We start from the raw sequence: 57,671 nt of genomic DNA, 5'->3' as shown, positions 1-57,671 counted from the left end.
ATCTTCTAGGAGAACAGCCGCGGGCCCAAGCCTTGTAAGTTTGATTTTTCAAAACCGACCGTCTTTTTTCATCTGCTTTTGGTTTTTCAACGTCGTAGTAGATTTCAAAGGAATGCTGACTTGGCAGCTTAAATCGGATCGCTCTGCCTTGTCCCGTCTCTTCACCTGCTTCAATCCACTTCACTTCAGTTCCCGCTTTTTCAAGCAGCTGGGCAAATCCTTCGACATCTTCTGGCCGCTTTGTCCTCCAGGCAATATGATCAACATAACCACGATCACCTGCTGTTAAGGATAGGGAGTGATGCTCAAAGTCTCCCCAAGCACGCAAATAGTGGGTTCCGTTTTTTTCTTCTGTTACTTCCAAACCAATCACATCTCTGAAAAACCAAAGTGATTTTTCGAGATCCGGCGTGACAAGTGCTACGTGGCCTAGCTTTGCAATCTCAGGTAACGACATATTTCCTACCCCCATTAGAGTTTATTAGAAAAATAATTTTGAATTAAAAGATTAAAGCTATCTTTCTGTTCAATTTGTGTCCAGTGGCCGGTTCGTCCGTAAACATGCAGCTGGACATTCGGTAAGTAGGATAATAGATAATAGCTGGACTCCACAGAGCAAACCATGTCATCTCGGCCATGTACGAGTAAAACTGGATTTTTGATTCGCTTAAGAGCCGTGACTGGCACTGGTACTGCAGCTGTTGCAAATATCGATTCGTTGGAAAGATGGATTTCCGGGCGCATGGCTGTTTCATAACGAGTCTGTGCGAGAGCCTCAATTTCCGGTGCCAGTTTTTCATCATCAAAGACAAACCAGCTCATAATTTGACGCATTTTCTTTTCGGATGGTTTGTCGTAAAAACCTTTTGCACGGGCAAGCTCTGTACTAAGCTTTGTATTAGGCGTCCCACCTGGTCCCATCAGTACAACCTTATCAAATCGTTCCGGTTGTTCTAGAAGCAGTTCAAGTGCAATGGAGCAGCCTAATGAGTTCCCTACAACATGGGCTTTTTGAATCCCAAGCACATCTAACATTTCAATCAACTGATTGACCCAATGATCCATCCATCCCTGTCTATTCTTCGGAATTGGATTCGGGTGACTGCTATTTCCGAAGCCGAGCAGATCCGGTGCCAGGCAATCATATTGTTCACTGCAATCATTTAAGGCGTACCGCCAATTGGCCCAGGCGAACACACCAGGTCCAGAACCGTGCAGGAATAAAATGGTTTCGGAATTACCTTCACCCGATCGATTTAAATAGGTTTCATAGTTATTCGTTTTAATTAATTTTTGTGTAATATTTGACATACTAGATTTGTTCCTCCTTATTTTGGAATATTAAAAGCCTTTCCATTTCTTATATGAAAAATTTTTAACATGCTTTAATTTTAGAAAATTCACTATTCTCTTTCTAGAGAAAAAACTATTTGATTCCAACTACTTTTTCGGTAATTATTATTGGTTTTTACCAAAAAATGAATGAAACCGGGTTATTTAGACCCGGTAACATCAACTGGAAATAGTAGTAGGAATATTAATTTGGAATCTCCAATGCTCCTACATCTTTCTGATCATTTTTCACTATTTTTATGCTAAAGAGCGTAATCAAACTAACTAGCAAGAAGGCTGCAATGATGTACATTGCTTGTGTAAAATTGAATACCCCCATGATCATTGGTCCAACAAAACCACCTAAAGAGGAGAGAGTGCTTACTAATGCGATACCGGCAGGTGCAGTTGATTCCGAAAAGAAGAAGGTTAAATAGGCATAGAAGGTACCAGAAATGCCATATAAACCTGCAGAAGTAATCGAAAGCATTAAGACCATTAACGGTACGGTAGTTGCAAAAGAACAACCAATGAATCCAATCATTGCAACTGATACACAAATGCCCAAGTGCAGTTTATGTGAATTTGTTCGATCGGCATTCCAGCCTGTAAAAAGGATAGAAGGAATAGCAATAATTGAAGGAATCATCGCAAGCCAGCCGATTTGTAGGTTAGTAGTTGAAGAAGAAGATAAAGATTTAATAATCGTTGGCATCCAATAGGACAGGGCATTCACCGCGATAAAACCAGCAATATTAAATAGGGATAATTTCCATAGTTTTGAATCCTTTAACATACCAGTGTAGGAAGTTTTGTTTACTTTTGCGCTTACCTGTCGCTCCTTTTCTAATTCACCCTCAAGCCATGTTTTTTCAGCTTTCGTTAACCATTTGGCGTTAGCAGGCTTGTTCGTCAAGTAGAACAAAACGACAATACCTAAAATGACAGCCGGAATCCCTTCCATAATAAACATCCATCGCCAGCCAGCTAAACCGTTCCATGAGATATTATCCATAATCCAAGTTGACAACGGTGCTCCAATCAAACCGCTTACTGGCAAAGCTACAAAAAATAGGGCCGTTGCTTTTCCTCTCTCTCGGGCACGGAACCAATAGGTTAAGTAAAGAATAATCCCAGGAACAAAACCGGCCTCAGCTGCCCCAAGTAAAAAGCGTAAAATATATAAATGTGAGGCAGATTGAATAAATCCAGTACATATAACCACAATTCCCCATGTGATCATAATCCTGGCGATCCACAGACGGGCACCCACTTTGTGCAAAATTAAGTTACTTGGAACTTCAAAGAGAAAATAACTGATAAAGAATAAACCAGACAATAAACCAAATGTTTCTGCTGTTAGGGACAAATCGGCATTCATCTGTAACGCTGCAAAACCCAAATTAATCCTGTCCAAGAAGGCAACAACATAAAGAAGTAAAATAAATGGCAGGATTCTTTTCATCGTTTTCTTAACTGTGCTTTTTTCAAGAGCATGAATAGATGAAGCTTGTTTCAAATAAATTCCCCCTAAAATAGTTTGAAAGCACTTACATACATGAATTTTAGAAAATTCAATGTATTTATTCTAGAGGAAAAGCTATTTAAATTTTCACTATATTTAAGTGGTTTATATTGGTTTCTGTTTTTCGTTACTTTTTATTGGTTTTTATCCCGAAACAAGGCAAAAAAATAGCAATCCTAGTCTAGGCTAGGACTGCCTTTTTTCTATATCTCCAACTCTCCTAAAGCCAGCAAAGAATCAAGTATGAGTAAAAGCTGATAGCTTTGTGAAGAATCCCGTAAATTTTTATTGATCAATGCTTCAATTTTATTAATCCGATACATGAGTCCACTCATTGACAAAGAAAGGTCATCCATGGTTTGCTGGAGTTTCCCGCCATTTGCTAAAAAAACATAAAGTGTTTTGATTAATTCTTTTTGCTTCGCATCTTTCTGCTGATAGAGCGGTCCTAATTCTTGTTTGGCAATTTTTTTGATGCCGCTGATATTTTTTGAATTAATTAATACCCCAACAATCCCTAAATCTTTAAAACTGATTATTTTCTTTTCCGTGGCAAGCCTCAATGCGATTAATGATTCTTCCAGGTAATCTGCAACACACTCAATTTCTTCTGATTTATCACTGATGCCGATTTTATATTGATAGGAAGGATAGGTAGTTTCTACATGTTTTAAAATTTTTTCCATTTTCGGTATTAGCTGAGTCATTTCAGGAATCAGCATAATAATTTGACCCTCATACTGGCCAATTAACACTTTATATCCTTGTATATCAAGATATTTTGCGATGGTTTCTAAAACCTGATCATAGTGATCAATCTGATTTTTGGCTGCCTTTCCTCTCTCTTTATAGTCAATTGCAGCAATATAAAATGGTTTTTCCAGATCAATGCCCATATACCGGCCGCGGTTGATGATTTCCTCTTTAGAAGAATATTGTCCTTTTATAATTTGCTCTAAAAAATACCCTTTCATTTTTTCCAATGCTTCAAAACTGGTTTTTTCATTCAAGAGATATAAGGAAGCGGCATTGGCAAACCGCTCGATAAACATAATATTATTCTCCACGTTATTCAATGTATTCTTTGGATAAATGAAGGTGCAATAGCCAATGTTCTTTCTTTGAACAATGATTGGTGTTATAAGACGTTCTTGATTTTCTGTTTGCAATTTAGTGGTTTCATTAAATAGTGGAAGGATGTTGTTATTCTTCCTATTTTTTCGAATTAGGCTCAGTTTCAATTCATTATTAAGTCGACAATACTCTTCTTCGTCCATCCCTGAGAAAGCTATTTTTTGAAAACTTAGGTCCTCTATCGAGATTGGAATTCTAAATAATTTAAAGGTGGTATCGGCAATATCCTGCAAATTGCTTCCATTCGATACACTTTCCGTTAATTTCTTATGAAATTTTGAAACCTTTTCGATATAATTTCGCTGCTCTAATAATTGCTCGTACGTATACTCTAATTCTTCAATAATATTTGATTCATTGTAGAATTTTAGCTCCTCCTGAATTTCACTTCCCCAGTCCTCCTGGAGCATTGCTTCGTAACAGCATTCAGCATCCCCTTTAGCCATGCAGCTAATTTCCTTCACAATGACGCTCTGCTTGCAAACTGATGTCATATAACCGCTTGCATAGCCTGTCAAGGTATGGCAAACCGGAGTGTCAGATATACCATGATGCTTAAGGTGCTCACTTGCTTCAAACGAGTCAATCCATTTTCCTTTTCCCAAAATCGATTTAATTGTTTCTGAATCACTCATTTCAAGGATTCTTTCAGACTTCATATCCTTAATTTGCCCCGCTCTTATATGAAGGATCGCTGCCTGATTCAGGAGATCATCTATTGAGGAAAGGGTTTTCATCGCTTCTTCTGCATCGGTCGCACCTAAGCTCCAACCGTAGCGGAGAAGAAATCCCTTTGCTCGCTTCATTCCTAAATTCTCGATGATTCCTTTCCGCAATAGTCCAAAAGCACTAGTAGTCGACAGAATTTTTTTATTACCATCATCTGGGCTGCTTTGTTCCAATATATTAGCTAGATTACTATTCATAATCTCACCCATTTCTTAAATTCCCAGTGTGAATATAGGGTCTATTTGGAATCAATCAGACTTTTTTCTTTATTCCTAACTACTTTGTTCATTTGTTCTCCCAAATCGATTACACCATCTGCACTTTTAATTTTACAGCGAATGGTATCGCCATCCTTTAAATATTTTTCACTTTTTAATTGATTTTCCACCAGTAAATCTAGTTTCTGTTGATAGGAAATGGACAGGTTGGCAACAAGTTCATTTACCTCCGGTGTAAGATTCAATGCCACTCCGCCGCCAGTTCCAGTCACAATCAGATCCCCTGGCGATAGATCCATCACTTCTGAAAGCTCCGATAACGTCTCGGCTGGTTTATAAAGCAGCTGGCTGGAGTTGGCAGATTGCCTTAATTCATCATTCACCCAAAGATCAAGCTTTAGGTCATGGATTAATGGCAGCTCCTCCTTATCGAGCAGGTAAAGAAAAGGCCCAGTAGGACAAAAAGTCCTAAAGCTTTTTCCCTTTAACCATTGACCTTGGGGAAGTTGTACATCCCGTGCAGAAACATCATTCACAATGACTAATCCGGCAATATATTGATGAAGATTTTCATCAGTTACTTCTACTGACTCGGAAATCTCCTTTCCAATTACAATCCCAAGTTCTAATTCATAATCTAGTAATTTTACATGCGAGGGTCGCTCAATTTCACTATAAGCTCCACTAAGAGAACTGTCTGCTTTGCTAAAAATCATATTAAAAGGAGGCCTTGAAGCTTCCATCCCTGTCTCAGAACGATGTGTTGAATAATTTACTCCTTGGCAAATAATTCTTGCGGGCTTTGTAACCGGGCTTAAAATATTCACTTCGTTCAATGGAATAGATTCAACATTTTCCTGGTTATAAATTTTTGTTGCTTCCTCTTTCCCCACATATAAAAATTCAGCTAAACTCTTATATGTACCACTAAGTACAAGAATATTTTCTCCCGACACAACACCCCAATGTTCGTTGCTTTCCCTTTCAAATCTAACCACTTGGATTCCCATGTTTTCCCTCCTATTTTATTAAAATTAAGACTCCTTACATGATATGTACAAGGAGTCTCAGTATATTTATACGAGTGTTTTTTCTTCCGTTAATGCCCGGTAACGTCCACTGTAAAAAATGAGCGGTTCCGCATCTTCAAGATGAATATCCGTTACTTTTCCTATAAATAGTGTATGGTCACCTTCAACATGCACTGCAGATACTTCGCAGGCAATTTGGGCTACAGCTCCAGCCAATACTGGCTTCCCATCAAGACGATCAAACACTACCTCCCGATGCTCCTTTATCTGCCCGGCAAAAATCATCGAAAGTTCTTGTTGGTCTGCCGCCAAAATATTGACGGAAAATGTCTTGCTTTGTTTAATTTTTTCAAGAATGCGAGCATTTTCCCCAATTGAGATGACAACTAGCTTTGGACTAAGTGAAACAGACATGAAGGCATTGGCAGTCATGCCATGCACGTCCCCCTCAACATCTGTGGTAATAACGGTTACACCCGTTGCAAATTTTCCCATCGCTGTGCGAAATTGACGATCATCCATTCTTAGTACCCCTTTCTGCATTTACAATCTGTATTGAAAATAGTATTCTATTAAACTCAATTTCACTTATGCTTCAATTGTTGGATTGTTTTCCGGAAGTGTATCCATTTGGTCGCCCCAGAAGGTGAAACCGATATCCATTTCATCGACAGTCCACTCGATTGGTTCCCAATCCGGTTCAAAGATTAAATATCCATTTGTGAATAATTCTACGCGTAAACCGCTTCCAGGATCAATCGCGTAAATGTACATTGCTTGTGAGATTCCATGTTTACCTGGTCCTTTGAAGAAAATTCCATGTTCTTTTAAAATATCTGCAGCTCTTAGAAGGTCTTGGGCATTATCTAGCCAGTAGGATATGTGGTGAATTTGATGTGTAGTTGGCGCGAATGGGTCATGGCTTACGGCAATATCATGTACTAAAGGTGTGACGCTTAACCATGCACCGACTAATGAGTCGTCAGGAGCTTTTACGTATTCGCGCATTTTAAATCCTAATTTCTCCTGTAAGTAATCAGAAATGACATTTGCCTTCAATGATGTTAGGAGGTTAACATGATCAATTCTTCTCGGTGAAGCACCTCGTGCCCATGATTTATAGGTCTGATTTTTTAATACGGAACGTCTAGATGGATCCGCTAATGTTTTCTCCATGTCATAATAAATTTCGAAGCGATGCTCACTAGGCAACTGGAACCGAATTGCTCTCCCCTGTCCTGCTTCTACTCCCGCTTCAATCCAAGTTACTTCAGTACCAGCTTCCTCGAGAAGTTTGGCAAAACCTTCAACATCTTCGGGCCGTTTTGCCCGCCATGCGATATGATCAAGGTGGGGCTTATCACCCGCTGTGACGGAAAGTGTGTGGTGTTCAAAATCTCCCCAAGCGCGTAAATAATGGGTACCGTTTACAACTTCTGTTTCTTCTAGACCAATAACTTCTTTATAAAACCAAAGTGATTTTTCAAGATCTGTCGTCACTAAAGCAACGTGCCCTAACTTTGCAATCTCTGGTAAACTCATTTTGAAACCTCCTATTATTTTTTTCAGCAAGAAAGCCCTTCCATTTTAGACGAAAGCGAATGTTATACAAAGTAACTATTCGGTTCCTGACCACAGAGTACTCTTCCATATGTTTCAATTAAACTTGATGGTGTAATAAAACCATGCAGATGCATCGTTAGAAAATCACGATACACAACTTGGAGTGGGTTTGTCTCGTAGGTGAACATTGAGCCGACTCCAGCGACTAGAAGATCAATCGCTTCCTTACATAATTGATTGACATATCCAAAATCCGCCTTCACTTTCACAATTTCCGCTTTATCCATCACTTCACCACGTTCAGCATAGCTGTCAATTTTGTCTACAGCCCGATAAAGATGAAGCTCAGCGGAATCAATTTTAAGCTGCGCCTGGGCTACTTGTAAATGTGTAACAGGGGCTTCAGCTTGTTTGTTATAGAAGGTATTTCCAATTCCTGCCTTAGGAAGCCTCTCCATATATAAATCCATTGCAGCCTGTGCTAAACCCAATGCAGGTGCCACAATTGACAAGGTTAAGGAAGGAACAAAGGAAGATCTATACAACGCTACATCCTTAAGCGGTTCGATTAGGTAATGACCCTTACTTGCTAAACGATCTAATGACACATGGTGATCCGGTACAAAAACATTTTTTATTTTACAACTATTACTACCAGACCCTTTTAGCCCCATAACATACCAATCGTCTAAGACTTCTAATTCCTCTCTCGGAATGACCATAATTGCCATTTCTACTCCGCCGTTATCATCGACGATTGGAAATCCAAAGTAACACCAATCAGCATGCGGGCTTCCAGAAACAAACGGCCACTGTGCTTCCTCAATATAATAGCCGCCTTCAACCTTCTTAATATCACATTTTATTGGTTTAAAATTCCCGGCTAAAACGACTTCTTTTCCCGGTTGGTAAATTTCATTTAAAGCTTTCTCTCCAAAAGTATAGGAAATCATATAATCTCTGATATTACTTAGTGCTACAAACCAGCCTGCAGACCCATTACCACGGGCAATTTCGGTTACAACCTCTGTATAGGTCCGCATATTCGTTTGATAGCCGCCAAATAGATGGGGACGTAAGACCTTTAACGCACCTTCTTTTTGTAAATCCTCAATGATCGTTTTAGGCAACGTATTTGTTTTCTCAATTTCTTCACTATATTCCCGTAATTTTGGGATGAGCGACCGGGCCTTATCTACCAATTCCTTTTTTGTATTCAGCACACTTTGTTCCATTAGAATACCCCCTGCTATAGTATTGGTTGAGCCTTTTCCCCTATTGAAAAAGTATGACTAGTTAAACACTCGTTTATTAATTTCGGCGTCCTGATATTTTTCCCCTGCTACCTGTGACACCCGGCGCATATGCTTTTCCATTAACCTCTTTGCCATCTTACTATCTTTTTCCTTCAGACTATAGAAAATAATCCAATGCTCTGTTTGAGAATGTTTCCTCCGTTCATCGGTGAACAAATCTTCCGGATTCGCAACAAAATTCAAGTAATCCCACAGCTGATTAGCCAAATCGAAGGTAAACGTCAACTTCGAAGCAACATAAATCGTCCGGTGAAAATCAATATTCAAGCTGGAATATTCATCTGCTGACAATCCCGGATGATCCATTTTCAATAGGGTTGTTTCCATATAGCGGAAATCTTCCTCAGTCAAATTGAAGGCTGCCTGCTCCGTCATCAACGCATCAAGATTTGCACATACTAATAAGCGCTCGATAACTTCATTTGGGTCAGGTCTTTTTACAAATACCCCTACTTGAGGAATAATGGTAAGAAATCCTTCTTGTTCGAGTTTCGACAACGCTTTGTGGATGGGTGTTCTGCTAATGTTTAATATTTCAGCAAGTTCATTCACATTGATAGCTTTTTCCGGTTCCCATTTGCCTTCAATTATTTGTCTTTTAATGTAGCGATAAGCCTTATCTATTTTCATAATAAAAACACCTACTATTCCCATAAATATTATCTTATCCCTATAATATGGTAATTTCTCAGTGCAAGTCTACCACCTATCACTGAAAAAAATAGGGATTCAACTGTGCAAGAAAATAGGAATCTCGTAACTTTATTCTAAAACTCACCGTTGAAAAAATCAGATGTTAGTTTGATAAATCTTTCTTTTTGCTCCACTTGGGCCCAATGTCCACAACGCTTAAAGATATGGAGCTGGGCATTTGGCAAATGCTCCATTACATACAGACTGCTTTGAAGCGGTACAAATCGATCTCCATGACCATGAATCAGTAAAATTGAATGGTCCATTAGTTTCAGTGCGGATGGTGGGACCAGCATATCGGATAAATGTGAATTCGAGAAATTTACTTCATAGGATCTGCGCACTTCTGGCTTTAAAAATAACTCCAATCGCTCAGCAACAATCGCCTCAAGTTCATCTTCCAGAACGCTTTGATCATATAAAAACCAGCTTAAAAGATTTTTAAATGCAACAGGATTTGGATCCTTATGGAAGTTTGCTAATTTAGCCAGTTCTGGTGTTGGTTCTGTTAATCCACCGCCTGCCCCCATCAATACAACACGGTCGAATCGCTCGGGAGCATACATGAGAAGGTTTAGTGCAATAACACCTCCAAGGGAGTTTCCAACCAAATGGGCTTTTTCAACTCCTAATTCGTCCATTAATGCTAGAACTTGATTAATCCGCGCATTCATCCATTCTACCCCATTTTTCGGGTAGGTTTCCGGATGGTCTGTGTTGGCAAATCCAAAGATATCCGGTGCCACTACATGAAAATTCTCTTTGTAATGGGGTAATATGTGCTGCCAATTTGACTTTGCACTTACACCAGGGCCGCTGCCATGAAGAAAAATGATTGTTTCAGAGGAAGGTTCGCCACCCTCATGGATAAATGTTTGATAGTTTCCAGTTTGGATCTTTCTTGATAAAATTTCCGCCATCCTTTTATAACCTCACTTTGTCAAAAATTATTTTTGAAACATCATAATCACTTCCGCTAAAATTTTAGTTATGCATTTATATCGTGAATATAGTTGTGAATTCAATAAATAAAGCGCTTTTTTTCCTTAACTATAATTTTACCCTTACCTGTTTCATCTTGTCAATAAATTCTAAATATTTTTTAAATTTCGATTACAACTTTGGACTTCTAGATTTATTTTTTCAAAATAAGCGGCCTTTTGATTACCTCCATTATTTCTGATGCAGGAAACCCATTCTCGATCAGTTGGACCATCACTTTTAAATATCTGTGAATATGATGAAAGTATTTTTTATAGCCCGCGCACAAATAGTTTAATCCTGGTTCTCCATCAGGTGTTACCAAAAAGCGGTGCTTAGGACATTCCCCATTGCACGCAAAACGTACTTCACATGTTTGACAGTACTTTGGCAGAGATGACTTTTTATTTTCTCCAAATGCCCGCTGCTTGTTAGATTCAATCATTTCCGAGAATGTATTATTGGAGATATTACCTAATTTATAGTCTGGATACATAAAATGGTCACATGAATACACGTCACCATTATGTTCAACAATTGCTGCCCTCCCACAAGTTTCGGCAAAAAAACATGTGGTGGCTGGTAGACCCAACCAAGAAGTCAGCGCATGTTCAAAGTTCATGACATGCACTTTTCCAACATCATTTCTTACCCACTCTTCAAAAATAGCAATTAAAAAATCGCCATATTTCTCAGATTCTACAGTCCAGGAGGAAACGGCCTGTTGGGATTCTTCTTGTTTAATAGAAGGTGGTGTAGCATGCCGCAGCCCCAGTTTTTGGGCTTTCATATCCGGCGTTCGTTCCACAATTGGGATGAATTGAATGAATTCAACTCCTTCCTCTTTAAAGAAATTATAAATCTCGAGCGGATATTTAGAAGAATACTTGGTGACACAGATTAGTACATTAAAAGCAACTTTATATTTTTTTAATAAACGTAAAGCATTAAGCACTTTGTCAAAGGTCGGTTCGCCCCCGCGATCGACTCTATATCGATTATGGATGTACTCCGGTCCATCAAGACTAAGGCCTACAAGGAAATGATGTTTTGCCAAGAATTGACACCATTCTTCAGTTAGTAATGTACCGTTCGTTTGCAGTGAATTGGTGATTCGCTTCCCATTCCCATATTTCTTTTGCAATTCAATCACTTTCTTATAAAAATCAAGGCCCATTAAAGTGGGTTCACCTCCCTGCCAAACAAACGGAATTTCGGTTTCATCTTGTGCAGCTATGTATTGCATTATAAACTCCTCTAATAATTCATCAGACATCCTAAATCGGCTCTTTCCTGTAAAAAAGGCCTCTTTTTCCGTATAGAAGCAATAATGGCAATCTAGATTACAAATAGGTCCTGATGGTTTGGCTAGGATATGAAATCCTTTTAGTTGTTCAACTGTTTTCTCCATTTTTCACCCTCGTTTCTTTAAAAAAAGCCAGTAACAATAGGATGGTTACTGGCTTTATAGTTTAGTTAAAATGAACTATTGTTATTTTAATTCGTAAACGACCTTTTCCAGCTCCCCAGTGAAAGGAAATGTACCTTTGTCTTTATATACTGGACTCACCGGATAGTGGGTGTCTCTTCCAATATCCAGCCCTTCAAAACTAACTTTAAATTTATGAGTTTGATCGATTGTTACTTCTCCTGTTTTCTTGTTGTTAATATAGAGACTGCCAATTCCTTTATGAAGTTCAGTAGGGTTAAACTCATACTTGATTGTTGTTTGACCAACCGGAACCCCGATGTCGGATTCAGCCCGATATATTTTCGTACCAATATTATACTCATAAACTAGTTTGTTATCTTTTATATATAGTGTATAACCGCTTTCGTAGTTTCCTAAGGCTACCAGTACCCCTTCGTCTGATGACTTTTCCCGGTTAATCGGAATCGTTATCGTATACGAACGATTAATGATAAACGGTGAAGCCCCTTCCGGCAGCAGGGACATACCGGGATAGAATGTAAAGGTATTTCTGGCACGGTTTGAATCACTTGGAATCGCTAAAAACCCATCACCCATGACATCTGACATTGGAAGAACACCATATTTCTTAGCTTCCTTGTCCCATAACTTCTGAAGTTCCTTTAATTTATCCGGATACTTTGATGCGACGTTGTTGAATTCAGTTGGATCTTCGGCGACATGATACAGTTCCCATACGTCCTTTTCATATGGCTGTCCTTTTGTATGAAGGGCTATTGCCTTCCAGCCATCTTGGTAGATGGCATGCTGTCCATTGTTTTCATAATACTGCGTTTTCTTGCCAGGTGCTTTTACATTCGTGAATGTTCCAGCAAAACTTTCACCATGAAGGCCCATTTGTTTAACTCCCTTTATTTCTTTCGGAAGTTCGATTCCAGCTAAATCATAGACAGTAGGTGTGATATCGCTGACATGTACATATTGATTACGAATTTCCCCTTTCGCCTTTATAGCTTTCGGATAATAAATAATCAAAGGAGTTCTCGTTCCGGCTTCAAACATCGTTGATTTATATAATTTAAATGGAGTATTACTTACTTGTGCCCAGCCAGCAGGAAATTCAATTTTCGTTTTATCACTGCCGAAATCCTCTATTTTATTGACAATATCCCCTAGATTTTCCGGTATATCGTTATAAGCTAATGTATGATTAATTGAACCGGTATTTTTCCCCATTGGGCTTGCTCCGTTGTCAGATAAAAAGACAATCATCGTATTATCCAATTTTCCAACTGAACGTAATTTATCAATAAATCGGCCAATTTGTCCATCCGTGTGTGTTAAAAAGCCTGCATATGCTTCCTGGAAGTGAGTAAATGCTTTTTTCTCGTCGGCTGACAGCTGCTCCCATGGTTTTACCCCTGGGTTAAGTGGAGCCAGTTTGGCATCCTTTGGAATGATACCAAGTTCTTTTTGTTTGGCAAACCTTTCGTCCCGGATTTTGTCCCACCCTTTATCATAGACGCCTTTATACATATCAATGTATTTCTGCGGCACCTGTACTGGCTGATGCTGTGCACCAAAACCCAAATACATGAAAAATGGCTTTTCTGGGCTTATTGAAGCTTGATCGGTAACAAACTGATTGGCCCTATCTACAATATCCTCCGAAAAATGATAGTTTTCCTTTTCGGGTACGTCTATAAAACTATTATCCTGGACAAGTTCTGGTTTATATTGATCACTGGAATCTTCAAGTATGCCATAGAAGCGGTCAAAGCCTTTCGCAAGCGGCCAGTTTTCATAAGGACCAGCGGCAGTGGCCTGGTGGGATGGTGATAAATGCCATTTTCCTAAAGCATAGCTATTATACCCTTCTCCCTTTAGTACCTCGGCAATGGTACCTGCCTCAGGATTGATTCGACCGCGCTTATTTGGATATTCTGGACCTAAATCAAAGTTGGCGACGGTTGACATTCCAACTGAATGAGGATTTCGACCTGTAAGCAATGCAGCACGTGTTGGGGAACATACAGGTGTAACATGGGAATTATTGTACCGAAGTCCGTTTTCTGCCAGCATGTCAAGATTAGGTGTTTTAATTTCCGAGCCATAGCTTCCAAGGTCGGAAAACCCTGAATCATCTAAAACAATATACACGATATTTGGTTTTGTTGAGGACTGTCCCTCTTTCTTCTGAGCCTTATTATTTTGTTCCTTTGAATTTACGGTTTCCGCCTTTACTTCCTGAGTTGTAAAATCTTTGTAAGAACAACCCGACAATAGTGCTACAGCAGAAGCAAATACCGTTAACTTTTGTAATGGTGACTTATTCCAAACCTTTAATTTATAGTCCAATATTGCTCCCCCTCTATTCAGTAAGTCTGGCTCCTGCCATGGTACCGCCATCAATCACTAATTCTGCCCCCGTTACAAAAGAAGATTCGTCCGAAGCCAAATAAAGTACACCATATCCGACATCTTCTACTTTTCCAAATCTTTGGAGTGGAAGCTGCTCCATTAAGTTCTTACGGGTTACTTCATTCTCAAGTGCTTCTGTTACGAGTGCTGTCATAATTAGCCCTGGATAGACACTATTTACGCGAATATTATCTCGAGCATATTCAATAGCCGCCGTTTTCGACAGTGAACGGACTCCTCCCTTAGCAGCACTATAGTGAGCAAAGCTGCCACCTCGGAGGGCTGCAATTGAAGCAATATTTACAATAGAACCGCCGCCATTTTTCTTCATAGAGGGGATTATAGTTTGCATACCAATGAAAGTCCCCGTTAAGTTTATTTCAATCATCTTACTCCATTCTGCTAAAGTAATCTCTGACATTGCCGATTCCATATGTATTCCGGCATTATTTACAAGAATATCAATTTTACCAAAGGTCTCGATTGTCTTTTCTACCACCTTAATCCAATCTAATTCCGAAGAAATATCATGGTGAACTGCAATGGCTTTCCCATGATTATTTTCAATGTCCCTAACAATTTGGGAGGCACTTTCAAAATCAATATCTGTCACAACAACAGATGCACCCTCTTTCGCAAATAACTTTGCCTCGAATGCTCCTTGCCCATTTCCTGCACCTGTGATGATGGCGACTTTCCCTTCTAATCTTCTCAAACCAGCTCCCCCTTTCTATTTATTTACTTTGCCATTTTCCTCTGATGATAGAAATGTAGAATTATGAGAAATGATATTCCCCATGCCGCCTCCTACATTGATTTTCTGTCCAGTTACATAATCGGATAACCCTGTTGATAAAAATAAACACACTCCTGCAATATCCTCGGGCGTCCCCATCCTTTGCAGCGGCACTTCCTTTTTTGCGAGGGCAGCAGTAAATTGATCTCTTTCAGGACCCTGCGGCATGAGTTCGTCCCAGAAAGGTGTCATGATCGGCCCAGGCGAAATAACATTAACGTGAATTCCTTGTGGTGCAAGTTCAAAGGCAAGATTATGGGTGAGGCTTTCTACAGCTCCTTTGGCGGCATGATAATGGAGCACAACCGTATAGGCATTGAACGCTCCCATGGAGGAAAAGTTTACGATTTTCCCAGACTTCTGTTCTTTCATATAGGGCAAAACTTCCATAATCGGATAAAGCGTTCCATTTAGGTTTAAATTTATCGTTCTATCCCAATCATTCATATTAATATTTTCACTGCTTCCATTTGACCCGAACGTTCCGCCCGCACAATTGACTAAAATATCAACCTTGCCAAATTCTGCAATTGTCTGATTAACTGTTGCCTTAATCGTTGCAGAATCCGTCACATCCACCCGATTGTATGCCCTTGCCCGTCCGCCTGATGATTGAATTTGTTCAACAGCCATCTGTGCTGAATCAAAATCAAGATCAGCAATAATCACTGTGGCACCCTCTTCGGCAAATTTTTTACCAGTTGCTTCTCCCATACCCTTGGCACCGCCGGTAATAATAGCTACTTTATCCTTTAACAACATGTAAGCTCCCCCTCACCTATTAATGGATCATCAAATTCCTCGGACACCGCCATCAGATACGATAGAGGTACCTGTCATATAGGCCGAATCATCTGATACCATAAATAAAATCGTTTTCGCTTGCTCTTCTGGTGTCGACATTCTACCCATTGGAATTATTTTTTCCATATGAGGTGTATTGGGATTGTCAGCAATCATCTCCGTATAAACCACTCCCGGAAGTAAACAATTGACTCTAATGCCCTTCCCGGCATATTCTGCCGCTATCACTTTTGACATATGGGTAATGCCTGCTTTTACGAAACTATAGAGGGCATGTGTCGGCAAAACACTTATTGCCGCTAAGGAGGTTACGTTTACGATATTTCCGGATTTTCGACTTTCCATATACGGCAGCACAAGCTGCATGGCACGGAAGTAGGAATAGGCATCAAGTGTGACAAATTCTCCCCAGTCGCTATTGGTCAATTCAACGAAAGGTTTTTCAATGATCCGTCCCGCATTGTTTACCAAAATATCTATTTGACCATATGTTTCTAAAGTGACATTGACCAAATTAATGATTTGTTCTTCTCTAGTCATATCTGTTTGAACAAAAATAGCCTCTCCGCCTTGACTATGGATCGAATCCACTACCTTTTCTCCGTTTTCACTTCTTCTGCCTACTACTACCACTTTTGCCCCTTCAGCAGCGAATAATTTTGCCGTTGCTTCCCCGATTCCGGATGTGCTGCCAGTCACAATGGCTACTTTATTTCGTAATCGCTTTGCTTCACTCACAAGACTTCGCCTCCCATTCAATTTTTTTCACAGGATAAAATTTAAAAAGCTAAAGTGACGAAAAATCAATTTCATCATTTTAGCTTCATTTTTTGTCATTGACCTACAGTGATCTCTAAATCCCTTTTCGGTGCCCTTACCGTCAGTGCCCAAATGAGTGCCAAAATAATTAATCCAACTGCACTTACGGCTAATGGGAATCTACCAATATCTTGTTTAAAAATGGTTTGGACAAGCTGGAATCCAAAAGGCCCCAAGATACCTCCTAGACCTTGACCTACAACGACTAGTCCTACTGCCGATGCACCAACAGGAGTTAGTTCAGACACTTTGGTAAATACCCCTGGAATTCCAATTCCCATTGCAAAACCGCCAATAATACTTCCAACAAAAATCATCATTAGACTTGGTGAGAAGTAACAAAAGGCCATCCCTAATCCCGTTCCTAAAACAGCAATCGGCAAGTAATAGTTTGGAAGTCTGTGTTTTATTTTTCCGAATAAAAACCCTGCAATCAGTGTGCCAAAAGTAAAAACTGAGATTGCCATACCAGCCTCGGTGGCATTTCCTAATTTATCCGCTTGGATCACAACGGAAATATTCGTTACATAGCCAAAAATCAAACCTGAATAGATTACCTGTCCTAAGCATACCCAATAGATAGCTTTCGGTAATTTAACTTTTTGTTGGCCTTCGGTGCCGGATGCAGCAGCGTGTTGTTTCTTTTCAGGCTCCGGAAGATAAAGAATGGTAATCGCAAGAATCCAGATTGGGAATAGGTAAGTTAAGAAACCATAGTGCCAGCCAAAAGAATCCGCTAAAATTCCACCAACTAATTGAAAGAATATCGCTCCAATACATGCGATAGTAGAAGTTCCAAATCCGATTAAGAAATCCCTTTCTCTTCCTTCAAAGAAATCGGTAATAACGTCCACCGATAATGGCATTGTAATCCCAACACCAAGCCCTAAAATACCCCTCATGACAATAATCAGTGGTAAACTATCAATAAACGTAGGGAGTACTCCACCGATCATGAATAGGCTTAAGCCGATAAACAAGAGCGTTCGCTTCTTGAACATTTTAGTAAGCTTGCCGTAAAAGAGTGCTGGAAAAATTTGAATTAAGCCTGGAAAGGTTGCAACTAACATTACGATTGTGGGGTCATATTGTGGAAATGCCGCAATAATGTCCGCCATTATTGACCCAGCTACCCCTGCGGCTACATCCTGGAATGCAAGAATAACAACTAAAAACTTGAGGAAATTTCTGCTGATAGTTTTTACTGCCAATGAATAAACCTCCCTTTATTCAATAATTGATACAAAACAGTGAAAGTGGGAAAGAAAGAATGAATTCGCTTCCATAAGAACATAATGCTGGTCCGATTCTGTCGCTTTTGTTGGCCCCCAAAAACAACAGTCTAAAATTTCAGTTAGAAACCTACTAAAATTTTAATTTGGCATCCACTTCCAATTTTACATCCATTTTCGGTAAAAAAAGCGCTTTCTTTTACTAACTGTAATTCTACATACCTATATTTTACTTGTCAATATATTCTAAATATTTTTTATTTTTAAAATAAAAACCATTATATCGCGAAAACACAAATAAATGCGCTGAATATTTCAGCGCATTTTTCTATTATTTTAATTCAAGTAAAATTTTACTACTAATCTTTAGCATCTGATATCTTTTGTAAAATCTCAATTAAAAAACCATAAAAAACTATCTAACAGTCTTGATTTTTCCATTAGTCCTCTGCCAACGATCGATATTTTCCACTATAATAAATCAGCGGTTCAGAATCATTCACTTGAATGCCTGTTACCTTGCCAATAAAAAGTGTATGATCGCCCTCCTCATGTGTCGCCGAGACCATACAGGAAATTTGCGCCAAGGCATTTGGCACTACTGGGACTCCATCTAAATGATCAAACACCACTTCTTTGTTATTCTTCACCTGTCCGGCAAAAATCATCGACAGGTCCTGCTGGTTGGCAGCAAGTATATTTACTGAAAATGTCCCGCTTTGTTTTATTTTTTCCAGCATTTGTGCTTTTTCAGCAATTGAAACTACCACCAGTTTAGGATTGAGCGAAACCGACATGAAGGCATTTGCCGTCATACCATGAACGCTGCCATCCACTTCAGCTGCCACCACTGTTACCCCTGTTGCAAATTTGCCCATTGCATTACGAAATTGACGATCATCCATTACTATTCCCTCCCATTCATCCACCCAGTCCGGAAATGATGATTCCAAAACAGGCGGTAAATAACAATATATTTAACCCTATCCCAATTAATGCTCCTTGCCCTAACCGTTTCTTGCCCTTTGTAAAACTTACCACTGGAATCACAATCAGTCCTATGACAGCAATACACAAATAGGCAAAGAATATCGAGGAAAACACGAGTAATATTAATACTCCCAGCAGGTATATCCCAAGGCTGATTCCAATCCCAATCCACAGGTCTTTTAATGACCCGTCTTTATTTTTCCCATTGTTTGGATTCAACTAACTCTCCCCCTTTTTGGGCGCAGGTCAATTAAGCCTGTTAATGGTATCACTTCACCGCCTTGCTTTAAGGCATACCCCATCGCCAGGCAATCCGGGTGGCATGGGACAGGAATGATATCCTTTGACCCAAAAACATTGGATTGATCAATAATCATTTGTCTCACTTCACTTAGCGTTAAGCGATTTATCGATGGATCAAATTCTTCTAGTCTCCCTGCAGCCTGAATGGGCTGGAAGGTTACACCTCTTACACATTTCTGCTTCAGGCCATATTGAATGATTTTTCCTACTTCATGGTCATTTAATCCTTTTTTCAAGGTTACAACGAGGGTAGTCGAAATATTGTACTCATTTAAATTCTCGATCGCTTTCTGTCTAATTTCTCTTAGGTCAACACCTCTTAATTCTTCGAGTGCTTCTTTTTCAAAACTATCAAATTGAAGATAGATTTCAAATCCTGGAGAATAGGCGGCGAGTCGCTTCACGAATTCTTTGTCATTTGCAATTCTAAGTCCATTGGTATTCACCATTATATGCCGAATCGGCCTGGATTTTGCCATATCAAGGATGTCAAAAAACTGCGGATGAATCGTCGGCTCCCCGCCGCTAATTTGAACGATATCTGCATGGCGTTCATTTTTAATGATATTATCAAGCATAAATTCTATTTTTTCTAGGCTGCGAAAGCTTCCCTTTTGGGGGGATGATTCTGCATAGCAAATCGGGCATTTCAAATTACATCTCTCGGTAATTTCCAAAAGTGTCAAACAGCTATGCTGCTCATGATCGGGACAAAGGCCGCAATCATAGGGGCAGCCATACTTAATCGGCGTATTCCAGCGGTAGGGAATTTCCGAAGGCTTGATAAATTCTCGGCACCATTTATAGTACTCTACATCCGTTGAAATCAAGACTTTTTCTCTCCCATGCTCCATGCAACGCTTCACCAAGTATACCTTTTCGTTTTCGATAATGATCTTTGCTTCTATTTTCGTAAACAGGTGGAACAAATGCTGTTGGTTAATTCGTAAAATAAATAGGGGCGATTAGGCATGGACTTCTCTCCTCTTTTCAGTTTGGTTTTTATTAATCAGCCATAGGTAATACATTATGCCTAGTAAACTAGCAAGTTGAATATTGTTGAGGATCCAATAAGGGTGGGGTGTTGGTTTAATAAAATCAATAATAAAGCGAAACAGTAAATAGCTAAGCATGAATAATTGAAACAATAGTCCTTCCCAGCCAATCTGTTTCCTTTTAAATTGATATAGGACAATAATAAGAACGAGCAGGAAGAATATTTCATATAGTTGTGTTGGATGCCGCTTCATTCCCTCTCCAAAATCTATACCTGTAATCCAAGTGGTAGCCACACCGTATGTATGATCATCTAAACCGGTTAAAAAGCAGCCGATTCTTCCAATCATCATTCCGACTGCGAATGGGAGCACAAAATCATCACCAGTTGAGCGCGTCCAACCAATGCATTTTTTTGCTGTTTCCACACCAATTAAGCCGCCTAATAACCCGCCTACAATCGTTTTTCCTTCGATTAGGTAAATAAGATTATTCCGATTTTCTAGTGTCTTTACTGGGTTCTCGAACCAATAAAGAATCTTTGACCCCATGGCAGCACCTAATGTCGCACCAACGACGACCCAAAGTGCTTTATCTATAGAAATTCTTTCTTTATTTCGTGTGTATAGATACACTCGAAAACCGATAAAGTATGCTAAAGCCTCTAATAACAAATGCGGATGAATTCCAAATATATAGAAAGGGAAATCCACTAACGACCCCTCCCTTCTTAAAAATGAATTTTTTATCTCTTCTATATTATCTGAATATTAACAATAAATAAATCCTTTATTTTCCTATTACTTTTTCAATCGACGATAGAGCCGATATCCTTTTCGAATCAAATCGACAAGAAAAAATGGAATGGCTGGATGGTATTTATAAAGAAACGGTTTATAAATCTTATTATAAGCTTTTTTCAGATCATCCCACTTACGGCAATAACCCTCTTTATAAAAATCCGAGACATCAACGATATACCCCCTGCCTTCAAACATGACTACATTTTTGCCGTGAACATCGTAGGGATTTAAACCGACAGACCGGGCGTATTCTAACCCTTGATCGATATCCTCAATTACAGACCTTGGTATTTGGATACCGTTCACAACAGCATCAAATAAAGTAACCCCCTTTAGTTTTTTTAACACTAAATATGTTTCCCCGTACTCAATGAGTGTGGAATAAGATCCATGATTCCCTAACGTTTTATAGACTTCGACTTCCTTCTTAAGCTCCTCAGGGCTCCTGCCATACACTTTAACAACCCTCTCCGGATGGGAATCGTGGGAAAAGACCCCCGCATAATTGCCGCTCCCGATTGTTATCCAGGATTTTGACCGATTGTTTACAATAATCGGGTCAAATGGGCTGTTAGTGGATAAGTGTATTTGCGGTAATAATTCTTTTTCTATTAAATTTATATACGTATCAATTTTCATGAACACACCTTCTAATCTATTAGACCTTCTGCATTACGACAAGTGCGATCAGCAGTAAAAGGTATTTTTTCTGCATTCTAACATACAAAAACGTAATTTTATAATGGAATTTTCTTTTCTGCCAATATACACTGATAAGTAAGGAAATATTCAGTATTCCAAAATTTTAATGCCATTTTAACGTACATAGAAAGGAGTTATCATGACTTTTCCCATTTTAGAAACGAAAAGATTAAAATTAATTGAAATAACCCATCAACATGTAGATCCTTTATACGAGATTTTATCCTTAGAGGAAGTAACCCAGTTTTACGGAACCAACCGGTTTACTTTACAGGTGGAAGCATCCAGATTAATTGACATGATTCACAAGAACTTTCTGGAAAATCGGGGGATCCGTTGGGGGATCAAGCTAAAGGAAAATCAAAGAATCATCGGAACAGTTGGTCTTAATGCATTACATCTGAAAAATAAACGTGCCGAAATCGGGTATGAACTCCATCCTTCATTTTGGAGAACAGGCTACGCCACAGAGGCGATTAAAGAAGTGCTGCGTTTTAGTTTTGACCAATTGGACTTATATCGAGTTGGGGCCGTGGTCTACCCTGAAAATGAGGCATCCATAAATTTGCTTATGAAACTGGGTTTTACCAAAGAGGGTCTACTTCGCGGCTACATCCATCAAAATGAGCAATTTCATGATACATACGTATTATCACTTTTACAGTTAGAATGGGGAAAAAGCCAGGAATAATATCCTGGATTTTTTTTATAAAAATGAAAAAAACTAGGAAGTATTACCTTCCTAGTGTTTTTATTCCTCTTCAGAGCCGACCAAGAAATCCGGATTTAGTTCTTCGAATTCTTCGTCGTCTACATCCAATCCCCAATCATCATCATTGTCCTCGCAGCCTTCTGAGCTGACACGAACACAAACCTTAGTCTCGCCAATCACCTCTACAAGGAATTCCCTTTCGACATGGACGATAATTCGGTTTCCGTTAGGGGAAATGACAGCTTCACAGCAGTTAGGCTGTTGCAGCACTCGAGCACAAATTTCATTGTCATCGAGGCTGTCATGGTCACGATACTTTAACTTGATGACATCGGTATATTGGACACGTTCAGTTACCACTTCTGTTTTGGTATTATCATTAAATGAGTACCAAACGTTGATGTCATATGAGCCATGTATTTCTACGGTCTTGCCGACTTTTTTCGCGTTGTATTTATGGTTGATGATCCAACAGCCAAGAATACTTGTTGGACTGTGCGCCGGGCTAATCGTATGATTGGACTGGGTGAATTTACGTCCTTTCGCTACTACGGCCTTCGTAATTATCTCTCTATATTCTCCCATTTCGCGCGAACCCTCCTCATTCATTTTCATTTCATCGTATGCTAATTTGTAGACTAGTGTGATATATATTTTTGTGAATACTGGATAAAAGTTTAGTCATAGTTCATTTTATGCGGGATTTATAGGTGTGTGCCTTTCTTGCCTGTACTTTAAAATGAAGCTTACTCCGTGCAGCTTTTTTCGAGGAATATTATCGAGAGTCGAATTTGAAAAAAAAACCAGACTTCGTTAGAAGCCTGGCTCACATTTTTAATGCTCATGATCACAGTCGTCGTGGCCATCGCAAGCCCCGCCGCCATTTTTCATGCTTGCTCCTGTTTCACCCATTAATACGTCGCCGCCCGTTGCAGTAATGATTTCATCGGTAACTGTATTAGAAATAGTTGAAGCAATAAGCTGCAGCAGTTCATTAACTTCTATTTGTGACTGCTTGAAATCCTGGACAACAGGTATTTCATCCAATTCTTGTTCGATAGAAGTGATTTTGTCTTCCACCTTTTTTAATGCTTCCGGTTTTCCATAGTGCTGCAGGTTAACTGCCTGCTTTTGCAACCCTTTAATATCAGAAATTAACGTCTTCACCTTTTGATTTTCATGAATATGTGCTTCTGCCCGCTTGAAGAAGTCAACTTCCTCTGTTTCTGCAATCATCCGTGCTAAATTTGTTGCCCGAGCGACGATATCGTCTTTTGTATACTTCGCCACATTACTTCACCTCTGCTGGTTCTAATTCTTCCACCATTTCTCCGTTTAATGACCATGTTTTTGCTTCTGTAATTTTTACTTTGACAATTTTACCAATCGCTGACTTTGGAGCAGCAAAGTTTACAAGCTTGCTCCTCGAAGTGTAGCCTGCAAGGACGTCAGGATTATTTTTGCTTTCCCCTTCGACGAGGACGTCAACTATTTGACCTTTGTACTTTTTCATTGCTTCTAAAGAAAGCTCATTCACAAGAGCATTTAAGCGCTGTAGACGTGCTTTCTTCACCTCCATCGGAACATTATCCTCCATTTTTGCAGCTGGAGTCCCTTCCCTTGGTGAGTAAATAAATGTATAAGCCAATTCATAACCGACTTCACGATAGAGGGACATAGTTTCTTCAAATTGTTCGTCCGTCTCGTTCGGATAACCAACGATAATATCTGTTGTCAATGCAACGTTTGGAATAGCTGCTTTTATTTTTCTAACAAGCTCTAAATACTGTTCTCTTGAATATTTACGAGCCATAATTTTCAACACATCTGTTGACCCTGATTGAACTGGTAAATGGATATGATCCATTAAGTTGCCGCCCTTAGCAAGCACTTCAATCAGGCGATCATCGAAGTCACGCGGGTGGCTTGTGGTAAAACGAATCCTTGGTATATCAATTTTACGTAGTTCGTCCATAAGCTCTCCAAGGCCGTAGTTAACACCCTCTAGGTCTTTACCATAAGCATTTACGTTTTGACCAAGCAAAGTGACTTCCTGATAGCCTTGTGCCGCTAAATGACGTACTTCCTGGATGATTTCCTCAGGACGGCGGCTCCGCTCCTTACCACGAGTAAAAGGTACTATACAGTACGTACAGAACTTATCACAGCCGTACATAATATTGACCCACGCTTTAATTTTACCACGGCGTACTTTTGGAAGGTTTTCAATGACATCGCCTTCCTTTGACCATACTTCAACAACCATTTCTTTTGACATGTATGCTTCATTCAAAATATTAGGTAAGCGGTGAATATTATGGGTACCAAAAATCATGTCGACCTGCTGGTAGGTTTTTAAAATTTTATTAACGACAGATTCTTCCTGGGACATACATCCGCAAACACCTAGAAGTAAATCCGGTTTTTCCAATTTTAAAGATTTTAAGTGACCAAGTTCACCAAATACTTTATTTTCAGCATTCTCACGAATTGCACATGTATTCAATAGAATGACGTTTGCATCCTCGGTATTGTCTGTTGGCTCATACCCTAATGCTAAAAAGATTCCAGCCATTACTTCTGTATCATGTTCATTCATTTGGCAGCCGTAGGTTCGGATATAAAACTTGCGGCCATTACCCATACCACGGAATTCTTCGGGAATAGCAAAGTCATTGTGATACTTTACTTCTTCTTTACCACGTTTTTTTGCTTCTTTTAATGAAGGTGCGGTTATGACTTGTTCAAAGTATTTGCTGTAATCCTTGGCGGATTTTTTGTCCGAAGAATTAGCAGTTTCTACTTGCTGACCTTCTAATCGCTGTTTTTCATTCATTTATCCAAAATCCCCTTTCTTATAAAAATCACTTTAACGTCTATTAGATTTCTTACTGTTATTTTTTACCTGTGCACCACACATGTGATCTGCACATTATTATAGTATAAAGGTTTCCTTAAATGAAAACAATAGAAATCCCTGTAAACACGCCTGTTCAAATGCCTTTTGCAAATTAATTTGATCAAATAAATATCAGGATAATTGTATAGAATAACACAAAATATATATGTGATGTACTTCACACTAAATTCAATAAAAAAACTCCCGCAGAAATGTATTCCACGGGAGTTTCAGTTTAATTGGTTACATAAACTCTGCAACTAATTTATCAAAATGTGCTTGATCAAGGTTTAGATCTGCATCAACTAATGGTTCTTCAGAATATCCAGTAAGTAATTCCTGGTATGAAGGACGTTCAGTGTTTTGGTAAATAAGTCCAGTAACCAAACCATTATGTTTCATTAATGTTTGCATTGCCATTTCACGATTTGATGGATCATATCCCTCAACATCATGTAGCTTTGTAAGATTTTCTTTGAACCAGTCATATGTGTTGACTTTATTGTACGTTACACATGGGCTGAATACATTGATTAAAGAGAAACCTTTATGCCTAATACCAGCTTCGATTAATGCTGTTAGGTCTTTTAAATCAGTTGAAAAGCTTTGTGCAACAAATGTTGCTCCAACTGTCAAAGCTAGTTCCATTGGGGAAATAGATTGTTCAATTGACCCCATCGGAGTGGATTTTGTCTTAAAACCAACTGCAGAACGTGGTGATGTCTGTCCTTTAGTTAATCCATAAATTTGGTTATCCATAACGATATAAGTAATGTCCACATTACGACGAATGGCATGAACAGTATGCCCCATCCCAATCGCATATCCGTCACCGTCACCACCGGATGCAATAACCGTTAAATCGCGATTGGCCATTTTAACACCTTGAGCAATCGGCAGGGAACGGCCATGAATTCCATGGAATCCGTAAGAATTAATATAACCAGAGATACGTCCTGAACAGCCAATCCCTGAAATAACTGCTAAATTTTCTGGTTGTAGGCCCACATTTGCTGCCGCACGCTGCATTGCTGCTTGTACGGAGAAGTCGCCACAGCCGGGGCACCAGTTCGGTTTAACATCATTTCGAAAATCTTTAAAAGTGGCCATTTAGAACAACTCCTTACATTTTGAATGAACTTCGTGTGGTAGGAATGGATTACCATCATATTTAACATATTTAGTGATTTTTTCAGCATGTCCTACATTCATTTTCATAATATTTGCCAATTGTCCAGTCGCATTGTTTTCTACAACAATCACTTTTTTCGCAGAGCGGACAAGTGGAAGAACTTCATCAGTTGGGAATGGATGGATTAAACGAATTTGGGCGTGATTTACTTTCAAGCCGTCCTTCTCTAAACGTACCATTGCTTCTTCAATCGCACCACGAGTAGAGTTAAATCCAACAATCAACAGATCTGCATCCTCATGTGGAGCATTTTTATATACTGGTGTATTAAAACGGATATTTTCAACCTTTCGGAAGCGTTTATCCATTTGTGCAATCCGGTTAGTTGCAGATTCTGAAGGTTTACCTGTTTCAGCGTGCTCTACCCCAGTAACATGGTGGATACCATTTTTCATTCCTGGAATTGTACGTGGTGAAATACCATCTTCTGTAACTTCGTAACGTTTGAAATAACCTTTATTTTCAATCTCAGGAAGTTCTTCAGTTACAAGCTTACCGCGTCTAATTTCTACTTTAGAAACATCAAGTGGTTCTACTGTTTGTTTTCCTAAAGATAATTGTAGATCGGATAATACGATAACTGGACATTGATACTCTTCCGCAAGGTTGAAAGCTTCAGCTGTATCATAGAAAGCTTCTTGTACAGTACTTGGAGCCATAACGATTTTTGGAATCTCTCCATGTGTACCATAAATCATCGCCATTAAATCTGATTGTTCTTGTTTTGTTGGCAGCCCTGTTGATGGACCTCCACGCTGGGTGTCAACGATGACAAGAGGAGTTTCAGTAATACCTGCTAGTCCAATTGCTTCCATTTTTAGTGATAATCCTGGGCCGGATGAAGCTGTAATGGCACGTACACCGCCATAACTTGCTCCAATTGTCATCGTACAAGCGGCAATTTCATCTTCTGTTTGGATTACCGTGCCACCAACTGCAGGAAGCTTCTTAATCAAATACTCCATGATATCAGAAGCTGGTGTGATTGGATAGGCAGCCATGAACCGGCACCCGGCTGCAAGTGCACCTAATGCAATCGCATCATTTCCGATCATATACATCCGATGTTTTCCATCTGCTTTTTCAAGCACCATCGTCGGTACATTTTCATCCATTTTTTCCTTCATATAATCAAAGCCAGCTTTGATCGCATCCATGTTTTTGGCAACAACCTTGTCGCCCTTTTTGCCGAAAATCTCACGAACTACTTCCTCAAAAACATGAATATCCAAATCTAGGACAGCCGAAGTTGCACCGATTGCCACCATGTTTTTCATTAAGGAAGTCCCTAACTCTGTCGCAATTTCAGTAAAAGGAACCGCATACATTGAGCTTTGCGTATCTTCCGGTTTCTTTGGAGTAAATTTTGCATCTGCAAGAATTACCCCTTTGCTGTGAAGCTCTTTGTAGTTTACATCGATCGTTTCTTGGTCAAATGCTACAAGGATATCAAGGTCGTCAGAAATAGAGCGCACTTCTGATGTACTTACCCTAATCTTATTATTTGTATGTCCACCTTTGATACGAGATGAAAAGTGACGATAACCATACAAGTAATATCCTAGGCGATTCAGTGCGATTGCAAAGATTTCCCCAGTACTTTCAATACCTTCCCCTTGTTGTCCGCCAACTTTCCACGAAAGTTGATTGATCATTTACTTACACCCCTTTGGATATGTAAAAAATAAGTAGATTAAATCATTTATTAGTGTAGCACTTACCCAAGTAAATCACTAGATATTAGCCCTTTTTTATTGCTTTAAAGACTAAAAAAATAGAATCAAGGATATGTACTAAACGCTTACAATTCTAGACCTATGCACCAAAAATTGCAACCCTTTGGCACGAAATATTGTCTAAAATATGAATATTTTTTTATTATTTAAAAATTGCCTATTGCCATGTTGGAATAATCAGATAAAATATCGTATTAAACATACATTTACACGTTATTTTACTATTTTTCAATAGATCCATTTTTATCTCATTAAAACTTTTCCTTATATATCAGAATAATATTTTTATAAATAACTATGAAACCAATCCTTATGATTGGAAAGAAACTGGTGCAGACTTTGTTGAATTTCTACAACAAAAAAACCCACTTGTAAAATGTACCAAGAGGGTCAAATGAGACATCTTTTTGTTTTGCCACGTGAAAATAATCTATCTCTTTCAACGTGGTTCTACGATTAACTTAATTGCTGTGCGTTCTTCTCCGTCAATTAAAATATCGGTAAACGCAGGGATACAGATCAAATCAACTCCGCTAGGTGCCACAAATCCTCTTGCAATCGCTACTGCCTTAACGGCTTGATTCAATGCACCCGCACCAATAGCCTGTATTTCCGCTGCACCTCTTTCACGCAGAACTCCGGCGAGTGCACCAGCCACAGAATTAGGATTAGATTTTGCTGAAACTTTTAATATTTCCATTCCTAGCTCCCCCTTAGAAAATCCCGATCCCGCATGAGCAGTTTCATGAACAAATCAGGTATATAACATTCCACTGCTACTATATTCAATTGTCAAAAGACATATTCCGGCTTGGACAAAAAAAAGATAAGCGCAAGCGCATTGCTCAGGGGCGACAGGCATAAGACGAGCCGGCGAAAAGGTTGCTCTTTAACCTTTTTGACGGATTGGCTTATGACCCCGAGCCCCTAGGCGCTGGAGCTGGACAATTCTCGAAGTATGAAATACTTGCTTAACAAAAAAACTCCCCGAAAGAAGTTTTTTCGTTAACTATAAAATGGATTGTCATCATTTATTAATATACGGTCCATTTTTTTGCACTGGCCGCTTTTTCGATCTAGTTCAATATAAACTGCACTTAGCTGGTTACGGCCTGATTTGGGCACTTCAAAGCGGACTGGCAGGCTTGTTAGGAATTTCTTAAGAACAGCCTCTCTCTCCATTCCCAGGATGCCGTCATACGGCCCTGTCATACCAACGTCTGATAAATAACCAGTTCCACCCGGTAAAACCCGGCTGTCGGCTGTTTGTACATGTGTATGAGTTCCAACGACTGCAGATACCTTGCCGTCTAAAAACCATCCCATTGCTTGTTTTTCACTGGTGACTTCTGCATGGAAATCCACAAAAATAAATGGCGTTCTTTCCCGGGCGATATCAACTAATTCCTCAGCTTTTCTAAAAGGACAATCTAATGGAGCCATAAATGTGCGGCCCTGTAGATTAATAACAGCGACTTCTAACTCGTTCACTTTAAAAAACGCTAAACCTTTTCCAGGAGTCCCTTCTGGAAAATTTGCCGGCCGTACCATATTTTTTGCTGATCCGATAAATTCAAAGACCTCTCGATTATCCCATGCATGGTTTCCTAGTGTTATAGCCTGTGCACCATAGCCCAAAAATTCCCGATAGATTTTTTCTGTGATCCCCTTGCCCCCGGCTGCATTTTCCCCATTAATAATCGTAAAGTGGGGCCGAAATTTTTCTTTTAATTTTGGCAGGTATTCCTTTACCATTTCCCTGCCTGGTGATCCGACGACATCGCCGATAAAAAGTAGATTCATTTTTTTCCCTTTCATTAATTAAAATTGTTATTGTCTAAATAGTATCACATTTGGACTTCGCCTAATTGGATAAGCATGAACAATAAATAAAGCGGTGCAAGTGCACCGCTTTATTTTGCATATTCTACAGCCCGTGTTTCACGGATAACTGTCACTTTAATATGTCCTGGATAATCGAGTTCTTCTTCAATTCTCTTACGAATATCGCGCGCTAATCGATGTGCAGCAAGATCATCAACTGCATCTGGTCTTACAATAATACGCACTTCACGACCCGCTTGAATAGCAAAGGACTTTTCAACACCTTCATAGGACTCAGAAATTTCCTCTAGTTTTTCAAGACGACGTATATAGTTTTCAAGCGTCTCACTGCGTGCACCTGGTCGTGCAGCTGATAAGGCATCAGCCGCGGCAACAAGTACTGCAATAATAGAAGTTGGCTCTGTATCCCCATGGTGTGAGGCAATACTGTTGATTACCACTGGGTGTTCCTTGTATTTCGTCGCAAGTTCAACCCCGATTTCTACATGACTTCCTTCTACTTCATGGTCGATTGCTTTCCCAATATCGTGAAGTAAGCCTGCACGACGAGCCAACGTTTCATCTTGACCAAGTTCAGCGGCAAGCAAGCCTGAAAGCTGTGCCACTTCCATTGAATGCTTTAAGACGTTTTGCCCGTAGCTCGTACGGAACCTTAAGCGGCCAAGAATTTTAATAAGATCTGGATGGAGTCCATGAACACCCACTTCAAAAGTGGTTTGCTCACCAACTTCACGAATATACTCATCCACTTCACGGCGAGATTTTTCTACCATTTCCTCAATTCGTGCAGGATGGATCCGTCCGTCTTGGACTAACTTCTCAAGCGCTAAACGTGCAGTTTCCCGGCGAATTGGGTCAAATCCTGATAGAATTACAGCTTCAGGAGTATCATCAATAATCAAATCAATTCCTGTTAATGTTTCAAGTGTACGAATATTTCGTCCTTCACGGCCAATGATCCGGCCCTTCATTTCGTCATTTGGAAGGTTGACGACAGAGACAGTCGTTTCCGCAACATGGTCAGCAGCGCAACGCTGGATTGCTAGCGAAAGTATTTCCTTTGCCTTCTTATCGGCTTCCTCTTTTGCACGATTTTCACTTTCCTTAATCATAATCGCAGTGTCGTGGGTAAGTTCCTGCTCCATTCTGTCAATTATGATCGCTTTTGCTTCCTCGCGCGTTAAGCTCGAAATTCGTTCGAGTTCAGTTTGTTGTTTTCGTACCAACTCGTCCACTTTGCTTTCCATCTCTTCAATATGCTGTTGTCTTTGGTTTAGAGAATCATCCTTCTTTTCTAAAAGATTTTCACGCTTGTTTAACGTTTCCTCTTTTCGATCTAAATTCTCTTCTCTTTGCAGTAAACGGTTTTCTTGTTTTTGCATTTCATTTCTTCGTTCACGAACCTCACGTTCTGCTTCTGTTCGAAGCTTGTGAATTTCATCCTTTGCTTCTAGCAAAGCTTCTTTTTTCAATGAATCAGCATCACGTTTCGCATCTTCAAGAATCTGTTCAGCAGCATTTTTTGCACCTGCTACTTTTGCTTCAGCAATGGATTTATGAACAAAATAGCCAACAACGGCACCGACGATAAGGCCAAGCAAAATGGAGATGATTGTAATAGGGTCCATCGTTACACCTCCTCTTGCTATGAACTTTTGTTGCATTTTTCAAGTGTCGGCATGTACATTGTTTAGACTCAACATACAGCAAGCACCAAGGCTTTTCGCATTGTAATATTTCCAAAAATGTAAAATATACATGTTAATTGTAAATGGGGGAATATTCATTGTCAAGGCTTAGTCTAATAAGCGTTTTGAAATATTTAGAAATTGATCTCTTTATCCACAAACACAATAAAATCAACAATGAATATTTATTAATTATATTGAATTTTTATTCATATTTTATTTAAAAAAGCAAAACCCTTTTCGGGGCTTTGCTCAGCTGGACTAATCTAGCAATTTAAACTGATCATCTTCCTCTGTTTCTGTTTCTGTTACCACTTTATCACCATCTAAACCATAGTGATCACGGATTTTTTGTTGAATATCGAGGCAAACATCAGGGTTTTCCTTCAAGAATAGTTTTGCGTTTTCACGGCCTTGACCTACTCTTTCATCATTATAGGAATACCATGAGCCGCTCTTTTGAACGATATCTAATTCAGAGCCTAAATCGATGATCTCGCCCTCTTTAGAAATACCTTCACCATACATAATATCCACTTCAGCTGTACGGAATGGCGGTGCAACTTTGTTCTTTACAACTTTAATTTTGGTTTTGTTCCCTACTATATCTGTGCCTTGCTTTAGTGATTCAGCACGGCGTACTTCTAGACGAATGGTCGAATAAAACTTGAGCGCGCGCCCCCCAGGTGTTGTCTCGGGGTTTCCAAACATAATCCCAATTTTTTCGCGAATTTGGTTAATAAAGACAGCAATTGTCTTCGATTTGTTAATGGATCCTGATAGTTTACGAAGTGCTTGAGACATCAAGCGCGCTTGTAATCCAACGTGAGAATCTCCCATTTCTCCTTCAATCTCCGCTTTTGGAACTAATGCTGCTACTGAGTCGACTACAATAATATCAACAGCACCACTTCGCACTAAAGCTTCTGCGATTTCAAGTGCTTGTTCACCTGTGTCAGGCTGTGATAACAATAACTCATCAATATTAACACCTAATTTTTTTGCATAAGTCGGATCCAGGGCATGCTCCGCATCAATAAACGCTGCTTGGCCACCTTTTGCTTGTACTTCTGCAATTGCATGTAAAGCTACGGTTGTTTTACCAGAGCTCTCCGGACCATAAATCTCGATAATACGGCCTCTAGGATAGCCACCTACTCCAAGTGCTGCATCTAGTGCTAATGAGCCGCTTGGTACGGTAGAAATCCTCGTTTCTAGTTTCTCTCCCATTTTCATGACGGAGCCTTTGCCGAATTGTTTTTCTATTTGCTTTAACGCCATTTCTAATGCCGCTTTACGATCACTCACGTTTTTTTCCTCCCTTATATATAAACACATGCTAAATGCCACAATCTATTAAATAAAACCTATTAATAATATAACCTCTTTTCAGTTATTTGTCGAGAAAAAAACGAACATTTATTCTGTTCTTTTTTTAACAATTTATGCTCGAATAACTGGCGGATTAACCCTCTTTTTGTATTTTTTCTTCCGAATTACCTTCGTAAAACAATTTATCTGTATTAATCTGAAAATTCAATTTAAACCAAAAAAACACAGAACACTATTTAGTATTCTGTGACTCTTTAAAATTTCTCAGTATTAAATAGCAGCCGAATTTTACCGCTCGGTTCCGGTTTGCTTCCCTCGTTCCAGCGAGAATCATTTTTTCGACTACAGTTGCTCTTCCCTTGATCGCAATACCTATATAAACAGTTCCAACTGGCTTGCCTTCTAGCTCATCAGGTCCGGCCACACCGGTGAAACTAATCCCTATATCACTATTCACAAGCCTGGCGGCATTTTCAGCCAGCTCTTTTGCACATTGTTCACTGACGGCACCATGTTTTTCAAGTGTCTCAGGCTTCACCTGTAATACCTGCTGTTTTACTTCATTTGAATAACATACAACCCCGCCTTTAAACACAGAACTCACACCAGCAATCGAAGTAAGCTCCTGTTGGAACAGCCCGCCAGTTAAACTCTCAGCAGCTGTGATCGTAAGTTTTCTTTCCTTTAAAGTTTTGGCCAGCTCTCCTAATAGTGATGAATTGTCATATCCATACAAGAATTGACCAACACGCTGATTAATCTTCATTTCCATTTCATCAAGCATAGAAAGTGCAATATGCTCATCAACATGTTTTGCTGTCAGTCTTAAGGTAACTTCGCCATCACCTGCAAGCGGGGCAATGGTAGGATTGCTTTGTGCATCAATTAAATCAATAATTTCTGTTTCCAAAGCGGCCTCTCCAATTCCAAAAAACCGTAACACCCTTGAGACTATTTTCTCGTTCGAGTTATTTTTTGAAGCTAGTGCCTGACACCCATATTGGAGAAACATTGGTTCCATTTCCTTGGGAGGGCCAGGTAAAAGCATATAATTGTGGCTGCCGCTCTCTACAACCATTCCAGGGGCCATACCATGATCATTAGGGAGAATATGAGACCCTTTTAATACAAGCGCCTGCTTGCGGTTATTTTCCGTCATCACACGGTTTGTCCGCTTAAAATAAAGCTCAATTGATTCTAATGCTGTTTGATCCATAACAAGTTCTTTACCAATGTGGCGAGCAATCGTTTCCTTCGTCAAATCATCCTTTGTCGGCCCTAACCCGCCAGTAAAAATAATCATCTTCGCACGTTTTTCGGCAATTTCAATCGCTGATATTAACCGATCAGGATTATCGCCAACGACCGTATGAAAATAAACATTAATGCCAAGCCCGGCTAATTGCTGTGATAAAAAACGTGCATTTGTGTTAACAATTTGACCCAGTAATAATTCTGAACCAACTGCAATAATCTCTGCATTCATCATCAAGTCGCTCCTCATTCAAACCACATGTAAATTTATTTTGAGTTTTTTAACACATGGCTATTTTTAGCAAAGTAATCCCAGCCTGACCAAATTGTAAAAATCATCGCCACCCATAATGCTGCAATATCAAAGCGAAACGGGATCAAAGCAAAAATAAAATTATGTAACAATAAGGACGATATCGCGACAATTTGTGCCCAAGTTTTAATTTTCCCGAGCATATTTGCGGCAACAACCTCACCTTCGCCAGCTAGTAAGAGGCGAAGACCAGTTACCGCAAATTCTCTGCTGATAATGATGATGACTATCCAAGAAGGCGCATAAACATCATTAAGTTCAACAAGTACAATAAGTGCTGCTGAAACAAGTAATTTGTCTGCAAGCGGATCTAGAAATTTCCCCATATTGGTCACAAGGTTATACTTACGGGCATAATGGCCGTCAATCCAGTCCGTTGTTGATGCTAATATAAAGATGAGTGCCCCGACAAAATGGGTAACCGGCATGTCAGCACCTAAAAGATACATGCTGCCCCAATCAAATGGTGCTAACATAACAATCAAGAATATGGGAATTAATAATATCCTTGATACGGTGATTCGATTTGGAATATTCATAATTTTCCTCCAGGTAAATATTGAAAGTGAAAAATAGTCATCAACAGATGACTATTCATTTTTCAGAACATATTGAATCGTGATGTTCTGAACATTCGCTGTCGCTGGTATTGCATACTCAAGCTTTTGATCATTCACATAAATATCAGTATCCGCCGCATTACCAACCCTTAAGACTGCCATACTTTCAGTAGATAAATCTTCTATATGGCTCTGGGTACCATCAGTTCTAAGTGTATCAGCAAAAAAAGTTTTCCCTTTTCCATTTTTAATACTTACCCAGGTTTGTCCTTTAGAAACCAATTTCACGACAAATTTATCTGCATTTTTCAGATCATAAGTGGAATTAGTGCCACCGCTTTGGACTACTGTAAGTTCCTGCTTCGGTGTTTCAACAACAGTTGTCTTTTGCTCTTTTGGCTTAGTAGCATTATCGTCTTTTTTGATGTCTTTCTTTTTATCTTTTTCTATTTCTTCCCCTTTTACCTTTTCTAAGCTTTCAGATTTTTCATATTTAACCTGATCACTATCATTCTTAATCGATTCATTTGTTCCGCCGCCGGCATGGTTTTGTAAAAAATAATATAAAAGACTAGCCACGCCAATCACGAACACACCGATTAAAATTTTCGGGAGAATATCAAAGATTTTTGAATTACCTTCTGTGACGGCTTTGTGCGTTTTGACCCTTGATAATTGCTGTGGCAAATCATCATTATAAGACGCTGGAATTTCACTTTTATAAGTTTCAAAAATTTCATCTGGATTAAGATTTAGTGCCTCTGCATATTGCTTAATAAAGGCACGTACATAAAAATTCCCCGGCATGCTGGAATAATTACCTTCCTCAATTCCGATTAAATATCGCTTTTGAATTTTTGTCACTGTTTGTAAATCATCTAAGCTTAATCCTTTGGCTAATCGGGCTTCTTTTAGTCGATTCCCTAATTCAGTCAACTGTAACACCTTCCAATTTATTAAAAATCAAAATCTCCAAAATCAGATCCGGAAAACATATTATGTTGGTCAACAACATCATATGTAATCTCTTCATCCGCTTCATTTCTAAGTTCAATAATGTAATCAAAATCATCAAGAGTGTATTCAGAGTTTTGGACGAAGATATCAGGATGCTCTATTACCTTAACAGAAGGCAGGCGCATGATTTCCCGAACAAGCTGCCAATGACGCTCGTTTGCGCGTTTAGTTGAAACAATCCCATCAAGAATGAACAGATTATTTTCGTTGTACTCATCCTCAATCAGTTGATTGCGAATCGTTTGTTTTAAAAGAGTAGATGAGACGAATAACCAGCGCTTATTTGCACAAACACTTGCCGCTACAAGTGACTCTGTTTTGCCGACTCGCGGCATCCCGCGGATTCCGATCAGCTTATGTCCCTCCTGCTTAAACAATTCTGCCATAAAATCAACTAATAATCCAAGCTCATCCCTTACGAAACGGAATGTTTTTTTATCATCTGCGTCCCTTTGGATATAGCGTCCGTGCCTAACCGCAAGTCTGTCACGCAGTTTAGGCTCTCTAAGTTTGATTAATTTTATTGTGTCCATTGTATGTAAAATTGACTCAAGTCGTTTGATTTGGTCATCATCTTTTGCTAAAATAAGCAAACCCCGCCTGCCTTCATCAACACCATTAATGGTTACAATATTAATAGCAAGCATTCCTAATAAGGATGAGATGTCACCCAATAGACCAGGTCGGTTTTTCTGAATCTCATATTCTAAGTACCATTCTTTTTTCATGATAAAAAACCCCCAAAAGAAGTTTCGACATTTTTTTCACATCTTTTCATCTAACCCCTATAATAAATGATTTTGATTGAAGATGAAAGAAAAAACAAAGAGAATGACCTATTTATCTATATTTTTTCTTGACCGGTTCAATTAGGGTATAAAATATAAAAAGAGAGGAGACCAAAAAGGTCCCTTCTCTTCTATCGGCTTCCGTTATTCGAAATCAGTTTTACCATTATATTCGCAATAGCTTGCTGCTCTTGTTTGTCAGCAACTGACCATAGGTCAGAAAGAATTCTTTCCTGCTCATTTTTCGGCTCTACTTGGTTTGCTAAATAATCACCAATTTGAAAAGCAAGGTTACCTATCGCTCCCTCACTCATACCCTCACCTTGTGCATGGTGAAGACGATCTGCTAAAAAGTCCTCCCATTGTTTCCAGTTATCTAAAACAGACATAATATTACCTCCTATAGAATAGTACAAGGTTATTTTGCTATGGTAAGAGGTAAAATATACATGAAAAATTTGTGAAGTTTTCCCTTTAGGTGTACCATCCGCCATTTATCGCAAGTACTTGGCCTGTAATATAGGACGCTTCATCCGATAGCAGGAATGCAACGCTTCCTGCTATTTCTTCAGGTAGTCCAAGCCTTCCCATCGGAATCTCAAAAGAAATCTGTTCTACCTCTTCCGGCGTAAAACCTTCCATCATGGGTGTTGCTACTGCACCAGGGGCGATTGCGTTGACACGAATACCATTCAAAGCTACTTCCTTACTTAAGGCCTTTACAAAAGCAATTTGTGCACCTTTAGCTGCGGAATAGGCCACTTCGCAGGCAGCACCTGTTTGTCCCCAGATAGAAGTAATGACAATAATATTGCCTGACCCTTTACGTAAAAATTTCGGCAGCAGTTCTTTTGTCAACATTAACGGATTTAATACATGAATATTCATTACTGCCTCGGCTTCTTCCTGTTGCAAATCCATCAGGAGCCCATATTGACTGTTTCCTCCGCAATGGATGATCGCATCTAATGAAAAGATTTGTGAGGATATCGATTTGTATCCGGTTGACGTCCTTAAATCAGCCTGTATCGGGATATATTCCCCACCGAATAGCAGCAGCTTGTCCATTAACCCCATAATGGATTGTTTATTTTTGTTGTAATGTAAATATAAGGAATATCCTTTTGCAGCCAAATTACACGCAACCGCTTGGCCAATTCCTCCGCTAGCTCCCGTTATGAGTGCATATTTTTTCATTTAATCACTCTTTCTTTATACTTCCTTTTAAACGTAGTAGAAGCGCCGTGTGAACGACGCCTCTATGCTTATTTTTTCTTTGGTACTACCTGGCATACGGAGAAGCGCTCCTCAGAGATAACTTCTTCCGCTAATGATTGAACATCATTTAAGGTTATTTTTTCTAAGGTTGGCACAACATCAAATAAGTTCATTTCATTAAATGCATAGCGAGTAAATTGATTGGCAATATATTCCGGTGAATTTACTGCACGTAAAAAAGCGCCAATTTTCTTCTTTTTTGCTCTTTCTAATTGCTGTTCACTAAATATGCTCCCCTTCTTCGCTTCAAGAAGCATTTTTTCTAGCTTATCCGCTAGTTTATCAGGTTCGCTCGTGTCTCCTCCGACCATAGCGAAGCCAAAACCTTGTTCCTGTGTGTAGTCGTATGAGAAGGTTTCATCAATCAAACCTTCACTGTAAAGCTGATTATAATTTTCAGAGCTTTTTCCAAATAACAAATCAAGCAATACGTTCATCGTTAATTCATTTTTCAGTAACACATCACCGCTTTGGTCGACGTGAAGTGCTTTGATACCAACTAGTGACTTAGAGGTTTGCACGTTCATCTCAAGCACCTGCTTCTTATCGGCAGCTTGAGGAGGCTCCGCCTCAAATTTACGCTTAATTTCAGGCATATCCTTATAGTCTTTCTTTGCCTGATTGTCTCTAACTTGGGTCATAACCTTTTCAGGATCTACCGGGCCAACAATAAACAACAGCATGTTACTCGGGTGATAGAAGGTATTGTAACATTCATAGAGCCAATCTTTTGTAATATGTGAAATGGACTCAATCGTGCCGGCAATATCAATTTTAACCGGATGATTTTGATATAGGTTTTGGATTAATCCAAAATATAAACGCCAATCTGGATTGTCATCATACATCGTAATTTCCTGGCCGATAATCCCTTTTTCTTTTTCCACTGTCTTTTCGGAAAAATAAGGCTCTTGTACAAAATCAATCAGTGTTTCAAGGTTTTTTTCCACGTCAGATGTACTTGAAAATAAATAAGCGGTTCGTGTAAAGGATGTAAAGGCATTGGCGGATGCGCCTTGACGGCTAAATTGCTGAAACACATCGCCATCTTCTTTTTCAAACAGCTTATGCTCTAAAAAGTGGGCAATCCCGTCAGGAACCTTGACATACTCGTCTTTCCCCAATGGAACAAATGTATTGTCAACCGAACCGTACTTGGTTGTAAAAGTGGCAAACGTTTTATTAAACCCTTTTTTCGGCAAAATATAGACATTTAACCCATTGGCCATTTTTTCATGAAAAAGCGCTTCCTGAAGCTGGTCAAACGTAATTTTCTCCATTATTTGCCCGCCTCCGTTCCTGTTAAGAAATAAATGGTATCAAGGTCTATTTTATTTGTGACAGCAATAATTTCATCTTTTGTAACCTTTTGCATTTCTGAAATCCAACTTTCAAGTTTGATATCGGTATGTGCAACCACATTATGATAAAGAATCTCAGTTATGCCTCGAGCAGTGTCAATGGTTTCCATGATTTGATTCTGAATAACAGCCTTGGTTTGTTCTAATTCCTGGTCTGTGAAATCACCCTTTTTCATCGCTTCCATTTGCTCATGAATTATCCCAACAGCCTGATCATAGTTCTTTAAATCAATCCCCGACATGACCATCATTAAGCCTTTATGACTTTCTAAGCGGCTTGCTGCATAATAGGCAAGGCTTGCTTTCTCCCGCACGTTGATAAATAGCTTGGAATGCGAAAAACCGCCGAAAATCCCATTAAAAACCTGAAGCGCGAAATAATCGGTATCGCCGTAAACGATATTGGTACGATATCCGATATTTAATTTCCCTTGCTTTACATCCTGCTCTTCTTTTACCACATTTACCTCGGATCTTTTGTTGATATTCTCAGCAATAATTTTTTTCGGTGTCCGATTTTCAAACTGAAGCAGCTCTTCTGCAATTTTTTTAACCTCATCCTCTTTCACATCACCGATAACATAAAGATCCATCTCATCCTCTAAAAAGGCGGTTTTGAAATATTCGTATAAATTTTCTGGCGTGATTGTTTCGACATCTGTCGCTTCACCATTTACTTGAAGGGCATAGGGCTCTTCTTTACACATTTCTTCTAAAAGACGAACATTGGAATAACGCATTTTATCATCAAAAACCGATTGGATCCGTGACTTTAATGTCCGTTTTTCTTTATCTACCGTTTCCCGATCAAAGGCATTTTCTGAAATATTAGGATTCGTCAAAATTTCTGCCAGTAATTCAAAGCCTTTTTTCAATAACGGATTGGAATCGCTTAAAAATTTTTCATTTGCAATTTCTAAAGAGAAACTCATAATATGGTATTCACCTTTTTTGGCCAGATCCACAAAAAGAGTCGCACCATACAGTTCATCTAAATAAGAACGTAATGCCGTTGTTGTAGAATAATTACCTGAGCTGCTTTGTAATACATGTGGAAGAAGGGCCCTTTTTGTTACATCCTCTTTTGACAAAGGGGCTTTCATTCTCCAAACTAATGTATTCGTTTTATATTTTTCAGTTTCGATGACATGTAGGTTAAACCCACGCATCTCCGTTAATTTTTCGCCAGCAGCGTCCATTTGCATTCCTCCTTATAGTTAAAGGTTTTAATTAATCATATGTAAACATTTTTCATTATATCTTCTCCTTATGGATAAAACCCTATACTTCTTACTATAATTTGACATGCTTGTTCAATACAAGTAAATACCTTCAAGAATAACAAAAAACCCTCAGCTTTAGCTGAGAGTTCTCTATTTTTTTACCTATTACCTTTAATATAGTGTGTACCACTTGCTTTTGGTGCATCGGCACGTCCAATGAAACCAGTTAATGCCAAGATGGTTAACACATATGGTGCAATTAACAAGTAAACATTTGGTATTCCCTTTAGGAAAGGTAAGCTTGAACCAATGATACTAATACTTTGAGCGAAACCAAAGAATATGGCTGCTCCTAAAGCACCGAGCGGGTGCCATTTACCAAAAATCATTGCCGCTAAGGCCATGAAACCTTGACCGCTAATGGTGGAGTGGCTGAAGTTAGTAGTAATCGATTGTGCATATACTCCTCCGCCAATACCACCAAGTGCTCCGGAAAGGATTACCCCTAGATAGCGCATTTTTGTAACGTTAATCCCCATTGTATCAGCTGCCATTGGATGTTCACCGACAGAGCGAAGACGAAGACCAAATGGTGTTTTGAAAACGACGTACCATACGATAATCGCAACAATAATTGCTAAAAATGATGTCCAATACGTATTTTGGAAAAATATTTTTCCAATAACAGGAATGTCTTTTAAGATAGGTACATCTATTTTATTAAAACTTTTACTTACAATACCTGTTTCACCTTTACCATAGATTAACTTAACCAGGAACAAGGTTAATCCTGTTGCAAGCAGGTTAATCGCCACACCCGAAACCGTATGGTCAGCACGGAGTGTAATTGCTGCAACTGCGTGTAAAAGGGAAAAAATAGCGCCTGCAACCATTGCAACTAAAATGGAAATCCAGGGTGTTAAGCTTCCAAAGGTACTAACAAAAGTAAGGTTAAACACAATGGCTGTAAATGCTCCAATAACCATTAAACCCTCAAGTCCAATATTAACTACACCGGATCGCTCCGAGAAAATACCGCCTAATGCAGTGAAGACAAGTGGAGCAGCCCATAACAATGTGGAAGGAACGACGATCATTAAGATATCCATTAAGCTCAACTTACTTCACCTCCTTCTTGCTTAGTCGATCAAGGAAAACTCTAATCATATAGCTTGCGGCTACGAAGAAAACAATTAACGCAATAATGATATCAACAAGTTCGTTAGGAACCCCAGATTCAAGCGGCATGTTTAAAGCGCCGACTTTTAAAACACCAAAAAGAATCGCTGAGAAAAATACACCTAGCGCTGTATTGCCTCCCAATAAGGCAACGGCAATCCCATCAAATCCAACTCCAGTAAATCCACCTTTAACAGCGGCATACCCAAATGTACCTAATCCTTCCATAGATCCTGCAAGACCTGCAAATGCCCCGGAAATAACCATGGAAAGAATAATGTTTTTATTAACACTCATACCTGCGTAGTGTGCAGCATGTTGGTTAAAACCTACTGACCGTAATTCAAATCCTCTTGTAGTTCTTTCAAGCAGGAACCACATAATAAAACAACAGATAATGGCAATTACTATACCCCAGTGGAGCCTTGAGTAATCTGTTAAACTTTGTAACCATTCAGAACGTAACGATGCTGATCCATGAATCATATCAGTTTTATCACCACTTTTTGATGCTAAAACGTTTCTTATAATATAGTTAGTAACGTGAAGAGCTACATAGTTCATCATGATCGTCACAATAACTTCGTGGACGCGAAAACGTGCTTTTAAAAAACCAGGGATAAATGCCCAAAGTGCCCCGGCAACCATAGCTGCTATTACTGCTAACGGTAAGTGAATGGCACGAGGAAGATCAAAAGCAACCCCAACCCATACAGCAGCAAGCCAGCCAACGATAAATTGTCCTTCAACACCGATATTAAATAAGCCTACACGAAAAGCAAAAGCTACGGCTAAACCGGCTAAAATATAGGGTGTAATCTGTCTAACTGCTTCCCCGAATGAATAGATATCTCCAAATACCCCATTCCACAATGCTGAAAAAGCAGAAACAGGATCATACCCGCTCACTAACATTATAATTGTTCCTACCAATATACCCAATAAAACGGCAATAACTGGCGTTAATAAACCCTTTAAGCGTTTAGACATGCGTTCCTTCACCCGCTTCCTTTCTATTCGATCCAGCCATCAGCAATCCAAGCTCTTGTTCAGTTGTTTCTTTTGGATTCACCACAGCTACGATTTTCCCCTCGTAAATAACAGCAATTCTGTCGCTGACATTCATAATTTCATCTAACTCAAATGAAACGAGTAAGACTGCTTTACCATTATCGCGTTGTTCAATCAAGCGCTTATGAATAAATTCAATTGCTCCAACGTCCAGACCACGGGTAGGCTGGGCAGCAATCAGTAAATCTGGATTCCGGTCAACCTCACGTCCAATAATCGCTTTTTGCTGGTTTCCACCCGATAAAGCCCGGGCCAATGTGTATTCACTTGGAGTTCGAACATCAAACTCTCCAATTAATTTCTTAGCCTGTTTATATATTTCTTTAAAGTTTAGAATCCCACCGTTTGAAAATGGCTTTTTATAATAGTTTTGTAAAACCATATTTTCACCTATTGGGAAATTTAAAACTAAACCATGTTTATGACGGTCTTGGGGAATATGACCGACACCGGATTCGGTGATTTTTCTTGGTGTAAGATGACTCAATTCTTTTCCATTTACTTTTACACTGCCGCTTACCGATTTTCGCAAACCCGTAATGGCTTCGATAAATTCGGTTTGTCCATTTCCATCCACACCGGCTATTCCAACAATTTCTCCCGCTTTTACTGAAAGATTGAGCCCGTTTACCACGGTAACACCACGAGTATCTTTCACAACTAAATCATGGATTTCGAGTACATCCTGTTTAGGTGCTGCCTCTTTTTTCTCTGTTTTGAAAACAACTTCACGGCCAACCATTAAACTTGCCAGCTCATTCGGATTGGTTTCACTAACATTTACGGTGCCGATGCCTTTACCTTTACGAATAACCGTACAACGGTCAGCAACCTCCATAATTTCTTTTAACTTATGTGTGATCAGAATAATAGATTTACCTTCTTTAATTAGCGTTTTCATGATTTGAATCAGTTCTTTAATTTCTTGAGGTGTTAATACAGCAGTCGGTTCATCAAAGATAAGAATTTCTGCACCGCGATAAAGTGTTTTTAAAATTTCCACCCTTTGCTGCATACCAACTGAAATATCAGAGATTTTTGCCTGCGGGTCGACAGATAAGCCATAGCGTTCAGAAATATCGCGAACCTCTTTTTCCGCCTTTTTTAAATCAATTCGACCACCAGTAGTTATTTCTCGGCCTAAAATGATATTCTCTGTAACAGTAAAAGTATCAACTAACATAAAGTGCTGGTGCACCATTCCAATCCCTTGATCATTTGCAATATTCGGGTTTGTAATATTTACTGGCTGCCCTTTTACACGAATTTCACCTTGTTCAGGTTGATATAATCCAAAAAGGACATTCATTAGCGTGGACTTACCTGCTCCATTTTCTCCGAGTAAAGCATGAATCTCCCCTTTTTTTAACTGAAGGGTAATGTTATCATTCGCAACGAAACCGCCAAACTCTTTACGAATGTTGAGCATCTCAATAACGTATTCCATCTTTTCTCACTCCCTGTGATAAGATAAAAGGAAATATTGACCAGCAGTAGTAAGAGGTCAGACCTTTTTGAGTTTTAAAAAAACGGGGATATCCTCCCCACTAAAATCTTAAATGAAAAGCAGAATGGGAATTCTACGCTTCAGTTAGGATTTCATTAAGAAGGAATAAGCAGGCAGGTTAGTAACTCGCTTATTCCTCACATACATTATTTTGCGCTAAATGTTTTTAACTCATCACGAGTTCCTGGAACTTTTACGGCACCAGATTTAATTTTTTCAATCCAATCTTTGACCGCTGCATCGATATCAGCTTTTTTGTCTGCTTTGGCATTGATTGGAGCTAGACCAACTCCGTCTTCATGTAAACCGTAAAGTGCAACTTCTCCACCAGGGAAATTACCATCTTTTGCTTTTTTAGAAAGGTCTTGTACGGCAACGTCAACACGTTTTAGAGCTGAAGTAAGAACAATATCTGGACCCATGTTGTTTTGGTCACTGTCTACACCAATCGCCCAAATTTCTTTACTTGGATCTTTAGATTTTCTGTCATTAGCTTCTTTAAATAAACCTACACCTGTACCACCTGCAGCATGGAATACTACGTCAGCACCAGAAGAATACATTGTTGAAGCAATCGTTTGACCTAGCTCTGCTTTGTCAAATGCACCTGAGTATTTAACATCAACTTTCACTTCTGGTTTTGCTGCCTTAACACCAGCTAAGAAGCCAGCCTCAAAGCGTTCAATAACAGGGATTTCCATACCGCCGATAAAACCGATGTGGTTAGATTTTGTTTGTAGGGCAGCTGCAACACCAGCGAGGAATGCTGCTTCTTGCTCTTTGAAAAGAACGCTGGCAACGTTAGGCTGCTTTACTTCTGCATCGATAATAGCAAAATGTGAATCTTTTTGTTGTTTCGAAATTTCTTCCACTGCAGCCTGCATTAAGAACCCGATACCAAATACTAAGTCAAAATTTTCGCGTGAAAGTTTATTTAAGTTTGTAGAGTAATCTGCATCAGATTTTGATTGTAGGTAATCGAATCCACCTTTACCTTTTGTCAATCCATTTTCTTTACCAAAAGCTTGAAGACCTTCCCAAGCAGATTGGTTAAACGATTTGTCATCAACACCACCGACGTCAGTAACCATCGCTACAGAGAATGCTTTTTCTTTTTCTCCACCTTTAGTTGTTTCTTTTTTACTTGTGTCATCACTTTTTCCACAAGCACCTAAAAGTGTCCCAGCAGCAAGAACTAGTGATAGCGCCATTCCAATTTTACGCTTTTTCATAGTATTGTACCCCCCTATGGATATTGTTTTGTTTGATATAGTAGAAATTCTTTAAAGCTTGCTGATTGCGTTTTCATAAAGGACGAAAAAAATTAGAATCTTTTCCTTAAAACATGAAAACTAAATTTATCCGCTTTAAAATAGTTTACCGAAAATAGGACAGGTTCATCCATTTCATCGAAATGCATTTGTTTTAAAACTAACAATGCAGTTTCAGGATCACATTCTAGAATTGGGGAAATTTTTTCATGATAGCCTAAAGGCTCGATTTGAGCAACCGCATATGTAATTTTGCGATTTGCCTCTTCTTCTAATATCTGAAAAATAGATTCTTCCTCATGGGAAAATGTCTCTGGCAAAATACGTTCAGGTACCTTGTCAATGCAATAGACGACAGGTTCACCGTTTGCGGTCCTTACCCGTTCCATCACGAACATCTCCTCACTAGTAGAACATGAGAAACGACGAATATCCTCCTCGGTAGGATCTTGAGTTGATGAACTTAAGAAAATTGTGCCCGGTTTCATTCCAGCTTGTTTAATCATGTCAGTAACACTATTAAGTTGTTCAATCCCTGAAGTAAACATCGGCTTTGCGTTAACGAAGGTTCCAACACCGTGCCTTCTAATGATAACGTTTTCTTCCTCAAGAATGCGCAGTGCTTCCCGAAGCGTTGCCCTGCTTACACCAAGCTGTTTGGCAAGATCGAATTCAGAAGGTAATTTTTCTTTTTCTTTGTAAATCCCTTGTTCAATATCTTGCTTTAACCGATCGATTACTTGTAAATATAAATGCCGGTTATCTGACTTAATTGACATGCTGTTTCCTCCAGCCCTTTTCCTTAGACATCAGACATCTGATATCATTCCTACTAATCGAGATTTATATTACCATTAATTTTGCGATAAATAAATAGGAATTCAATATTTTGTCGAAAAAAGGTCTGAAGATAAAATTTGTTATAAATCAGCTAATTAAATCATCTGAAAATCTGCTATAATTAAATGCTTTTCTAAAAAGTGAAAATCAGTTGCGGGAAATTCGTAGGACTTTTCCTTGATACAATCATTCACCTCCTATAACTATAGTATCAGATTTCCGAAAAATAGTATTTAAAAAAAGAGCCAAATGGCTCTTTTTTTATGAACTCTGTTCTTCTTTTGGTTTCGTTTGTAATACAGCACGAGGTTTACTTCCTTCATATGGTCCAACTACACCGCGTGCTTCCATTTCATCTATTAGTCGGGCCGCTCTTGTATAGCCGATTCGGAAGCGGCGCTGCAGCATGGAAACCGATGCAGTTTGCATTTCAATGATTAGTTCTACTGCATCATCATACAAATCATCATCAACAGCACCTGTTACCTCCGGAATATCATCCGGGATCATTTCTTCTTGGTATTGTGCCTTTTGTTGTGAAATAACAAATTCTACTGTATCTTCTACCTCTTGATCGGAAAGGAAAGCCCCCTGAACCCGGACAGGTTTTGATGCCCCAACTGGCAGGAATAACATATCACCCCGGCCAAGCAGCTTTTCCGCCCCGCCCATATCCAGGATTGTTCTTGAATCCGTTGCACTTGACACTGCGAAGGCAATTCTCGATGGTATATTCGCTTTAATGACACCGGTTATGACGTCAACAGATGGCCGCTGTGTAGCGATGATTAAATGAATACCTGCAGCCCGTGCCATTTGTGCAAGCCGCGTAATCGAATCTTCAACATCTGAAGAGGCAACCATCATTAAATCGGCTAACTCATCCACGATAACGACAATATATGGCAATAACGGCTGCTTGTCATTTTCTTCAAGATTATGTTTTCTTATGTGATCGTTATAGCCTTCAATATTACGTGTTCCTGTGTAGGAAAATAATTCATACCGTCTTTCCATTTCACTTACAACTTTCTTTAATGCTTGTGACGCCTTTTTGGCATCTGTTACCACGGGCGCGAGCAAATGAGGAATTCCATTATAAACATTGAGTTCGACCATTTTTGGGTCAATCATCATTAATTTAACTTCATGAGGCTTTGCCCTCATCAAAATACTGGTGATAATACCGTTAATACAAACACTTTTTCCACTTCCCGTTGCTCCAGCAACAAGTAAATGGGGCATCTTATTCATTTCTGCCAGCACCGCTTCACCGGTAATATCCCTGCCAAGGCCGATTAAAAGTTTTGCATCCGGTTTATCATTTTGGGTAGCTTCTAAAACCTCTCTTAATGAAACCATGGCAACGTCTGAATTTGGAACCTCGATGCCAATAGCTGACTTTCCGGGAATAGGAGCTTCAATACGAATACCTTTAGCAGCAAGTGCTAATGCGATATCATCACTTAAGCTGACAATTTTACTAACCTTTACGCCAACATCCGGGTGTACCTCATATTTTGTAACAGCAGGTCCTAAATGCACCTGTGTGACGCGCGCTTTAACGCCAAAGCTTTGAAATGTTCTTTCAAGCTTGGCTGCGTTCGCATGGATTAGCTCATATTCACCACTTTGGTCTGTTTTCTTTGGAAGCTTTAACAGTCTGAGCGGCGGCAATTCGTAGGCCACATTTTCAACTTCAGTAAATGTAATTGTTGGGGTATGATCATCCTCATCCACTACCGTTTTACCTTTTCGTTCCTTCGTTTGTTCTTTTGGAGTTTTTTCCTTTGTTACCTCATCAACATAAGCCCTGTCTGCAAAACTTGAAATAATTGGTTCGGGGATTCTCGGTTCCTCCTGAACAGGCTGCTGATTGTTTATGACAGGTACACTTTCGCTTTGGCGATTTTCTTGTTCTTTCTGCCGCTGCGTTTTTCTTTCATTTTTACGCTCATGTTGTTTTTGTTTCCATTCAGACATATCTGATTTAAAGGCAGACCATTGATCTTTTGAAAAATCAAAAAGGGTTATCACGATTTTTCCAATGAAATCTCCAAAGGATTTTCCTGTAAGTAATACAATTCCAATTATAATGAATATAAAAGCAATAATTTTTGTACCTGTTTCTGCGAAAAGGTAATGAAATAAAGCAAACAAGATAGCTCCAAGAATACCGCCGCCAAGATCGGTCGTACTCGTTTCCCCACGAAGTTCCATCATAAATAATTCCCAAGTGTTTCCAATAACACTGGGGTCTTTAAATTTTCCATCGTTGGTCAACAAATGAAAGAGCGTAACATGACTTAATAGCAGGATAGCAGAAACGATAAAATAGATTCCAACTAATTTAATATGGAAGAAAAAAGGAATGCTACGTTTCCACATCAAATAAACGCTTAAAATTACCAGCCCAATGAGACATAGCATATACCATTCTCCCATCCAAAAACGGAAGAATAGAACAGTTGCTTTCCCGACTGCCCCGAGCTTTGCTATCGAAATAATTGCTAACGCTAAAATAACTAATGCGGATAATTCATATTGAACGGTTCGTTTTAAATGGTTATCTCTCTTTTTAGGTTTTCTTCTCTTTTTTTTGGCCATCTAATCACCTGCATACTTCTTTTAATGGTATCTATTTCCTCTATTATTAATTTATCGTAACTAATAATAGGGTTAAAAAGGAAAGCAGCCTTATTGGCTGCTCTATACTTGATAACATAATTATACCATAATCTACTATTGCAATGCGGACAAACCTCCAAGGTCACCGAATGAAATTTTTGCCCCGGGGTAAATCATCTCATTCATAAAATGCTGCGGATCGCTGCTTAAGATGCGAATAACTTGCACATTTTGCTGATCCGCAAGATCTACTAAAAGTGGAATGCCTTGATAGGTTACCATTTGTTGTTTGCTTGCTGACTCTGCTTCATTTGGAAAAACAAGTTCATTGGGCATCATCGTATATAAAATCATTGAAGCAGCCCCTCATTTTTTTCTTTATGAAGATCAATCATTTCATTTAACTTTTTCATTGCAGGACCCAATCCGCCTACTTCGTCGATTAAACCAGATTTTACGGCATCCACACCAATGACATTCGTTCCAATATCCCTCGTTAAATTTCCCTTGGCAAACATTAAGTCTTTAAATGTATCCTCCGTTATTTTGGAGTGCTTCGTAACGAAATTGACAACCCGTTCCTGCATTTTATCCAAATATTCAAAGGTGGCGGGAACTCCAATAACAAGACCTGTTAAGCGAATGGGATGGATGGTCATCGTTGCGGTTTCGGCAATAAAGGAATAGTCACAGGACACGGCAATCGGGACACCGATCGAATGCCCCCCGCCCAGTACGATAGATACAGTTGGTTTTGAAATGGATGCAATCATTTCGGATATGGCAAGACCTGCTTCAACATCGCCGCCAACTGTATTCAAAATAATTAATACCCCTTCAATTTTCGGATTTTGCTCAATTGCCACAAGCTGAGGCAGTAAGTGTTCATATTTTGTCGTCTTATTTTGCGGCGGCAGGGCTAAGTGACCTTCAATCTGGCCAATTATGGTTAAGCAATGAATTCTGGAATCTGCTGACAGCTGCGGCACATTGGTTTGTCCAAGCTGTTGAATTTTCTCTATTAACGCCGAAGAAGGCTTTTCATCTTTTTGAGGTTCTTGCCCTTCTTGGTTATCAGAATTTTTTTGAATATCGTTATTCATCCTATTACTCCCTTCAAGCATGATATATTTTAGTATTAACCCCTTGTGCTATTTCATGCTTGAAATTAAAAAAGGCATGGGTTTTAATAATAAACCCATGCCTTTTTCTATATTACACTTCCATGATAATTGGTAGAATCATTGGTCTTCTTTTTGTTTTTTCAAATAAGGATCGATTTAATTCATCTCTTATTTCCTGCTTAAGGCTTGACCATTCAAATGAACCTTTTGCCGTATTCCTCTCTACAATATCACGTACTACCTTTGTAGAATCATCCATTAATTTTTCTGATTCCCTTACGTAGACAAACCCTCTTGAAATAATTTCAGGGCCGGCAGCAATTTTCTTTTCTTGTTTTGTTAAGGTGACAACCACTATAAGAATTCCATCTTGTGATAAAAGTCTTCTATCCCTTAATACAATATTTCCAACATCCCCTACACCAATACCATCAATAAGGACATTTCCAGATGGAACCTTTCCGGTAATGGATAACGTTCCTTCCTTCCATTCCACGACATCACCGCGATCAGGAATGATTATTTGTTCATCATCAAGTCCATTTTCCATGGCCACTTTTCGGTGTGCCTTCAGCATCCGATACTCACCATGAACAGGAATCAAGTATTTCGGTTTCATTAAGTTGATCATAAACTTTAATTCTTCCTGGCTGCCGTGGCTCGAGACATGAATTGTTTTTTTGCCGGAAATGACATTGGCCCCTGCTCTAAACAGCATATCGATTGTTTTGAATAAAAATACTTCACTTCCCCTAAGTGGCGAAGCAGCAATTAAAACGGTATCCCCAGGCTGAATGTTTAAAAGCTTATGTGTTTGCTTTGCCATTTTCTGAAGTGCCTCGATTGGTTCCCCTTGACTGCCCGTCATTAATACAACAATTTCACGGTCTTGATATTCCTTTATGGCACTTACCGGAATAATGAGCTCTTCAGCCACTTCTAAATATCCTAAATCGAGGGCAATATGATAAATTCTTTCAAGACTTTTCCCAACTACTGCGACTTTGCGTCCGTTTTCTCTTGCTGCATCAAAGATATGCTGAATTCGGTTTATATCCGATGCAAAACAGGCGGCAATAATTCTTCCTGGTGAATTATAAAAAGCATTCGACATTTCGCGTACAACGATGGCTTCAGATGTTGTATAGCCTGGCTTTTCCGATTCGGTACTGTCAGACAATAAACATAACACCCCTTGATCGCCAATTGATGCCATTTTCCCGATTTCCGGTTTATAAAGCTTAGTAGCTGCCTGGTCAAATTTGAAGTCACCCGTATAAACAATAATTCCTTCTGAAGTATGGATACAAACTCCTACTGAATCAGGGATACTATGATTTGTTCTAAAAAAACTAACATTAACAGCGTCTAACTCCACGACTGTGTCAGAAACTACTTCAATAAAGTTTGCTTTTCCATTAAAATCCTGCTCCTTAAGTTTTGCATTGGCAAGAGCAAGCGTTAGCTTCGTTCCATAAACAGGAACATCCACTTGACGAAGTACGTAGGAAAGTGAACCAATATGGTCCTCATGTCCATGTGTTAAAAAAATTGCTTTTACCCGTTCCCTATTATCTTTTAAATATGTTAGATCTGGAATGACCATATCGATACCAAGCATTTCTTCCTCGGGGAACATTAAGCCGGCATCAATAATGAATATGTCCTTGTCCACCTCAACAAGATACATATTCTTTCCGATTTCTCCTATACCACCAAGTGCAATGACCTTGATGGAGGTATTTTTTTTCTTTATCAATTTACGTTTCCTCCTACATGATGTTTAGCCCGATCGAAATCAGTTATGATTATTATACTTGATATAAGAAAACCTTTACAACCAATATTAGCTAATTTACCCAGCACATAAAAAAAGAGCCTACCGATTTCCCTTTCGGTAAGCCCTTAAGTCATTATTAATTATTTTTTAATAAAGAGATCAAAGTGGCACGTTCATGTTCTGTTAAGCCCACAAGTGGCAGCCTGACAGAACCTACATCCAACCCGGATACCTGTAATGCCGTTTTAACAGGAGCAGGGCTGGGAGCGGCGAATAACCCTTGCATAATTGGGAGCAGCTGCTGATGTAATGTTGCAGCCTCGGCATTTTCTCCATCAAAAAATGCCTTTACCATTTCTTGCAGTTTATTTCCAATCACATGTGAAGCGACTGAGACAACACCTACACCGCCAATGGAAAGAACCGGAATTGTTAAGGCGTCATCCCCGCTATATAAAACGAAATCCTCAGCGGTATTGGCAATAATATGGGTCATGGCGTTTAAATCCCCGCTTGCTTCCTTAACAGCCACAATATTCGTGACATCAGACAGGCGGATAATCGTCTCTGGTAGAATATTAACAGAAGACCTGCCAGGAATATTGTATACCATAACCGGAAGGTATGTTGCTTCAGCAACTGCTTTGAAATGCTGATACAAGCCTTCTTGATTTGGTTTATTATAATATGGCGCTACGACCATTATGGCATCCACACCAAGCTGCTCTGCTTTTTTAGTCAATTCTATCGAGGCATAAGTATTATTACTTCCAGTTCCTGCAATGACTGGAACCCGTTTTTTTACAACTTTTACAACATGATCAAATAAGGCCAGCTTTTCCTCTTTCGATAATGTTGGTGATTCACCAGTAGTTCCTGCTATCACAAGGGAGTCTGTTCCATTTTCTATCAAGTAATTAACTAATTGAGTGGTTTTAGCAAAGTCAATATGCCCTTTTTTATCAAAAGGGGTGACCATTGCCGTGGAAACTCGCCCGAAATGAACCATTTTCCTACTCCTTTCAATACATACAACTTTCACTCTTTTTCTTCTTTACAATACACATCAAAATGATTTATATTCAATGGATTCTTCTTCTAATTGAAAGGCATCATGCAAGGCATTTACAGATTTAACTAAGTCATCCTGCATGACTAATACCCAAATAGTTGTATGACTGTCTGCCGATTGTAAAATACGAATTCCTTGATCTGATAATGCCGTGACGATTTTGGAGGTAACCCCCGGTACACCAGCTATTCCTGCACCAACGACAGATACCTTCGCACAATGTCGTTCGACTACAGGTTCATGACCTATTTCGTTTAAGACCTGGATAGCCAAGTCCGTCATTTCCTCTGTTACCGTATAAACAACACCATTAGGCGAAATATTGATAAAGTCTACACTTATTTTCTCATTAGCCATCGCTTTAAAAACTTCTGCCTGCAAGTTATATTGATCCTTTTTAGCAAAAACCTTTATTTGCGTGACATTTGAAACGTGAGCAATCCCAGTGACAGTTCGCTCTCTAATGTCACTTCCGCGTTTATCTTTATTTAATGTTGTAACCAATGTTCCTAAATTGTCTGAATACGTGGAACGAATGCGAATTGGTACTTTTGCCTGCATGGCAATCTCCACTGCTCTTGGATGTATGACCTTTGCACCTTGATAGGCCATATTACAAACCTCTGTATAGGTCACAATTGGGAGCGGTCGTGCATTTTCGGCAATACGCGGGTCCGCAGTCATAATCCCTTCCACATCAGTGAAAATATCAATCCACTCGGCATTTAGAGCCGCTCCTAAGGCTGCTGCAGAGGTATCGCTTCCGCCTCGTCCAATAGTGGTAATATCACCATTTTTCGCAGCTCCTTGGAATCCGGCAACGACAACCACATCGTTATTTTCTAGTTCCCTCAGAAGCCTGTCACATTTCATTTCATATATCTTTGCGTTTGTATGGTCATTGTTTGTACGAAATCCTGCTTGTGCTCCTGTTAACGCTAATGAATTAATTCCACTCGCCAATAGCATATTCGAAAAAACAACACTAGAAATAACCTCACCACAGGACAGTAATAAATCATGTTCCCGCTTTGAGATTTTGCTTAGGTTGCCCCCAATTAGAGATAATAGTGTATCAGTTGCATAGGGGTCTCCCTTTCTCCCCATTGCTGATACGACAACAACAACTTTGTATCCATCAGCTATTGCTTTTTCGATATGACGTTGAGCGTGCTTCCTGCTCTCTTCATCTTTGACAGATGTCCCGCCAAATTTTTGTACAATAATTTTCATGGTGACACCAAAACCTGCCTTTTTGGATGTAACGTTTATTTTACTAACCCTAATTTAACTAAACTTTCGGCAATTTGCACTGAATTCCATGCGGCGCCTTTTAGCAGGTTGTCAGAAACTACCCACATATGGAAGCCACGGTCTTCATCGATGTCTTTTCTAATACGTCCAACAAAAACATCATTTTTTCCAACACAATTTGCTGGCATTGGATATACTTGATTATCCGGATCATCTTGTAGGATAACACCTGGAGCATCCTTTAATAAGGCTTTAATATCATTTGCACTTACATTCTCGGATTCAATTTCAAAATAGACGGATTCTGAATGGCCTACCGCAACAGGAAGACGAACGCAGGTAGCAGAAACCTGTAATTCCGGTAAATGCATAATTTTTTTCGTTTCATTAATCATTTTCATTTCCTCAAACGTGTAGCCATTATCTTGGAATTTATCAATTTGCGGAATCGCATTAAAAGCAATTTGATAATGGTTTTTATCAGATTTCACTGGTAATATCTTAGGTTCGTACGCTTCTTCATTTAAGATGGACTTTGTTTGTTCCATTAATTCTTCAACCGCAGCAGCACCTGATCCGGATACTGCTTGGTAAGTGGATACAATAACCTTTTTCAAACCATATTTTTGACGAATCGGTTCAAGGGCCACCACCATTTGGATCGTCGAACAATTTGGGTTAGCAATGATTCCATTATGGTGGTGCAAGTCCGCTTCGTTTACTTCAGGAACAACTAGTGGTTTATCTACATCCATTCTAAATGCACTAGTGTTGTCCACGACGATGGCTCCACGTTTAACTGCTTCAGGGCCGAGTTCCTTTGACACATTGCCGCCTGCGCTAAATAAGGCAATTTCTACACCCTCAAAACTCTCAGGCTTTGCTTCCTGTATCGTTATTTCCTGACCATTTACATTAACCTTTTTCCCAGCTGACCTTGCTGAGGAAAGAAGAGTAAGTTTTCTGATTGGAAAATTCTCTTTCAATAATGTTTGAATCATTTGTTGTCCAACTGCTCCTGTTGCCCCAACAACGGCAACGTGATATCCATTTTGCTGATTCATTTCTAGTTTCCCCTTTCATTCTTTCAACTATCTATTGCTAGTTATTTCTATTATTAAAATCATATCAGAAGGGGGAATCCCCCCTGATAAAAGATTAATTAATTTTAACATATTCTTTTAAAGAAATAACCTTTTTTGCCGAAAGTGGGGGGATTAATCAGAATCTTTATACCTTTCTACTAGAACGGGTTGAAGCTGTTTCCCTTCAATTGCAGCTTCCACTGTTTCAGACAGAAGTGTCATTCTGGCAACCATCGAATTTGGCTTTTTCACAAAATCATCCTGCCCATAGGGAATAAAATAAATATTCTTTGTCGCCATTAGTCTCATTAAATTTACACCATTTAAGCCAAGTGCGTCATTCGTTGAAATCCCAAGGACAACTGGCTTTAAATTCCTTAGCGTTGCTTTAGCTGCCATTAAAACGGGGCTATCGTTTATGGCATTGGCAAATTTACTCATCGAGACACCTGTTAAAGGTGCAATGACCATACAATCTAAGGGAATTTTCGGGCCTAAAGGCTCCGCTTTAACAATCGAATCAATTACCTTATGACCTGTTAAGTCTTCAATTCTTTGGATCCAATCTTCCCCATTTCCAAAACGGGTTTCCGTATTCTTAACTGTAAACGTTACAACTGGCATTACTTCTGCCCCAGCCTGAACTAACTTCTCTATTTCTGGAAAAACCGCATCATACGTACAATGCGAACCAGTAAGACCAAAGCCAATTCTTTTACCATTTAAACTCATTTTACTTTCCCCTTTCGGTTTTCCAGGTCATCTTGGAGTAGTTGTGAAAGAACATCAGCAAGAATTATACCGGCCGTTTTTGGAGCAACAATTCCAGGTAAACTAGGTGCTAACAATGCCTTAATTCCTCTTTTTTCTGCATAACGGAAATCTGTACCGCCCGGTTTTGAGGCAATATCAATAACTAGTGTATGGGCTGGTAACTTTGCTATTACTGCAGCACTTACGATTGGATAGGGAATGGTGTTGATTAAAATATCCGTCCCTAAAACTTCTTTCTCGATATTACTTAAATGAAATGGAATGACACCCATTTCGGTAATTCTCGCAAGATGTTCACTTTTTCGTGCTCCAACTTTTACTTTTGCACCAAGAGCATGAAAGGCCCTTGCCGTACTCATTCCACATCTTCCCAATCCCAAAATGGTGATAGTAGAACCATGAATGGTAAAGTCAGTATGCTGTATGGCCATCATAATGGTTCCTTCAACAGTGGGAATAGAATTATATATAGCTACATCGTCCCTTGAAAATAGCTGCACAAGTGTTCTTTTCGACTGCTTAATAATTCCATTTAAAAATGGATTACTTATTCCTGAATAAATCGTGCAATGTTCAGGGGTTTTTGAAAGTATTTCCTCTGTTAAAATCACTTTCTCGTTTGAGAAAATCGTTTCTACTTGACCTTCTAGATTCGTGCCAGCTACCGGCAAAATAAGAGCGTCTATATTCGAGAAATCAACCTCATCCAACTTTTCCTTAACAGCACCAGTGAACGCATGGTCAAGCTGTTCGAACCCAATTAGCGATAGTCGGGCATCTAATTCGGTTAACTTCCGGATAATTTCCAGCTGTCTGGCATCTCCACCTATTAAGGCTATCTGCATCCCTGTCAGCATGAAAACATTCACCTTCTTTTTTTAAAAATCCAACTAGGAATTCCTTTTCTTGGTCTAGCTTTTCTTCATATCACTTCAACATCTTATGTAAGATTGGTTCATTCGGTGAGTTTTCCACCTTTAGAAAAATAAAAAAGCCCAAGCAAATGATATTATCCCCTTTAGGTAGACAGTGTAAAAAAGTCCATTATTTCTTATGGATGATACACTA

General features: G+C 39.2%; 53 protein-coding genes and 1 pseudogene (1 of these 54 running past the window's edge). 1 reads left to right on the top strand and 53 read right to left on the bottom strand.

Going from position 1 to position 57,671, the window contains the following annotated elements:
• The 22 genes and pseudogenes from ACIQXV_RS24210 to ACIQXV_RS24110 form a co-directional block, all read right to left on the bottom strand.
• Positions 1 to 457: the 5' end (the start) of a VOC family protein gene (locus ACIQXV_RS24210; RefSeq protein ID WP_402963110.1), read on the bottom strand. Its footprint begins 497 nt before the window's first position; only the first 457 of its 954 coding nucleotides appear in the window; the start codon lies at positions 455 to 457; its stop codon lies beyond the left edge, outside the window.
• 14 nt (positions 458 to 471) lie between these two features.
• The gene (locus ACIQXV_RS24205; RefSeq protein WP_402963107.1) at positions 472 to 1,311 is read right to left on the bottom strand and encodes an alpha/beta fold hydrolase; all 840 of its coding nucleotides are present in this window, start codon (positions 1,309 to 1,311) and stop codon (positions 472 to 474) included.
• A gap of 226 nt (positions 1,312 to 1,537) precedes the next feature.
• Positions 1,538 to 2,851 (bottom strand): MFS transporter, encoded by a 1,314-nt coding sequence (locus ACIQXV_RS24200; protein WP_402963104.1) that lies wholly within the window; start codon positions 2,849 to 2,851, stop codon positions 1,538 to 1,540.
• 209 nt (positions 2,852 to 3,060) lie between these two features.
• Positions 3,061 to 4,929: a XylR N-terminal domain-containing protein gene (locus tag ACIQXV_RS24195; protein WP_402963102.1), complete on the bottom strand. Its 1,869-nt coding sequence runs from the start codon at positions 4,927 to 4,929 to the stop codon at positions 3,061 to 3,063.
• 29 nt (positions 4,930 to 4,958) lie between these two features.
• On the bottom strand, positions 4,959 to 5,948 hold the full coding sequence (locus ACIQXV_RS24190) for a fumarylacetoacetate hydrolase family protein (RefSeq protein WP_402963099.1): 990 nt from the start codon (positions 5,946 to 5,948) through the stop codon (positions 4,959 to 4,961).
• Positions 5,949 to 6,014: 66 nt separating this feature from the next.
• Complete coding sequence (locus tag ACIQXV_RS24185) at positions 6,015 to 6,491, bottom strand: flavin reductase family protein (protein ID WP_402963096.1); 477 nt, start codon at positions 6,489 to 6,491, stop codon at positions 6,015 to 6,017.
• A gap of 66 nt (positions 6,492 to 6,557) precedes the next feature.
• Positions 6,558 to 7,511, bottom strand: a complete 954-nt coding sequence (locus tag ACIQXV_RS24180; RefSeq protein WP_402963094.1) for a VOC family protein — start codon at positions 7,509 to 7,511, stop codon at positions 6,558 to 6,560.
• Positions 7,512 to 7,573: 62 nt separating this feature from the next.
• Entirely contained in the window at positions 7,574 to 8,767 is a 1,194-nt protein-coding gene (locus ACIQXV_RS24175) for an acyl-CoA dehydrogenase family protein (protein WP_402963091.1), read from the bottom strand.
• A gap of 57 nt (positions 8,768 to 8,824) precedes the next feature.
• Positions 8,825 to 9,478: a GntR family transcriptional regulator gene (locus ACIQXV_RS24170; RefSeq protein ID WP_402963088.1), complete on the bottom strand. Its 654-nt coding sequence runs from the start codon at positions 9,476 to 9,478 to the stop codon at positions 8,825 to 8,827.
• Positions 9,479 to 9,615: 137 nt separating this feature from the next.
• Entirely contained in the window at positions 9,616 to 10,461 is an 846-nt protein-coding gene (locus ACIQXV_RS24165) for an alpha/beta fold hydrolase (RefSeq protein WP_402963086.1), read from the bottom strand.
• A 215-nt stretch (positions 10,462 to 10,676) separates the two neighbouring features.
• Complete coding sequence (locus ACIQXV_RS24160; protein WP_402963083.1) at positions 10,677 to 11,933, bottom strand: anaerobic sulfatase maturase; 1,257 nt, start codon at positions 11,931 to 11,933, stop codon at positions 10,677 to 10,679.
• Positions 11,934 to 12,014: 81 nt separating this feature from the next.
• Entirely contained in the window at positions 12,015 to 14,312 is a 2,298-nt protein-coding gene (locus tag ACIQXV_RS24155; protein WP_402963080.1) for an arylsulfatase, read from the bottom strand.
• Between the two features lie 13 nt (positions 14,313 to 14,325).
• On the bottom strand, positions 14,326 to 15,090 hold the full coding sequence (locus ACIQXV_RS24150; RefSeq protein ID WP_402963078.1) for an SDR family NAD(P)-dependent oxidoreductase: 765 nt from the start codon (positions 15,088 to 15,090) through the stop codon (positions 14,326 to 14,328).
• A 15-nt stretch (positions 15,091 to 15,105) separates the two neighbouring features.
• A complete protein-coding gene (locus ACIQXV_RS24145) occupies positions 15,106 to 15,933 on the bottom strand; it encodes an SDR family NAD(P)-dependent oxidoreductase (RefSeq protein ID WP_402963075.1) in 828 nt (275 codons plus the stop codon).
• Positions 15,934 to 15,963: 30 nt separating this feature from the next.
• Positions 15,964 to 16,713 (bottom strand): SDR family NAD(P)-dependent oxidoreductase, encoded by a 750-nt coding sequence (locus ACIQXV_RS24140; protein WP_402963072.1) that lies wholly within the window; start codon positions 16,711 to 16,713, stop codon positions 15,964 to 15,966.
• A gap of 95 nt (positions 16,714 to 16,808) precedes the next feature.
• Positions 16,809 to 18,005 carry an MFS transporter gene (locus ACIQXV_RS24135; RefSeq protein WP_402963070.1) on the bottom strand — a complete coding sequence of 399 codons (1,197 nt, stop codon included), beginning with the start codon at positions 18,003 to 18,005 and terminating at the stop codon, positions 16,809 to 16,811.
• Positions 18,006 to 18,466: 461 nt separating this feature from the next.
• On the bottom strand, positions 18,467 to 18,931 hold the full coding sequence (locus ACIQXV_RS24130; protein ID WP_402963067.1) for a flavin reductase family protein: 465 nt from the start codon (positions 18,929 to 18,931) through the stop codon (positions 18,467 to 18,469).
• A 16-nt stretch (positions 18,932 to 18,947) separates the two neighbouring features.
• A complete protein-coding gene (locus ACIQXV_RS24125; protein ID WP_402963064.1) occupies positions 18,948 to 19,235 on the bottom strand; it encodes a hypothetical protein in 288 nt (95 codons plus the stop codon).
• Entirely contained in the window at positions 19,232 to 20,173 is a 942-nt protein-coding gene (locus ACIQXV_RS24120) for a radical SAM protein (protein WP_402963061.1), read from the bottom strand. Before ACIQXV_RS24120 ends, ACIQXV_RS24125 begins: the two co-directional genes overlap by 4 nt.
• A gap of 9 nt (positions 20,174 to 20,182) precedes the next feature.
• Positions 20,183 to 20,248, bottom strand: a pseudogene (locus ACIQXV_RS29805) (hypothetical protein); the annotation flags it as partial.
• A 36-nt stretch (positions 20,249 to 20,284) separates the two neighbouring features.
• Positions 20,285 to 21,028: a prolipoprotein diacylglyceryl transferase gene (locus tag ACIQXV_RS24115; protein ID WP_402963059.1), complete on the bottom strand. Its 744-nt coding sequence runs from the start codon at positions 21,026 to 21,028 to the stop codon at positions 20,285 to 20,287.
• Between the two features lie 87 nt (positions 21,029 to 21,115).
• Positions 21,116 to 21,757, bottom strand: a complete 642-nt coding sequence (locus ACIQXV_RS24110) for a protein kinase family protein (RefSeq protein WP_402963056.1) — start codon at positions 21,755 to 21,757, stop codon at positions 21,116 to 21,118.
• 202 nt (positions 21,758 to 21,959) lie between these two features.
• On the opposite strand from ACIQXV_RS24110, the gene ACIQXV_RS24105 reads away from it, so the two are divergent.
• Positions 21,960 to 22,511 carry a GNAT family N-acetyltransferase gene (locus ACIQXV_RS24105; RefSeq protein ID WP_402963053.1) on the top strand — a complete coding sequence of 184 codons (552 nt, stop codon included), beginning with the start codon at positions 21,960 to 21,962 and terminating at the stop codon, positions 22,509 to 22,511.
• A gap of 60 nt (positions 22,512 to 22,571) precedes the next feature.
• Here ACIQXV_RS24105 and ACIQXV_RS24100 read toward each other — a convergent pair whose 3' ends face one another.
• The 31 genes from ACIQXV_RS24100 to dpaA all read right to left on the bottom strand — a co-directional run bounded on the left by ACIQXV_RS24100 (position 22,572) and on the right by dpaA (position 57,460).
• Positions 22,572 to 23,117, bottom strand: a complete 546-nt coding sequence (locus ACIQXV_RS24100; protein ID WP_402963051.1) for an outer spore coat protein CotE — start codon at positions 23,115 to 23,117, stop codon at positions 22,572 to 22,574.
• Positions 23,118 to 23,366: 249 nt separating this feature from the next.
• Positions 23,367 to 23,822 (bottom strand): YlbF/YmcA family competence regulator, encoded by a 456-nt coding sequence (locus ACIQXV_RS24095; protein WP_402963048.1) that lies wholly within the window; start codon positions 23,820 to 23,822, stop codon positions 23,367 to 23,369.
• Position 23,823: 1 nt separating this feature from the next.
• Entirely contained in the window at positions 23,824 to 25,368 is a 1,545-nt protein-coding gene (gene miaB, locus ACIQXV_RS24090) for a tRNA (N6-isopentenyl adenosine(37)-C2)-methylthiotransferase MiaB (RefSeq protein WP_402963045.1), read from the bottom strand.
• A 306-nt stretch (positions 25,369 to 25,674) separates the two neighbouring features.
• The gene (locus tag ACIQXV_RS24085; RefSeq protein ID WP_402963043.1) at positions 25,675 to 26,541 is read right to left on the bottom strand and encodes a 2-oxoacid:ferredoxin oxidoreductase subunit beta; all 867 of its coding nucleotides are present in this window, start codon (positions 26,539 to 26,541) and stop codon (positions 25,675 to 25,677) included.
• Positions 26,542 to 28,278, bottom strand: a complete 1,737-nt coding sequence (locus ACIQXV_RS24080; RefSeq protein ID WP_402963040.1) for a 2-oxoacid:acceptor oxidoreductase subunit alpha — start codon at positions 28,276 to 28,278, stop codon at positions 26,542 to 26,544.
• 520 nt (positions 28,279 to 28,798) lie between these two features.
• Positions 28,799 to 29,059, bottom strand: coding sequence for a stage V sporulation protein SpoVS (gene spoVS, locus ACIQXV_RS24075; protein WP_003211281.1), 261 nt, complete (start codon positions 29,057 to 29,059; stop codon positions 28,799 to 28,801).
• Between the two features lie 305 nt (positions 29,060 to 29,364).
• Complete coding sequence (locus ACIQXV_RS24070) at positions 29,365 to 30,162, bottom strand: TIGR00282 family metallophosphoesterase (protein ID WP_402963036.1); 798 nt, start codon at positions 30,160 to 30,162, stop codon at positions 29,365 to 29,367.
• Between the two features lie 110 nt (positions 30,163 to 30,272).
• Positions 30,273 to 31,832, bottom strand: a complete 1,560-nt coding sequence (gene rny, locus ACIQXV_RS24065; protein ID WP_402963033.1) for a ribonuclease Y — start codon at positions 31,830 to 31,832, stop codon at positions 30,273 to 30,275.
• A 321-nt stretch (positions 31,833 to 32,153) separates the two neighbouring features.
• Positions 32,154 to 33,200 (bottom strand): recombinase RecA, encoded by a 1,047-nt coding sequence (recA, locus tag ACIQXV_RS24060; protein WP_402963030.1) that lies wholly within the window; start codon positions 33,198 to 33,200, stop codon positions 32,154 to 32,156.
• 256 nt (positions 33,201 to 33,456) lie between these two features.
• Positions 33,457 to 34,710: a competence/damage-inducible protein A gene (locus ACIQXV_RS24055; protein ID WP_402963293.1), complete on the bottom strand. Its 1,254-nt coding sequence runs from the start codon at positions 34,708 to 34,710 to the stop codon at positions 33,457 to 33,459.
• A gap of 35 nt (positions 34,711 to 34,745) precedes the next feature.
• Positions 34,746 to 35,330 (bottom strand): CDP-diacylglycerol--glycerol-3-phosphate 3-phosphatidyltransferase, encoded by a 585-nt coding sequence (gene pgsA / locus ACIQXV_RS24050; protein ID WP_402963028.1) that lies wholly within the window; start codon positions 35,328 to 35,330, stop codon positions 34,746 to 34,748.
• Between the two features lie 51 nt (positions 35,331 to 35,381).
• A complete protein-coding gene (locus ACIQXV_RS24045) occupies positions 35,382 to 36,287 on the bottom strand; it encodes a helix-turn-helix domain-containing protein (protein ID WP_402963025.1) in 906 nt (301 codons plus the stop codon).
• A gap of 20 nt (positions 36,288 to 36,307) precedes the next feature.
• Positions 36,308 to 37,099 carry a YmfK family protein gene (locus tag ACIQXV_RS24040; protein ID WP_402963290.1) on the bottom strand — a complete coding sequence of 264 codons (792 nt, stop codon included), beginning with the start codon at positions 37,097 to 37,099 and terminating at the stop codon, positions 36,308 to 36,310.
• A 188-nt stretch (positions 37,100 to 37,287) separates the two neighbouring features.
• Entirely contained in the window at positions 37,288 to 37,545 is a 258-nt protein-coding gene (locus ACIQXV_RS24035) for a DUF3243 domain-containing protein (RefSeq protein WP_402963022.1), read from the bottom strand.
• An 85-nt stretch (positions 37,546 to 37,630) separates the two neighbouring features.
• The gene (ymfI, locus tag ACIQXV_RS24030; RefSeq protein ID WP_402963020.1) at positions 37,631 to 38,353 is read right to left on the bottom strand and encodes an elongation factor P 5-aminopentanone reductase; all 723 of its coding nucleotides are present in this window, start codon (positions 38,351 to 38,353) and stop codon (positions 37,631 to 37,633) included.
• Positions 38,354 to 38,421: 68 nt separating this feature from the next.
• Positions 38,422 to 39,714 carry an EF-P 5-aminopentanol modification-associated protein YfmH gene (gene yfmH / locus ACIQXV_RS24025; protein WP_402963017.1) on the bottom strand — a complete coding sequence of 431 codons (1,293 nt, stop codon included), beginning with the start codon at positions 39,712 to 39,714 and terminating at the stop codon, positions 38,422 to 38,424.
• Positions 39,714 to 40,994: an EF-P 5-aminopentanol modification-associated protein YfmF gene (gene yfmF / locus ACIQXV_RS24020; RefSeq protein ID WP_402963014.1), complete on the bottom strand. Its 1,281-nt coding sequence runs from the start codon at positions 40,992 to 40,994 to the stop codon at positions 39,714 to 39,716. Before yfmF ends, yfmH begins: the two co-directional genes overlap by 1 nt.
• A 182-nt stretch (positions 40,995 to 41,176) precedes the next feature.
• Positions 41,177 to 42,136, bottom strand: coding sequence for an ABC transporter permease (locus tag ACIQXV_RS24015; RefSeq protein ID WP_402963012.1), 960 nt, complete (start codon positions 42,134 to 42,136; stop codon positions 41,177 to 41,179).
• A gap of 1 nt (position 42,137) precedes the next feature.
• Positions 42,138 to 43,187, bottom strand: a complete 1,050-nt coding sequence (locus tag ACIQXV_RS24010; protein WP_402963009.1) for an ABC transporter permease — start codon at positions 43,185 to 43,187, stop codon at positions 42,138 to 42,140.
• Positions 43,180 to 44,715: an ABC transporter ATP-binding protein gene (locus ACIQXV_RS24005; RefSeq protein WP_402963006.1), complete on the bottom strand. Its 1,536-nt coding sequence runs from the start codon at positions 44,713 to 44,715 to the stop codon at positions 43,180 to 43,182. Before ACIQXV_RS24005 ends, ACIQXV_RS24010 begins: the two co-directional genes overlap by 8 nt.
• 206 nt (positions 44,716 to 44,921) lie before the next feature.
• On the bottom strand, positions 44,922 to 46,007 hold the full coding sequence (locus ACIQXV_RS24000) for a BMP family lipoprotein (protein WP_402963004.1): 1,086 nt from the start codon (positions 46,005 to 46,007) through the stop codon (positions 44,922 to 44,924).
• 92 nt (positions 46,008 to 46,099) lie between these two features.
• Entirely contained in the window at positions 46,100 to 46,825 is a 726-nt protein-coding gene (locus tag ACIQXV_RS23995) for a GntR family transcriptional regulator (RefSeq protein ID WP_402963001.1), read from the bottom strand.
• 322 nt (positions 46,826 to 47,147) lie between these two features.
• A complete protein-coding gene (locus ACIQXV_RS23990; protein WP_402962997.1) occupies positions 47,148 to 49,493 on the bottom strand; it encodes a DNA translocase FtsK in 2,346 nt (781 codons plus the stop codon).
• 135 nt (positions 49,494 to 49,628) lie between these two features.
• Positions 49,629 to 49,868: a YlzJ-like family protein gene (locus tag ACIQXV_RS23985; RefSeq protein ID WP_402962994.1), complete on the bottom strand. Its 240-nt coding sequence runs from the start codon at positions 49,866 to 49,868 to the stop codon at positions 49,629 to 49,631.
• Positions 49,865 to 50,617, bottom strand: coding sequence for a ClpP family protease (locus tag ACIQXV_RS23980; protein ID WP_402962991.1), 753 nt, complete (start codon positions 50,615 to 50,617; stop codon positions 49,865 to 49,867). The genes ACIQXV_RS23985 and ACIQXV_RS23980 overlap by 4 nt, the downstream gene beginning before the upstream one ends.
• Before the next feature lie 112 nt (positions 50,618 to 50,729).
• Positions 50,730 to 52,397 (bottom strand): ribonuclease J, encoded by a 1,668-nt coding sequence (locus ACIQXV_RS23975; protein ID WP_402962988.1) that lies wholly within the window; start codon positions 52,395 to 52,397, stop codon positions 50,730 to 50,732.
• Between the two features lie 157 nt (positions 52,398 to 52,554).
• Complete coding sequence (gene dapA / locus ACIQXV_RS23970; protein WP_402962986.1) at positions 52,555 to 53,427, bottom strand: 4-hydroxy-tetrahydrodipicolinate synthase; 873 nt, start codon at positions 53,425 to 53,427, stop codon at positions 52,555 to 52,557.
• Positions 53,428 to 53,484: 57 nt separating this feature from the next.
• Positions 53,485 to 54,723, bottom strand: a complete 1,239-nt coding sequence (gene dapG, locus ACIQXV_RS23965) for an aspartate kinase (protein WP_402962983.1) — start codon at positions 54,721 to 54,723, stop codon at positions 53,485 to 53,487.
• 35 nt (positions 54,724 to 54,758) lie between these two features.
• Positions 54,759 to 55,808, bottom strand: a complete 1,050-nt coding sequence (asd, locus tag ACIQXV_RS23960; RefSeq protein WP_402962980.1) for an aspartate-semialdehyde dehydrogenase — start codon at positions 55,806 to 55,808, stop codon at positions 54,759 to 54,761.
• 153 nt (positions 55,809 to 55,961) lie between these two features.
• A complete protein-coding gene (gene dpaB / locus ACIQXV_RS23955) occupies positions 55,962 to 56,561 on the bottom strand; it encodes a dipicolinate synthase subunit B (protein ID WP_402962978.1) in 600 nt (199 codons plus the stop codon).
• On the bottom strand, positions 56,558 to 57,460 hold the full coding sequence (dpaA, locus tag ACIQXV_RS23950) for a dipicolinic acid synthetase subunit A (protein ID WP_402962975.1): 903 nt from the start codon (positions 57,458 to 57,460) through the stop codon (positions 56,558 to 56,560). Before dpaA ends, dpaB begins: the two co-directional genes overlap by 4 nt.
• Positions 57,461 to 57,671: the final 211 nt, after the last annotated feature.

The organism is Neobacillus sp. NPDC097160 (assembly GCF_044762155.1).
Lineage (GTDB): Bacteria > Bacillota > Bacilli > Bacillales > Cytobacillaceae > Neobacillus.
The sequence above is the reverse complement of the archived record's forward strand: the minus strand, read 5'-3'. Positions and strand labels throughout refer to the sequence as shown.

What these genes read in the sequence shown, in the direction of transcription:
- ACIQXV_RS24205 (WP_402963107.1), bottom strand. Translation starts at nt 1,311, where the DNA reads ATGTCAAATATTACACAAAAATTAATTAAAACGAATAACTATGAAACC.
- ACIQXV_RS24195 (WP_402963102.1), bottom strand. Translation starts at nt 4,929, where the DNA reads ATGGGTGAGATTATGAATAGTAATCTAGCTAATATATTGGAACAAAGC.
- ACIQXV_RS24190 (WP_402963099.1), bottom strand. Translation starts at nt 5,948, where the DNA reads ATGGGAATCCAAGTGGTTAGATTTGAAAGGGAAAGCAACGAACATTGG.
- ACIQXV_RS24185 (WP_402963096.1), bottom strand. Translation starts at nt 6,491, where the DNA reads ATGGATGATCGTCAATTTCGCACAGCGATGGGAAAATTTGCAACGGGT.
- ACIQXV_RS24180 (WP_402963094.1), bottom strand. Translation starts at nt 7,511, where the DNA reads ATGAGTTTACCAGAGATTGCAAAGTTAGGGCACGTTGCTTTAGTGACG.
- ACIQXV_RS24175 (WP_402963091.1), bottom strand. Translation starts at nt 8,767, where the DNA reads ATGGAACAAAGTGTGCTGAATACAAAAAAGGAATTGGTAGATAAGGCC.
- ACIQXV_RS24170 (WP_402963088.1), bottom strand. Translation starts at nt 9,478, where the DNA reads ATGAAAATAGATAAGGCTTATCGCTACATTAAAAGACAAATAATTGAA.
- ACIQXV_RS24165 (WP_402963086.1), bottom strand. Translation starts at nt 10,461, where the DNA reads ATGGCGGAAATTTTATCAAGAAAGATCCAAACTGGAAACTATCAAACA.
- ACIQXV_RS24160 (WP_402963083.1), bottom strand. Translation starts at nt 11,933, where the DNA reads ATGGAGAAAACAGTTGAACAACTAAAAGGATTTCATATCCTAGCCAAA.
- ACIQXV_RS24145 (WP_402963075.1), bottom strand. Translation starts at nt 15,933, where the DNA reads ATGTTGTTAAAGGATAAAGTAGCTATTATTACCGGCGGTGCCAAGGGT.
- ACIQXV_RS24130 (WP_402963067.1), bottom strand. Translation starts at nt 18,931, where the DNA reads ATGGATGATCGTCAATTTCGTAATGCAATGGGCAAATTTGCAACAGGG.
- ACIQXV_RS24120 (WP_402963061.1), bottom strand. Translation starts at nt 20,173, where the DNA reads ATGGAGCATGGGAGAGAAAAAGTCTTGATTTCAACGGATGTAGAGTAC.
- ACIQXV_RS24110 (WP_402963056.1), bottom strand. Translation starts at nt 21,757, where the DNA reads ATGAAAATTGATACGTATATAAATTTAATAGAAAAAGAATTATTACCG.
- ACIQXV_RS24105 (WP_402963053.1), top strand. Translation starts at nt 21,960, where the DNA reads ATGACTTTTCCCATTTTAGAAACGAAAAGATTAAAATTAATTGAAATA.
- ACIQXV_RS24100 (WP_402963051.1), bottom strand. Translation starts at nt 23,117, where the DNA reads ATGGGAGAATATAGAGAGATAATTACGAAGGCCGTAGTAGCGAAAGGA.
- miaB (WP_402963045.1), bottom strand. Translation starts at nt 25,368, where the DNA reads ATGAATGAAAAACAGCGATTAGAAGGTCAGCAAGTAGAAACTGCTAAT.
- ACIQXV_RS24085 (WP_402963043.1), bottom strand. Translation starts at nt 26,541, where the DNA reads ATGGCCACTTTTAAAGATTTTCGAAATGATGTTAAACCGAACTGGTGC.
- ACIQXV_RS24080 (WP_402963040.1), bottom strand. Translation starts at nt 28,278, where the DNA reads ATGATCAATCAACTTTCGTGGAAAGTTGGCGGACAACAAGGGGAAGGT.
- spoVS (WP_003211281.1), bottom strand. Translation starts at nt 29,059, where the DNA reads ATGGAAATATTAAAAGTTTCAGCAAAATCTAATCCTAATTCTGTGGCT.
- ACIQXV_RS24070 (WP_402963036.1), bottom strand. Translation starts at nt 30,162, where the DNA reads ATGAATCTACTTTTTATCGGCGATGTCGTCGGATCACCAGGCAGGGAA.
- rny (WP_402963033.1), bottom strand. Translation starts at nt 31,832, where the DNA reads ATGGACCCTATTACAATCATCTCCATTTTGCTTGGCCTTATCGTCGGT.
- ACIQXV_RS24055 (WP_402963293.1), bottom strand. Translation starts at nt 34,710, where the DNA reads ATGAATGCAGAGATTATTGCAGTTGGTTCAGAATTATTACTGGGTCAA.
- pgsA (WP_402963028.1), bottom strand. Translation starts at nt 35,330, where the DNA reads ATGAATATTCCAAATCGAATCACCGTATCAAGGATATTATTAATTCCC.
- ACIQXV_RS24035 (WP_402963022.1), bottom strand. Translation starts at nt 37,545, where the DNA reads ATGTCTGTTTTAGATAACTGGAAACAATGGGAGGACTTTTTAGCAGAT.
- ymfI (WP_402963020.1), bottom strand. Translation starts at nt 38,353, where the DNA reads ATGAAAAAATATGCACTCATAACGGGAGCTAGCGGAGGAATTGGCCAA.
- yfmH (WP_402963017.1), bottom strand. Translation starts at nt 39,714, where the DNA reads ATGGAGAAAATTACGTTTGACCAGCTTCAGGAAGCGCTTTTTCATGAA.
- yfmF (WP_402963014.1), bottom strand. Translation starts at nt 40,994, where the DNA reads ATGGACGCTGCTGGCGAAAAATTAACGGAGATGCGTGGGTTTAACCTA.
- ACIQXV_RS24010 (WP_402963009.1), bottom strand. Translation starts at nt 43,187, where the DNA reads ATGTCTAAACGCTTAAAGGGTTTATTAACGCCAGTTATTGCCGTTTTA.
- ACIQXV_RS24005 (WP_402963006.1), bottom strand. Translation starts at nt 44,715, where the DNA reads ATGGAATACGTTATTGAGATGCTCAACATTCGTAAAGAGTTTGGCGGT.
- ACIQXV_RS24000 (WP_402963004.1), bottom strand. Translation starts at nt 46,007, where the DNA reads ATGAAAAAGCGTAAAATTGGAATGGCGCTATCACTAGTTCTTGCTGCT.
- ACIQXV_RS23995 (WP_402963001.1), bottom strand. Translation starts at nt 46,825, where the DNA reads ATGTCAATTAAGTCAGATAACCGGCATTTATATTTACAAGTAATCGAT.
- ACIQXV_RS23990 (WP_402962997.1), bottom strand. Translation starts at nt 49,493, where the DNA reads ATGGCCAAAAAAAAGAGAAGAAAACCTAAAAAGAGAGATAACCATTTA.
- ACIQXV_RS23985 (WP_402962994.1), bottom strand. Translation starts at nt 49,868, where the DNA reads ATGATTTTATATACGATGATGCCCAATGAACTTGTTTTTCCAAATGAA.
- ACIQXV_RS23980 (WP_402962991.1), bottom strand. Translation starts at nt 50,617, where the DNA reads ATGAATAACGATATTCAAAAAAATTCTGATAACCAAGAAGGGCAAGAA.
- dapA (WP_402962986.1), bottom strand. Translation starts at nt 53,427, where the DNA reads ATGGTTCATTTCGGGCGAGTTTCCACGGCAATGGTCACCCCTTTTGAT.
- dapG (WP_402962983.1), bottom strand. Translation starts at nt 54,723, where the DNA reads ATGAAAATTATTGTACAAAAATTTGGCGGGACATCTGTCAAAGATGAA.
- asd (WP_402962980.1), bottom strand. Translation starts at nt 55,808, where the DNA reads ATGAATCAGCAAAATGGATATCACGTTGCCGTTGTTGGGGCAACAGGA.
- dpaB (WP_402962978.1), bottom strand. Translation starts at nt 56,561, where the DNA reads ATGAGTTTAAATGGTAAAAGAATTGGCTTTGGTCTTACTGGTTCGCAT.
- dpaA (WP_402962975.1), bottom strand. Translation starts at nt 57,460, where the DNA reads ATGCTGACAGGGATGCAGATAGCCTTAATAGGTGGAGATGCCAGACAG.